A 55,499-nucleotide genomic window follows, 5' to 3' on the forward strand; every position below is an offset into this window, starting at 1 on the left:
GTCGACCGGGTGCTGCTGCCCGTCCTGCGTCAGCCCATCTGACCTCGTCTTTCTCTCGCACCACCACGGCCCGTCCGTCCACCTGGGCGCGGTCTCGATCAACCATGCCTTGGGAGGCATCCGCTCATGTCGAACCAATCGGGGGGGACGGCCACCGCCACGGCGGGGGCCACGGCTGCGGTCGACCCGAAACGCTGGCTCGCGCTGTCGGTCATCGCCGTCGCGCAGCTGATGGTGGTGCTCGACGCCACCGTCGTGAACATCGCCCTGCCCTCGGCGCAGGAGGCGCTGCACATCTCCACGGCCGACCGGCAGTGGATCGTCACCGCGTACACCCTGGCCTTCGGCGGCCTGTTGCTGCTGGGCGGGCGGATCGCCGACTTCTTCGGCCGCCGCCGCACGTTCCTGGTCGGCCTGCTCGGCTTCGCCGGCGCCTCCGCGCTCGGCGGCGCCGCGGTCAACGCCGAGACCCTCTACGCCGCCCGCGGCCTGCAGGGCGCGTTCGGCGCGCTGCTCGCCCCGGCCGCCCTCTCGCTGATCACGGTGACGTTCACCGAGGCGAAGGAGCGGGCGAAGGCGTTCGGCGTGTTCGGCGCGATCTCCGGCGGCGGCGCCGCGATCGGTCTCATCGCCGGCGGCCTGCTCACCCAGTACGCCAACTGGCGCTGGACCCTCCTGGTCAACATCCCGATCGCGATCATCGCCTTCGTCGCGGCCCTGCCGGTCGTCCGGGAGAGCAAGGCCACCGGCGACACCCGGTATGACGTCCCCGGCGCCGTCCTGGCCACCATCGGTCAGGTCGCGCTCGTGTACGGCTTCACGAAGGCCGCGACCGACGGCTGGAGCTCCGGCGTGACGATCGGCTGGCTCGTGGCCGCCGGCGTGCTGCTCGCCGCGTTCGTCGTCTGGGAGTCGCGGGCCAAGCATCCGCTGCTGCCGCTGCGCGTCCTGTGGGACCGCAACCGGGGCACGTCCTTCCTGGTCTCGATCCTCGTCGGCGCGGGCATGCTCGGCATGTTCCTGTTCATGACCTTCTACCTGCAGCAGACGATGGGGTACTCGGCCCTCAAGAGCGGCGTCGCCTACCTGCCGTTCTCCGCCGGCATCATCGTCGCGGCCACCCTCGCGGCCCGCTTCCTGCCCCGCGTCGGCCCCCGGGTCATCATGTCGGTCGGCGGCGTCCTGGCCACCCTGGCCATGATCTGGCTGACCCGGCTCGACCTGCACTCCGACTACGTCGTGGACATCCTGCCCGCGTTCATCGCGATGAGCCTCGGCATGGGCCTGGTCTTCGTGCCGCTGAGCAGCGTCGCGCTGACCGGCGTGGCCAACCACGACGCCGGCGTCGCCAGCGCGCTGGTCAACACCACCCAGCAGGTCGGCGGCTCGCTCGGCACGGCCCTGCTCAACACCATCTTCACCACGGCCGTCACCGGCTACCTGACCAGCCACGAGGCGTCGCCGCTCGGCCAGGCGAGGGCGGCGATCCACGGGTACAACGTGGCCTTCACCGCCAGCGCCGTGCTGCTCGGCGTGGCCGCGCTGCTGGTGGTGCTGTTCATCCGCCGCACGCCCGCCGACGCCGGCCGCACGTCGGAGCAGGAGCAGGTGCCGGTGCTGGTGCACTGACGCCGGTGACCTCCCCGCGGCGCACCCGCGTCGCGGGGATCTCCTGCTCAGCGCTGTCCGACCGGTGTACGTCCAGTGCCCCGCCGGGCGTGGTGGGGGGCGTTCAGGCCGGCGGTGCGGTGCTCTCGCGCACGATGAGGTCGGCGGGGATCAGCAGGTGGTCCGGCGTGGGCGCGGCGCCGGCGCGGGTCTCGGCGATCGCCCGGGTCAGCGCGGCGGCCGCGGCCCGCCCCTTCGCCAGCACGTCCTGGCGGACCGTGGTCAGCGGCGGCCGCATCCGCGCGGCGAGCGGGCTGTCGTCGAACCCGACCACCGACAGGTCCTCGGGGACCCGCAGCCCCAGGTCGTGCGCCGCCTGGACGACGCCCTGCGCGATCGCGTCGGAGAAGCACAGCACCGCGGTCGGCCGGGGGTCGGCCTCGAGGATGAGCCGGGCGCCGTCGTAGCCGTCCTCGGGCCGCCCGTGCGCCAGCCGCGCCACGAGCGGGGTGATGCCCGCCGGGGTCAGCGCGTCCAGCCAGCCGAGGATGCGCTGCTGTGCCACGTACCCGTCGATGGCCGCGGCACCCTCGTCCGCCGCGGCGCCGGGGATGACCGACCCGACCGGCAGCAGGCCGTGGGCCCCGCGCACGCCGCTGGTCACCACGGCGACGCGCCGGTGACCGAGGTCCACGAGATGCTGCGCGGCGGCGCGGGCGCCGGGCCGGTCGTCGACGTTGACGCTGGGGATGCCGTCGGCCGGCACCTGGTCGATGAAGACCAGCGGCAGCCGGCGCCGGATCAGCCAGTCCACCGCCGACGAGCCCGGGTCGCAGGAATACACCATCGCGCCGTCCATCGCCACGTCCCTCGCGGGGACGACGTCGTCGCGGTCCGTGGCGGTCAGCAGGGTCAGGCCCAGCCCCGTCGGGGTGAGCTCCTCCGCGATCGCCCCGAGGAACGTCGTGGCCACCTCGTCGTTGAACGCGTCGCGCAGCGACTCCGTCAGCAGCACCCCGACCGCACCGGTCGTGCCCCGCGCGAGGGCGCGGGCCGCCGGGTCGGGCCCCACGTAGCCGAGCTCCGACGCGACGGCCAAAATCTTGTCCCGCAACGTGGGGGAGAGCTGGTCGGGCCGGGAAAAGGCGTTGGAGACGGTCATCCGGCTCACGCCGACCTGGTCGGCGATCGTCTGCAAGGTGACCCTTGCCATCGCTCCTCCTCGCCATCGTCGAGCGGGCCCGTCCCGCCGAACCACCGGGACCCGACGACGATATCGCGCTGCGGCGTCCCGGGCCTCACTCGCCGCCGTGCTGCGCGTCCTGAGAGCCTCACGCGCCGCCGTGCCGCGGCGCCGGACCCGCGGTTCAGCGGGCCGGGCTGCACGCGGGGGTCGGGGCGACCGCGTCGGCGGCCCGGTGCAGCGACGCGGCGAGCGCCGTGCGCACCTGCCGGACCCTGGGGCGCCGGACACCCCGCAGCGGCGCGGCGGGCGCGACCGTCGGCGCGTTGGGCATCGCGCTGCGGACCTCGTGGGCCATCGCCTTCTGGGAGACGATCATCGCGAAGGGAAACATGGCCGGACCTCCTCGAACCTGGCGCCTGCCGGTGCAGCGCCTATACCGGTACAGTAGACCGTGCGACTGTACCGGTCAAGAGGCGGTGTCGGGCGTCACTTGCGGCGCACTGCCGTCCTCCCGTTTGACCTTTTGCGCCCCGGCGTCCTCCGGGCGGCCGCCGCCCGCGCCGCGGCCGACGTGCGGTGGAACCACCAGGCCGCCACCCCCGCGAGCGCCGCGACGCCCAGCAGGTACCAGACCCAGGTGTAGGACGCCTGCGCCGCGGCGGGCGCCGCCGCCGGGCTCGCCGCGGCCGGCGGCGGCGCACAGACGATCTCCTGCGCGGCCCCGTCGGCCGCCACGTGCAGCGTCCCCTGGCACCGCCCGATCGCCGGCGTGCCCATCTCGGCCACGACCGTCCAGTCGCCCTCGCCGAGCGTGCCCGCGTACGTCAGCGCGTCCCCGTTGCGCTTCAGCCCGGCCGGCCCTTCCCGGCGCCCGTCGGCGGTCGTCGCGAGCAGCGTGATGCCGACCGCCTCGGTGACCGGATGGCCGTCCTGCCAGGTCGCCGTCACCCACACCGAACCCCGGCCGTCACCGTGCAGCGTGAGGATGACACCGTCGTGCGCCCCGGCCGGCGCCGCCGTGCCGAGCACGAGCGCCGCCACCGCACCGGCGACCAGGCCGGCGGCGGTCACCGCCCGCCGCATGGATGCCGCCGCGGCCCGGCGCCACGAGGGCGCCGGGCCGCGGCTGGTTGCGGGCTGGTTCACGTGCGCTGCGGGATCCAGCTCTGGTACTTGGCGCCGCTCGGCTTCTGCAGGACGAGCAGCCGGCTGCCGAAGTACTCGTTGTTGCCGACGCCGACGACCAGGCCGCTCGCGGTCTGGAGCGACACGCCGAACTCCGTCTTGGTCAGCGTCCACTGCAAGGCCTTCGCACAGTCACCTTGTACCAGGGTCGCACCCGCGGTGTCCTTGTCGCCCGTGGTGGTGACGCAGGCGTTCGTCGCCTTCGAGCGGACCACGTACGTGCCGCCGGCCGCCGGCTCCAGCTTCCACTGCTGGTTCGCGCCGCCGTGCCGCTGGTAGATGATGATGGGCGTACCGGCCGCGCTGCGGGCACCGAAGACGTCCGCGACGCCGCCGGTCAGGCTGTTGCCGAACACCATCCACGTGCCGGCCGTCGCTGCGGGCGCGGCCGTCGTGTGCACCTTGACGGTGGTGGTCCACGGGGTCAGGGTGCTGTTCTGCGCGAGCGAAACCCCGATCTGGTAGTCGGTGTCGGGGCGCATGCCGACGATCCGGACGTTGGTCGAGCGGACCTGACCGATGGACCGTCCGTTGAGCACGACCGCGTACCGGCTGCCGGCCGCGGCCGCGTCCCAGGACAGCCGCACGGAGTTGGCGGTGACGTCACTGACTCGCAGCTCCTTGAGCCCGGTCGGCGGCTTCGTCGGGGTCGGCGTCGGCGACGCGGTCTTCGTGGGCGACGCCGACGGCGTGACCGACTTCGACGGCGAGGGGGACACGGTCTTCGACGGCGTCGGCGACGCGGTCTTCGTGGGGGACGCCGTGGGCGACGGCGGCGGAGGCGTCGTGCCACCGGGGCCCGCGATCAGGAACTGGTTGTTGGCCACGTTCCAGTTGTTCGCGAGGTAGCTGCCGGGGCTCGGGTTGGTGTTGTAGTAGTCGTCGTGGTTGCAGTCCATCCGGTTCTCACCGGCCCGGTCGGTGCAACCGGTCCGGACCGACGTCTTCAGACCGCCCGAGTCGTTGTAGCACATGATGTCGTACTCATCGAGGCAGTGCCCGGCCTTGCTGGAGTTCGGCGCGTTGTTGTTCACCGCACCGAGGTTGTGCCCGAGCTCGTGCGCGGCGACGCTGGCCGCCCAGCAGCCCGAGTCGCTGCGGCCGTAACCGGGGCCGCCGTTGCTGCGGTTGTTCACGCCCGGCTGGGTGTCGCCGGCGAAGGTGCCGATGCCGCAGTACACCTTCGATTCACCGAAGATCATGTATTTGCGGTCGGTCCTGTTGTACCCGAGTGCCTTCAACCCGTTGATGGTCGCGTCGAACGTGTTCAGGCCACCCGCGGGCAGCTCGACCTCGCGCACGTCGACCTTGCAGTCGGCGGTCGTCACGAAACGGACGTGCCGCTCGCCGCCGGTCTCCTTGGCGCTGGTGTTGTAGATCGCGTCGACGCCGGCGCTCCAGGTGCGGAAGCTCTCCAGGTACTGGTTGAACCGGCTCGCCGTGTTGGCGTCGCGCACGTACAGCACCTGCACGCGCTTGCCGGACACGCCGTCGCCGTCGCAGGCCACGCCCGACGCGCCGATCGTGTACCCGACGGCGGTGTCGCCGGCCGCCTCCGGTACCAGGGCGAAACCACCCTCGGAGGAGACGGACCCGTCCGCGGCGGTGACGGTCTGCTCCAGCGGGGCGGCCGCCGTGTCGGACTCGGGGACGACCTGCGTGGGCCCGGCCGCCGTGATCGGATCGACGTTGCCGCGCACGGTCAGGCCGACCGGCGGGACGTCAGGGCCGTGGCTGCACTGGCCGCGCTCGGCGACCTGGTACCCGCCGACACACGGGTCACCTTTCTTCGCCGGCGTCAGACCCTGGTACACCAGGCCGAGCTCAGGGTTGTCGGCCGGAACGCGACTGATCGCGGCCGGCCCTTTCTCGTTGAACAGGCTGTCGATGGCGCCGGGCCCGGCGATCGCCGCACCCGTGCCGAGGACCGCGACCGCGACAGTCACGGCAACACGGTGCAAGACTCGAGACACGCTCGGTTCCTCCGGAGGGGGAAAAGGGCGCGCGGCGAGGACGGGCACAGGGCAGAGGTACCCGTCCCCGCCGCGCGCGGGACGGCCGGCCTTCGAGGGTGGCAAGGCGGGTGAGTGCCGGTCCGTCCACGTGGGAACGGGGAGACCATAGCGATCCGTCAACGTGCCGTTCCAGCCCAAACGACCCAATTAAGGGACTCATAACCGAGACTTGTGGCGGCCCTACGCCACCTGGCTGCTTTACCGCGCGAGCTGATGCGGGCACCCCGGTGTTGGACTTCCCAACCAAAACCCCCAGGCGAACGCTCCGCGTTCGCACACATACGGTCAGGTGGCGACGCGTATCGCCGGCAGGAGACCGCCCCCGGCGGCGTGGGGAGCGACGTGCGGCGTCCGGCAGTGCGCGGACCTCAGGGGGCGGCTTTGCCCCGGCGGCTGCGGCGTTCGTTCGGCTCCCGGGACAGCCGGCCGACCAGCCCGAACCGGCTCTGCGGCGGCTGTTCCTTCGGCGCCGGGTCGGCGTCCGCCATCACGATGACCACGCTGGCGCCGCCGAGGGTGGCGGACGTGCCGATGTTCACGGTGCCGTTGCCCTCCACCGCCACCCGGCGCACGATGTCCAGGCCCAGGCCCGTGGAGCCCTGCCCGCTCTCGCCGCGCTGCAGTGCCAGCTCCGGGTCGGGGATGCCGGGGCCGCCGTCCTCCACCCTGAGCACGACGTACCCGTCGTCCCGGCGGGTGACGGCCACCTCGAAGGGGACGCCTTGTGGGGTGTACCGGATGACATTGCCGATCAGGGCGTCCAGTGCGGCGGCGAGCTCGCTCTTCGCGACGTGGACCGGGGCCGGGGCGTCGGTGCCGATCGCCGTGCACTCGCGCTCCTGGTCGCCGGCGACGGCGGACCAGAACATCATCCGGTCCCGCACGACCTCGGCGACGTCGCAACCCTGCTCGCCGGTGGACGCGGCGGCGCCGTCGCTGCGTTCGCCGCGGTCCGGGGTGGGGGAGTGCGCGTCGATCGGCTCGCGCATCGCGCGGATCAGCTTGTCGATCTCGACCTCGAGCGCGGCGATGGCGTCGCGGATGCGGTCGGCGTCCTGGCTGTCGCCGAGGGTCTCCGCGTCCAGCCGCAGCGCGGTCAGCGGGGTGCGCAGCCGGTGCGACAGGTCCGCGACCAGCTCGCGCTCGTTGGTCAGCAGGGCCATGATGCGATCGGCCATCACGTTGAGCGCGAAGCTCGCCTCGGCCAGCTCGCGCGGGCCCGACGGGTCCAGCCGCACGTCGAGGTACCCCTCGCTGAGCGCGCCCGCGGCGCCGGCGAGCTGGCGGGCCGAGGCGGTCACCTTCGCGGCGAGCCGGTCGCCGACCCAGACCGAGGCGATGACCAGCCCGACGGCGACGGCGGTCAGGGCCCACCAGGCGCCGCTGACCCCGTCGGACAGCTCGTCCTCAGGGATGAAGACCTCGACGACCGCCGTGCGGCCCGAGCCGACGTCCACCGGCTCCAGGTACGACAGCCCGCCGCCGACGGTCGCGGTCACCGGCGCGGCCTGGTCGGCGGCGCGGGCGAGGTCCTTGGCGGCGGCGTGCCCGGTGCCGATCTCGAGGCCCTCCTCGCCGAGGTTGTGCACCGAGACGCGGCTGACCGCGGGACCGCCGGTGCTGGCGATGGCCCGCTCGATCGCCAGGGGGTCGGTGGTCACGGTGAGGACCGCCACGACCACGGCGGTCTGGCGTTCGGCGTCGGCGAAGGCACGCTCGCGGGCGAGCTGCTGCACGACCAGCCCGAGCGGGATCAGGAACGCCAGGGCCACCATCGTGGTGACCGCGGCGCAGACATAGGCGAGGGTCCGCCTCAGTCCGGGGCCGCGAACCTGAAGCCCACGCCCCGCACGGTGTGCAGGTATCTGGGCGCCGAGGCGCTCTCGCCAAGTTTCCGGCGTAGCCAGTACAGATGCACGTCGATCGTCTGGTCCTCGCCCACTGAGGGTTGCCGCCATACCTCCTCCAACAGCTCACGGCGTGAGACCACCCGTCCGGGACGGGCGGCGAGGTACGCCAGCAGGTCGAACTCTTTGCGGGTCAGCGTCAGCGGCTCGCCGTGCAGGTGCGCCTGGCGTTGTCCGATGTCGACACGCAAGCCTCCCACCTCGATGGCGGTGGGTTCCTCGCGGCTCGCCCGGCCGGTGCGGCGCAGCACGGAGGTCATCCGGGCGTCGAGGTGGGCGGAGGTGAACGGTTTGATCATGTAGTCGTCGGCGCCGGCCTTGAGCAGCCGCACGATCTCCGCCTCGTCGTCCCGGGCGGTGGCGATGATGATCGGGGTGTCCGCGATGCCACGCAGCATCCGCAGGGCGTCGGCGCCGTCCAGGTCGGGCAGCCCGAGGTCGAGCACGACCAGGTCCGGCGTCTCGGCGGCGAAACGCCGTAACGCCTCCAGCGCGGTGCCGACCGCGTGCACCGTGTGACCCCGGTCGGTCAGGGAGCGCAGCAAGGCGCCCCGCACGACATGGTCGTCCTCAACCAGCAGCACCGTGGCCATGCGAAGAACATACGTCCTGGCGCAAGTGGCAGCCCCCGCGGTCGATGGACGATTCCGACATGTCCCCGTTTTTCCACGGCGGCCATCGTACGTTCGCCGAGACTTCCGTTCGTACGGGCACCAACGGATGGCCGGGTGCCGTGCAGCGCACGGACGCGGCGCCCGGCGCGCCCGCGCCTCATGGCTGATCGTCGAGGAGCCGCCCGATCACCTGCAACGCCTGTTCCACGTCCGGCTCGCCGTCGGCGATGGCGTCGGCGTAGAGGAAGCTCTCGCCGATGCGTACCAGGACGAACGCCAGGGTCCGCACGTCCATCCTCGGGGTGAAGGCGCCCGCCGCGATCTCCTCCTGCAGGAGGCCCTCCAGGTGCGCGCGGACGCCCGGCTGGACGATGCCGTGCTTCGAGGTGAGGATGCGCAGCGCCGCCTCGGGCTCGGCCGCGAGGAAGTGCCGCAGGCTGGGCTGCTCGATGACGCCGGCGAGGAAGTTGCCGATCACGGCGACGATCCGGTCGGCGCCCCGCCGCCCCTCGGCCGCCTTCACGGCCCGCTGCTGGCTGCGCTGGGTGAGCTGCCACAGCACCTGGCCCAGGAGCTGGTCGCGGCTGCCGACGCGCCGGTACAGGGTGGCCCGGCCCATGCCGAGTTCGGCCGCGAGCGAGCGCATGTCGATCCGGCGCCGCTCCAGGAACCGCCGCATGGCCGCGTCGAAGATCTCGTCGTGCGGCATGCCAGGCACGCTACACGCCTTGAGACAGATCCTGAACTGTCTCGGTGGTGAGATCGGCGGGGTCGGTGTTCGCGCCGCACAGCACGACGGCGATCCGTCCCCACTCGCCGCCGGCCCGCAGCTGCTCCATCCCCGCGAACGCCGCCGCCGCACCCAGCTCGACCACGATCCGGTGCTCCGCCCACAGTCTCCTTCGGGCCCGCACGATCGCGTCGTCGTCGACGAGCATGCTGCGCACCCCGTGGCGCACGGCCGACTCGAAGGCGATCGTCCCGACCCGGCGGGCGCCCAGCGAGTCCGCGGCGACGCTGTCCACCGCGACGTCCACGGGACGACCCGCGGCGAGGGCCGCATGCAGCGTCGGCGCACCGGCCGGCTCGACGGCGACCACCCGCATCCGGTCCCCGGCGGCCGCCGCGATGCCGCCGACCAGACCGCCGCCGCCGGTGGCGACCAGGACCGTGTCGACGTCGGGCAGCTCCAGGGCGAGGGTGCCCTGGCCGGCGACGATCTCGGGCTGGTCGTAGGCGTGCACGAACAGCGCCCCGGTCTCCGCGACCCGGATCGTCGAGGCGGCGTACGCCTCCGCGTACTCCCGGCCGTGCTGGTGCACCACGGCGCCGAGCTCCCGCAGCCGGCGCACCTTCACCGCCGGCGCGACCCGCGGCACGAACACCTCGGCCGGGATGCCGAGCCGCGCCGCCGCGAACGCCACGGCGAGCCCCGCGTTGCCGCCGGACGCGGCGACGACCCCGGCCGCCGGCAGCTCGCCCGACTCCCGGGCGGCGAGGATCCGGTTGAACGCCCCGCGGGGCTTGAACGAGCCGCTGTGCTGCAGCAGCTCCAGCTTGACCCAGAGCCCCGGCGCCACCTCGATCGACGGGGTGCGCCGCACGTACCCGTCGATCCTGCGGGCGGCGGCCTCGACCTCACCCCTGTCGACCATGGGCCCACCCTACGTCCCCCGCGCCGGCCGGCCGTCCGCCCGCCGGTGTCGGTGCCCGGGTGTCAGACCCCGCCGCGCCCCTCGCCGGCGGCGAACCGGGCGGCGCCACCCGCCGCGCCGGCGCGCAGGGACGCCACGCCGTAGCCGTGCTCGACCGCGAGCGCGTCCGGCAGGGGCCGGCCGAGGGACCCGTACACCGACAGGCGGTCGTTGCGCAGGCAGTCCTGCGGCAGCGCGGCGAGCGTGGCGGCGAGGGCCTCCGCCGCCGGCCGGGACCCGCCGGGCGGCACGACCCGGTCGGCGAGGCCGATGCGGTGCGCCTCCTGCGCGTCGACCGGGCGGCCGGTCAGGATCAGGTCGAGGGCGCGGCCGACCCCGATGAGCTGCGGCAGGCGGACCGTGCCGCCGTCGATCAGCGGTACGCCCCAGCGCCGGCAGTACACGCCGAACGTCGCGGTCTCCTCCACGACCCGCAGGTCGCACCAGATCGCCAGCTCCAGGCCGCCCGCGACGGCGTGCCCGGCGACCGCGGCGATCACGGGCTTGCCCAGGCGCATCCGGGTCGGGCCGAGCGGTCCGTCGCCGCCGGCCTCGACGCGGTTGCCGTCGCCGGCCGCGACCGCCTTCAGGTCGGCGCCGGAGCAGAATGTGCCGCCCGCGCCCCACAGCACCGCGACCGCGGCCGTGTCGTCGGCGTCGAACTGCCGGAACGCGGCCGCGAGCCGCTCCGCGGTGTCCCGGTCGACGGCGTTGCGGGTCTCCGGCCGGTCCAGCACGACCGTCCACACCGGACCGGACCGTTCGATGCGCACACTCATGCCAGCCAGTGTCGGCCACCACGAGGACGGCCGCGCCCGAACCCCTCACCTGGGGCAGGGCGCGGCCGTGGCGGCGCGTGCGGCGCCGGACGCGGGACCGCTCAGCGCCGGCGGCCGCGGCGGTAGCTGCCGTACCGGGTGTGCCAGGTGCCCGCGCCGGCCAGGTGCAGGGCGACGCACAGGAACCCGGCCAGGCTCAGCGTCCCCACGTCGAGCACCGGCCCGGCGTCGGCACCGAACAGGTCCATCAACAGCGCGACAGCGAACAGGATCGCGGCGATCACAGCGAACACAACGGCCTCCTTCGTAGTGACCGCTGGGTACCCAACCGCCGTGAAACCTAATCGACGCCGTCGATGCCGAGCAGGTCCGCCAGGGCGGCCCGGCCGGCCGGGGTGACCCGTACCGCCCGGCCGGATCCGATCCGCGCGACCCAGCCGCGCGTCAGGAACCGCTCGCACAGCCGCGCCCCGGCGACCCCGGCGAGGTGTGGCCGCCGCTCCGTCCAGTCCAGGCAGGCCCGTGCCACGGGGCGCTTCCCGCCGTCCAGGTCCAGGCCCTGCGCGGCCATCCACGCCAGACCCGCCTGCGTCAACGCGAACCCGCCCGCCTGGTCCAGCAACCCGCGCGCCGTCAACGCATCCGTCACCGCCACCCCGAGCCGCCCGGCGAGATGGTCGTAACAGGTCCGCCCGCGGGCGAGGGCCGCCGAAGCCGTCGCCGCCCGCAACCCGGCCGGCCGGGCCACCTGCGGCGGCAGCCGCGCCGACAGGTCCTCCAGCAGCGCGGCGACGGAGGCGTCGGCGAGGCGGACGTACCGGTGCCGCCCCTGCCGCTCCTCGGCCAGCAGCCCGCCGGCGGTCAGCCGGTGCAGGTGCTGGGTCGCCGTCGACCGTGCGACGCCGGCGTGGCGGGCCAGCTCCCCGGCGGTCCACGCGCGCCCGTCGAGCAGCGCCAGGCACATCGCGGCCCGCGTCTCGTCGGCCAGCAGCGCGGCGAACTGTGCGAGCGAGGACGGTGCGGTCACAGGTCCATTGTCCGCCTCGTCGGTTCGTCGGGTACCGAACGGTCCCGGCCCTACGGTCTGGCCATGCACACGATCGACGACCCCGATGACGCCCTCGCCGTGCTCCACGACCCCGGTTTCGTGGTCCCGCCGGTGCCCGCCGCCGCGCACGGCGTCGCCTGGCTGCGCGCGAGCGTCGGCCGGTTCAGCGGCGGTGCGGCGTACCCCCGCCGCCGCGCCCTCAGCGAGTCCCTGCTGTCCACAGTGGACCCCGCGGCGCTGCGCGCGGCCGCCGCGTCGTCCCCGTACGCCCACCCCGTGCGGCTGCTGTGCGCCGCGCTCGGCCTGGACCCCTCCCCGGGGACGACCGACGCGGTCCGCGTGGTGGCCGCCGCGTACCAGCCGGGCACAGGCGACGAGCCCGCCGCCGACGCCGCCGTGCAGGTGCTGATCGCCGCGTGCGGCGGCACCGCCGACGAGACCACCGCCGCGCGGATCGGGCTGCTGGTGCAGGCCTGCGACGCGACCGCCGCGCTGATCGCCCGCGCCCGCGACGCCGGCCTGGACACCGCCCTGCGCGACACGCCGCCGGTGGCCGCCACGAAGCGCATGGCCACCCGCCCGTCCGACGTCGGCGCGGCCCGCGTCGCGCCGGGCGAGGTGGTGAGGGTCAGCCTGCACGGAATCCCGTTCGGCGCCGGGCCGCGCAGGTGCCCGGGCCGCGCCCACGCGCTGGCCCTCGCCGAGGGGGCGCTGAGCGCAACCGTAGGCGAAGGGGTCGACGGCGGTGAGCGGTCGTGAGCGACTTCCGGTCACTGCACCGCGCCGGGGCGCCGCTCGTCCTGCCCAACGCCTGGGACGTTGCGTCCGCCCGGATGCTGATGAGGGCCGGCTTCCCGGCGGTCGGCACGACGAGCCTCGGGGTCGCCGCCGCGAACGGGTTGCCGGACGGGCAGGACGCCACCGCCGCGGACTCGTTGCGGCTGGTACGCAGGATCGCGGGGCTGGGCTGTCACGTGAGCGTCGACATCGAACGCGGCTCCGTCGGCGCGGCGGTCGCGGTCGCGGCGGCCGGGGCGGCGGGGATCAACGTCGAGGACGCGATGGGGCCGGTCGAGCGGCAGGTGCGGCTGATCCGGCAGGTGAAGCGGGAGGCGCCCGGGTTGTTCGTCAACGCCAGGACCGACACGCACTGGCAGCGGGCCGGTGAGGTGGGGGAGGCGTTGCGGCGGGTGCGGGCGTACGCGGACGCCGGGGCGGACGGGGTCTTCGTGCCGGGGTTGCGTGCGCCGGCGGACATCGAGGCCGTCGTCCGTGGGGTGGGTGTGCCGGTCAACGTGCTGCACGAGCCGTGCGGGCCGGCGGTCGCCGAGCTGGCCGCGCTGGGGGTGCGGCGGGTGAGCACCGGATCGCTGCTGTTCCGGGTGGCGCTCGCCGCGGCCGTGGGGGCGGCCCAGGCGGTCCGCGACGGTGCCCCGGTGGATGGTGCGGGCCTGCCGACGTACGCGCAGATCGCCGCCAGCGGATGACGCGCCACCCGGCCGGCGGCCAGTGAGCACCGTCAGGTCAGCGGGGCCGACGACTCCCGGTGCACCAGTGTGGCCGCCGCCGGCTCCACCCGCGGGGTCCGCGCCCTGTCCTCCAAGGCCAGCGTCATCGCCCTGGCGCCCATCTCCGTCAGCGGCAGCCGCACCGTCGTCAGGGCCGGCGTCACGTCCCGCGCGATCGGCATGTCGTCGAAACCGACCACGCTCACCTGCTGCGGCACCGCGATGCCCCGCTCGCGCAGGACACTGAGCGTGCCGACGGCCATCGAGTCGTTGAGCGCCACGATCGCCGTCAGGTCGGGGGAGTCGTCCAGCAGGCGGCGGGTCGCCTCGGCGCCGCTGTCGCGGTCGAAGTCGGCGAAGACGATGCGCCGTGGGGGCAGGGTGCGGCCGTACTGGCGGGCGGCGCGGCGCAGGCCGGCGAGCCGGTCGGTGGTGGTGGTCAGCACCTTCGGGCCGGCGATGACGCCGACCTTGCGGTGGCCGCCGCCGAAGACCTCGACGCCGGCGAGGTGGCCACCGTCGGCGTTGGCCGGCATGACGGCGTCGCCGGGCAGCTCGTGCCGGCCGATGACGCTGACCCTGCCGCCGGTGCGGGTGTACGCGGCCAGCTTGCCCGTCAGCGCCTTGGTGAACGCGGGGTCGTGGTAGCCGGAGCCGGCCAGGATGATCGCCGCGACCTGCTGGGCCCGCAGCAGCTCCACGTACTCCAGCTCCCGGGCCGGGTCGCGGTAGCTGTTGCAGATGATGACGAGCCGGCCCGCCGCGGTGGCGACCTGCTGCAGGCCGCGGGTGATCTCGGCGAAGTACGGGTCGGACACGTCGTGCACGATGACGCCGACCGCGGTGCGCTGGGCCCTGGCGAGGAACTGGGCGTGTGCGTTGGGCACGTACTGCAGCTCGTCGACGGCGCGCAGCACCCGCTCGCGCAGCTCGTCGGTGACGAGTTTCGTGCTCCCGCTGATGATCCGCGAGGCGGTCGCGGGCGACACCCCGGCACGGCGGGCCACGTCGGCGAGCGTCGCCATCGTCCGCCTCCTTCCATTGACTCGTTCGCAGCATACGGGTTAGCGTCGACATGACCAGAGGAAAGCGTTTTCCTGGCGTGGAAGAGGCGGTGACGGCGGTGGTACGGGACCAGATGCCCGCAGCGGTCGGAATCTCCCGGTTGTCCGTCTACGACTCGGTGGCTCCGGACGGGCTGCTCGGCGGGACCCCGCACATGCACCTCACCTGTTCGGAGGGGTACGTGGTGACCGCCGGCGAGGGCCTCGTGCAGACGCTGTCCGGCGAGGGGTACCGCGAGACACCCCTGCGCACGGGCACCGTCGCCTGGTTCCCGCCCGGCACGATCCACCGCCTCGTCAACCGGGGCGGCCTGCAGATCGTGGTGGTGATGCAGAACAGCGGCCTGCCTGAGGCCGGCGACGCGGTGCTGACGTTCCCGCCCGGCGTGCTCGCCGACCCCGCCGCCTACGCCGAGGCCACGGCGCTGCCCGAGGGCGGGGTGCCGGGCACCGACCTGGGTGCCGCGTTCCGCCGCCGCGACCTGGCCGTCACCGGGTTCCTGGCGCTGCGCGAGAGCGGCCCCGACGGCCTCGCCGCGTTCCAGGCCGCCGCAGCCCGGCTGGTCGCACCTAAACTGCCCGGCTGGCGCGAGCGGTGGGAGCGCGGCGCGCTCCGGGCCGCGCTGGAGACGGGCCGGCAGATCGACGCGCTCGCCGCCGGCGACGCGGGTCATCTCGGCCGGGGCGGCATCTCGGTGCTGCCCGCGCCGAGCGAACACGGCAGGCACGGCATGTGCGGCCTGCTCGACACCTACCACGCCACCGCCGCGTGAGCAGCCTGAGGAGTCCCGTTGTCCCGCATCCCGATCGGTATCGTGCTGAACGGCGTCACCGGCCGCATGGGGTACCGCCAGCATCTGGTCCGCTCCCTGCTCGCCATCCGCGAGCAGGGCGGCCTGCCGTCGCGTGACGGCTCGCTGATCTGGCCGGAGCCCGTCCTCGTCGGCCGCAACGCCGGCAAGCTCGCGCAGCTGGCGCAGCAGCACGGGCTGACCGAGTGGACGACCGACCTCGACGCCGCGCTCGCCCGCCCCGATGTGCAGATCTACTTCGACGCGCAGGTGACCCAGCAGCGGGAGAAGGCGATCCGCGCCGCCATCGACGCAGGCCTGCACGTCTACACCGAGAAGCCCCTCGCCGAGGACACCGACGCCGCGGTCGCGCTGTGCCGCGCCGCGCGGGCCGCCGGCATCAAGCACGGCGTGGTGCAGGACAAGCTGTTCCTGCCGGGGCTGCGCAAGCTCAAGCGCCTCATCGACGGCGGCTTCTTCGGCCGGATCCTGTCGGTGCGCGGCGAGTTCGGCTACTGGGTGTTCGAGGGCGACTGGCAGGCCGCGCAGCGCCCCTCGTGGAACTACCGCGCCGCCGACGGCGGCGGGATCGTCGTGGACATGTTCCCGCACTGGCAGTACGTGCTGGAGCAGCTGTTCGCCCCGATCCGCTCCGTGCAGGCGACCATCGCGACCCACATCCCGTCCCGCGTCGACGAGGCCGGCCAGACGTATGAGGCGACCGCCGACGACGCCGCGTACGGCACGTTCGAGCTGGAGGGCGGCATCGTCGCACAGATCAACTCGTCCTGGGCGGTGCGGGTCCGCCGCGACGAGCTGGTCGAGTTCCAGGTCGACGGCACCCACGGCAGCGCCGTCGCCGGCCTGCGCGAGTGCCACATCCAGCACCGGGGGACCACCCCGAAGCCGGTGTGGAACCCGGACCTGCCGGTCACCGAGCCGTTCCGCGCCCAGTGGCAGGCGGTGCCGGACAACGAGCCGTTCGACAACGGCTTCAAGGTGCAGTGGGAGCTGTTCCTGCGGCACGTCGTGGACGGCGCCGGCTTCCCGTGGGACTTCGCCGCCGGCGCCCGCGGCGTCCAGCTCGCCGAGCTCGGCCTGCAGGCCGCCCGCGAGGGCCGCCGCATCGAGATCCCGGCGCTGGACCTGTGAGCGCCGACCCGAGGCTCGAGCGGTTCTCGCTGAACCAGGCCACGACGAAGCGCTGGCCGGTCGACGAGACGGTCGACGGCTGCGTCAAGCAGGGCGTCACCCAGCTCGGGCTGTGGCGGGACCAGGTGGACACGTTCGGGCTCGAACGGACCGCCGCCCTGGTCCGCGCGGCCGGCATCACCGTCACGACCCTGTGCCGGGGCGGGTTCTTCACCACGCCCGGCTGGTTCGACGACAACCGCCGCGCCATCGACGAGGCGGCGGCCCTGCAGGCGCCGGTGCTCGTCCTCGTCAGCGGGGGGCTCCCCGGCGGCAGCAGGGACCTGGACGCGGCCCGCCGCACCGTGGGTGACGCGATCGGTGAGCTGGTCCCGCATGCCGAGGCCGCCGGGGTACGCCTGGCGATCGAGCCCCTGCACCCGATGTTCGCCTCGGACCGGTGCGTCGTGTCGACGCTGTCCAACGCGCTGGACCTGGCGGCGCCGTTCCCGCCGTCGGCGGTGGGGGTGGCCGTGGACACGTACCACCTCTGGTGGGACGACCAGGTCTGGAAGCAGCTCGCCCGGGCCGGCGCCGAGGGCCGGATCGCCTGCTTCCAGGTGGCCGACTGGATCACCCCGCTGCCGGAGGGCGTGCTGCTCGGCCGCGGCCTGCCGGGCACCGGCTGCGTCGAGCTGCGCCGCTTCCGCGAGGCGGTCGACGCGACCGGGTACACCGGCCCGATCGAGGTCGAGGTCTTCCACGAGGCGGTCTGGTCCCGCCCCGGCGCGGACGTGCTGGCCGAGTCGATCGAGGGATACCTGACGCACGTGCTCTGAGCCGTGCAAGGCGGCGGCACCCCGCGGCGGGGTGCCGCCGCCGCTGCTTCAGGGAATCTGATTGCCGTCGGCGCCCGGATCGGCGGGTGCCGTCGTCGTCGGCGGTGGGGTCGTCGGATCGGTCGTCGGCGGCGCGCTGGCCGGCGCGGACGACGGCGGCATCGTCGGCTCGCTGATCGTGGGGATCACGGTCGAGGTCGCCGACGGGACCCCGGAGGCCGTGGGCGGCACCAGCGGGCCGTTGGTCGGGTTGCCCGCGTCGGTCGTGGCGCCCGGGTTGGGGCGCTGGAGGCCGGTCTGGTTCGGGTTGGGCGCGGGCGACAGTTTGGTGCCGACCTCGTCGCCGCTGGTGCTGCCGCGGTGGGTGCCGGGGTCGGACTTGCCGCCCATCATGTCCGACGTGGTCTCGGCGGCGGCGAAGACCAGCGCCAGAGCCATCGGCACGGCGATCGCCATCGAGGTCACCCGGCGGCGCGACATCTGGGTCGAGCCGCGCAGCCAGCGGCGCTGCGCCGGCAGCGGCGCCGCGTCGAGGTCGTCGATGGCCAGGCCGAGCAGCAGCTGCCGGGCGTCGGGCCGGTCCAGGGGGTCGCGGCTCAGCGCGGCGGCGACCAGCTCGCGCACGGGGTCGGGGATGCCGCTGAGGTCGGGCTCGCCCTCGAGGATCTTCCAGGCGCGGGCCGCGGCCTCCTCACCGCCGTAGGGGTGGCGGCCGGTGGCCGCGAACGCGACCAGGCAGCCCCACCCGAAGATGTCCATGGCGGCCGTGGGCTCCTCGGCGCGCAGCTGCTCCGGGGAGGCCCAGCCGAGGCTGCCGACGATGTTGCCGGTGCCGGTGATGTCGCTGGCGGCGTCCATCGCGCGGGCGATGCCGAAGTCGATGATCCGGACCCCACCGAGAGTGACCATGAGGTTGCTCGGCTTGAGGTCGCGGTGCACCAGCCCGACGTTGTGGATCGCGGCGAGCGCGGCCGCGACGCCGAGTGCGACGCTGTGCAGCATCGCCGGGTCGAGCGGGCCGTCGTCGGCGACGAGCCGGGACAGCGGGATGCCCTCGAGATACTCGGTGACCAGGTAGGGCCGGTCCTCGTGCGTCCCGGAGTCGAGCACCCGGGCGGTGCAGAAGCCGGGGACCCGCTGCGCGGCGCGGACCTCGCCGGCGAAGCGGACCCGGAACCGGGGGTCGCGCGCGAGGTGCGCGTGGACCAGCTTCACCGCGACGCGGGAGCCGTCGGGGGACTGCGCCAGGTAGACCGTGCCCATGCCGCCGACGCCGAGCTGACCGATCAGCCGGTAGTCGTCGATGCGGATCGGGTCGTTGTTGTTGAGGTCCCCGACGGCGGCGCGACGTGCCGGCGCGGCCGAGCGCAGCGGCAGGTCCGGCGTGCCGGACTCGCCGGCGCCGTCGTGCGTGCCTGCCTCGGTCATCGGGGTCCTTCCAGCCACTCGGCACAGGTCTTATGCAGTCTGATCCGTCCACCGCGAGATGAAAAGACCACCCTGGATGCAACCCTTGTGCCCGTTCGGGCACATCTGCACCGGACGGCATCCGCGCATGGTGCCTCGACACTAGTCGAGATGTGCACGGACGTCCGCGCCGGAGGTCACACCTGTTGACCTGCCCCGTCCAACGACTGACACCCGCGGGATGACGCGGGCCCGCATCACCTCAGCGTGGTCGCTCCAGGTGAGCGACCATTCCACGCAGCGCAGTCGTGACGACGGCGAGCTGGGCCGGCTCGAGGTAGGAAAGGGCGAACACCTCCGCGCTCTGTGACTCCGGCAGCAGCTCGCGGATGAGCCGCTGCCCCTTCCGGGTGAGCTGCAGGACGACCAGCCGGCCGTCGTCCGGGTGCGGGCTGCGGCGCACCAGGCCGCGGCCCGACAGCGTGTCGACGACCCCGGTGAGCGTGGCCTTGGAGATGCCCGCCTGCTCGGCGACGTGCCTGGTCTCCATCCTGCGGGCCGCCGCCACCGTGCGCAGCACCACGAAGCCGGTCCACGTCAGCTGCCGTGGACGCAGTACCACCTGCTCGACGTGCTGCCGGACGGCATTGGCCGCCCGGTGCAGGTGCAGCACGGTCTCCGTCGCTGTCGAGTGCGCGGTGACGTCCTGCGTAGCGGTCACCGCATGCCACGCAGACGCTCACTCAACGACACGGCACCTCGCATGCCCATGTGGCGGCCCCCCTCCGGTCCCCATAGAGCGCACAGAATATCGAAAAGATAGCGGTTCCGTTGCCCCGTCATCACCGACAGCAATTCTTTGAACGCATTACGTAGACCGACTTCGGGGCATTCGCGTGCTTTGTCCGGCCAATTTATCGGCTATCGGATGAATTGAAACTTCTGAAGGTCGCGCCGGTACCGATGTGGGCCTCCATCGACGACACTGGACCCCATGCGGGTCGCACTGCTGGCCGCCGCGCTGCTGCTCGGGCCGACCGCCTGCACGGGGTCGCCCGGGTCCCATCCGACCACTCCTACCGCAACCGGCACAAATCAGACCGGCCCGTGGCGCCGGCTGGCCGACGCGCCCTCGGAGCGCACCGAGGTCGCCGCCGCCGTCACCGGCACCCGGATCGTGGTCGCCGGTGGGTATCAGCGCGACGGCGGCAGCCTGAAGACCGTCGAGATCTACGACACCGCCACCGGCACCTGGACGGCCGGCCCGCCGCTGCCGCTCGCCGTCAACCACGCGATGGCCGCCGCGGCCGGCGGCGTCGTCCACGTGTTCGGCGGCTACCTCGGCGACGGCACCCCGAGCGCGGCCGCCTTCCGGCTCGCCGCCGGCGCCGGCCGGTGGGAGTCGGTCGCGGACATGCCGGAGGCGCGCGGTGCCGGCACCGCCGCCGCAGTGGGCACCTCGATCTTTGTGGCCGGCGGGATCGGCCCCGGCAAGGACGTCCTGGCCGCCACCATGCTGATCTACGACACCGTGACCGACCGGTGGCGCTCCGCGCCCGGCCCGCCCACGCGGCGTGAGCACCTCGGCGGCGCGGCCGCGGGCGGGCTGTTCTACACCGTCGGCGGCCGGACCTCCGCCGGCAACCTCGCCGCCGTCGAGTCCTTCGACCCGGCCACGGGCGCCTGGACGCGCCGGCCCGACCTGCCGACCGCGCGCGGCGGCCTCGCCGCCACCGGCACCTGCCACGGCTGGGTCATCGCCGCCGGTGGCGAGGGGAAGGCGACGTTTGCGCAGGTGGAGCTCTTCGAACCGGCGGCGCAGCGGTGGCGGGCGCTGCCGGACATGCCCAACCCGCGGCACGGGCTCGCGGTGGTGACCGTCGGCTCCGCCCTCGTCACGCTGCCGGGCGGGCCGCTGCCGGGGCTGTTCGTGGCCGCCACCACGGAGTCTCTCGAGCTCGACCCGTGCTGATCAGTCCCCGTCGCGGTGCCCGCGGCGCAGCAGCCGGTTGCGCTGCCAGACGAGGTACGCGAACAGCGCGATCAGCATCATGATCACGCAGAGGAACTTGGCCACCGCGACAGCCTACGGCGCGCCCGCCCGCCCGACCGCCAGCCCCTGGTGCCTGGCCAGCCGGGCCAGGGCCAGCGCGTCACGCACGGCGGCGCAGCCGGGGTCGTTGTTGCAGTAGACGTACGACTCGCCGAACCGCGCCAGCCGGCCCGCCCACGTGTCCAGCGCGGTGCGGCCGTACCGCGGCCGCGGCGTCGCCCGTCCCTCGTGCAGCCGCAGGTAGGCCCAGTCGCCGGTCACCCACAGCGGCGTCACCGGCCGGCTGCCGCGGTCGGCCCAGCACAGTGCCGCGCCGCGGTCGCGCAGGACCTGCCGCACCTCGTCCACCCACCACGAGGCGTGCCGCGGCTCGACCGCCACCCGCACCCCCGCCGGGAACGCGGCGAGCGTCGCGTCCAGCGCCGCGACGTCCACCCGCATCGTCGGCGGCAGCTGCAGCAGCACCGGCCCGAGCCGGTCACCCAGCCCGCAGGCCCGCTCCATCAGCCGCCCGACCGGCTCCTGCGGGTCGCGCAGCCGGCGGACGTGGGTGAGGTACCGGCTGGCCTTCACCGCGACGACGAAGTCCTCCGGCGTGCGGTCCCGCCACGCCTCGAACGTCGCGCGCTCGGGCAGCCGGTAGAACGCGTTGTTCACCTCGACCGTGCCGAACACCCCCGCGTAGTGCTCCAGCCAGGCGCGCTGCGGCAGCTCGCGGGGGTAGAACGGCCCCCGCCAGTCACGGTACTGCCAGCCCGACGTGCCGATCAGCATCATGCCTGCCAGATACCCAGAAATCGCCGGTTCCCCGTTGGGCCTGTGTCGTCTACGTGTACGTACGTCGGTCGCCCGGCCGACTACGTATGCCGCCCCGATGCGATTACGTAAGCGTGACCGATGTTGCGCGGGCCTTACCGCGCGACGATGGTGACACACCGATCGCAGAGGAGCACCGACATGAACGTCCACCCGATCCTGCTGACCGAGCTCGTCCGCCAGCGCCAGCTGCACATGCTCGACGAGGCGAAACACTGGTCAAGCCGCGTGAAGCTGCGCCGCAGAGCGCACCGCTCCGGCACGGTGGCCTGACCCGCCCGCAACCCCGCAGCCCCGGACGCTTCCGCGTCTGCCGCACCCACCTCCCTCCGGGTGCGCAGCCGCCGAGCCGTCCGGGGCTGCAGTGCGTCTGCCGCCCGGTGCCGGTGCCGGTGCCGTCGCCGGTGCGGCGTGACTACGCCGGCGGACCCGGCCTAGGTATCGGCGCGACGACCAAGATACGTAACAGGTACAGATGGAATCCGCTCCTTACCCGGCCAGGATGGAGACATCACCGAGTCAAGGAGCCAGCCATGATGCACCCAGTGTTTCTCTTCGTGCAGGTCCAGCACCGTCAGGAGGACCTGCTCGGCCTCGGCAGCCGCCCGCGGCGCGGCAGCGGCGACGACCGGCCGTGGTGGCGCAGGTCGCGTCCGTCACAGCCGTCACGCCGCCCGCCCGCCGGTAGGCTGGTGGCGTGCGGGCCAGCCGTAGCGGAGTGAGCCAGGTGATGGTCGGCCGCGACGATGAGCTGCGCCGGTTGCGGCGGCTCCTCGACGGGTCCGAGCCGTCCATCGCCATGCTCGGCGGAGAGCCGGGCATCGGCAAGAGCCGTCTGGTGCAGGAGCTGATCACGGGCTTGCCCGAGGCGCTGCCGGTGCTGGACGGACAGGCCGATCCCGGCACGCTGAGCCGGCCGTTCGAGGTGCTGCTCGACGCGATCGACAGCTGCCACCGCTCGGCCGGGCTCGACCCGGAGCTGCTGGTGACCGTCACCGACGCGTCCCGCTCGATGATCGACCGCATCCAGGCCGGGCTGGAGATCGTGCGGCTGCTGACCACGCCGGGGCCGTCGGTGGTCGTGTTCGAGGACCTGCACTGGGCCGACTCCGAGAGCGTCGCCCTGTTCGAGCGGATCGCCGACCTGCCCGGCAGCCGCCTGCTCATCGGCACCTACCGGCCCGACGAGGTCACCCGCCGCCACCCCCTCGCCGACCTGCTGACCAGGCTCGAGCGGCGGTACATGGTGACCAACGTGCGGCTGGAGCGGCTCAACCTCGCCGAGACGTCACGGTTCCTCAAGTCCGTCACCGGGCGGCCACCCGCGTACCGGACCGCGCTGTCGCTGCACAACCGCACCGGCGGCAACCCGTTCTTCCTCGAAGAGCTGCTCAAGGCCAACGGCGACGAGGACCTCGACACGCTGTGCGACCGGCCGCTGCCGTGGAACGTGGCCGAGGCGCTGCGCCGGCAGCTCGACGACCTCGACCCGACCGAGAAACGCATCGTCGAGGCCGCCGCCGTGCTCGGCCGCAAGGTGCCGTTCGACCTGCTCGCCGCCGTCACCAGCCACAGCGAGCCGGAGCTCATCGACGCGCTGCGCGTCCTCGTGCGGCGCGGGCTGATGGTGGAGACCGGCGACGACGAGTTCAGCTTCCGGCACGCGCTGACCCGCGAGGCGCTCGCCGACGAGCTGCTCGCCCGGCAGCGCCGCCGCCTGCACGAGCTGGCCCTCGAGACGCTGCTGTCCACCGGCAGCAAGGACTACGCGCTGGTCGCGCACCACGCCCGCGGCGCCGGCCGATACCTGGACATGGTCGAGGCCGCCCGGCGGGGACTGGCCACCTACCTGGCGATGGGCTCGCCCTACCAGGCGCTGCAGCTGGCCGAGATGGGCCTCGACGAGCTGCCCGACGACGTGGAGCTGCTGTCGTGCGGGGCGCGCGCCGCGTGGCTCGCCGGGCTCCTCGACGACGCGCAGGAGCTCGGCCGCCGCTGGCTCGCCGCCGCCGGCACCCGGGCCGAGCGCGCCGACGCGCTGCGGCTGCTCGTGCGGCTCAGCTGGGAGGTCGGCAGCAGCGGCAGCATGCAGGAGCGGGCCGAGGAGCTGCGCACCGAGATCGAGCCGCTCGACGACGGGCCGGCGAAGGCACACGCGTATGCGGCGATAGCCCAGGCGTACATGCTGATGGACAACACCGAGTGCGCCATCGAGTGGGCGGACAAGGCGATCAGCCTCGGCGAGCGGCTCGGGCTGCCGGCCGTGTGGCTGGCCGCCAAGGTCGAGAAGGGCTCGGCGCTGGTCAACTTCGCGGCCGGCGTCGACGACGGCATCAAGCTGCTCAACGAGGCGGCGCACGAAGCCGAGCAGGCGGGCGAGTGGCTGCTCGCCGCGCGGTCGCTCAACAACCTGTACAACCTGCTGCCCGGCGGCCCGGCGGACTGGGCCGCGGCGCTGGAGCGGATGCGGACGTTCGCGGAGCGGGCCGGCTTCGAGTCCCTGGCCGTCGCCGCGTACTTCCAGGGCCGAGCCCGCCTCGCGGTGCAGGAGGGCAACCTCGGCGGTGCCCTCGCCGAGCTGGAGTCGGCCCGCCGGCGCGACCGCGGCCTGCTGCGCACCCGCAACGGCATCGACTACCACGGCGTGTTCTTCGCCGGGCTGCTGCTGGAGGCCGGCGAGCTCGACCGTGCCGACACCGTCATCCGCGGCATGGTCGAGGCGACCGACACCTACACGATGCTGACCCAGACCTCCGTCCCCGGCCTGCAGTTCCACCTCGCCGCCCGGCGCGGGCACACCGAACAGGCCCGCGAGCTGCTCCGGGCGGTCCTCGACGCGGTCCGCGTCACCGGGGTCACCGGCCGCGACTTCGCCCACGACCTCATCTCCGCCGGGCTCGTCGGCGGGCTCGGCGTCGACGAGCTGCGGCCGGTCGCCGCCACGATCGACGATCCGTTCTTCGACGACGCGTGGCGCTGGCTCGCCGACGCGCAGATCGCCGAGGCCGCCGGCGACCACACCACCGCCCTCGCCGGCTACCGGCGCGCCGTCGCGGAGCCGTCGATGCTGCTGCCGGCCACGAAGGGCTCCGGCCACGTCGGCGCCGCGCGCTGCCGGCTCGCCCTCGGCGACCTCGACGGGGCCCGCCAGCACGTCCGCACCGCCGAGCCGCTCCTCGCCCGCTGGTCAGGGTGGCGGGTCGCGGAGCTGTCGGCGCTGCGCGGGCGGCTCGGCCTCGCCGCCCCCGTCGCCGGCGACCAGGCCTTGACGCCGCGGGAGCGGGAGGTGGCGGTGCTGCTCGCGGAGGGGCTGACCAACGCCGAGCTGGCCCGGCGGCTGTACATCTCGCCGCGCACCGCGGCCGTGCACGTCTCCAACATCCTGAGCAAGCTCAACCTGGAGTCGCGGACGCAGATCGCCGCGTGGGTCAAGGCCGGCAGCTGACCCGGTCGCCCGGCCCGACCGTCTCGCCGGGGCGGCGCCTACGGTCGCGAGCAGGTCGGTCCCGGGCACGACGCGGTCGCCACGGCGCCGCAAGTGACGTCCCCGCGTATCGTGAGCGGATGCTGGTCGACATCCGCATCGAGGGCGAGCCGTTCCACGTCAACGCCGACGGCGAGCTGACCGGGCCGTTCCGCTCCCGCCGCTGGACCGTCGCCAACGGCGCCTGGCTCCTCGTCCGCTGAGACCCGCGCCGAGCCGCCGCGCCGAGCCGTCCGTGCCGTGGTCGCGGCGCCGCCGTCAGGCCAGCCCGGCGAGGCGCAGCAGCAGCCCCTTCACGTCCGTCGCGTCGACCGAGTCGAGCCCCACCGCCGGGTCGTTGCACATCCACACCGGCCCGTCGTCCACCGTGGACGGCAGCAGGCCGTGGGAGCCCTTGACCGCCCTGGCGCCGGCGTCCAGGCCGACGACGCTCATCATGTACCGCATCCCGAGCTTCTTGCGGGCCAGCGCGACCCCCGCCCGGGCCTTCGCCGCGCCCGGGGCGGCCGGGTCGAAGAGCAGCTCGGCCGGGTCGTAGCCGGGCTTGCGGTGGATCTCCACCAGCTGCGCGAAGTCGGGGCGGCGGGCGTCGTCGAGCCAGTAGTAGTACGTGAACCACGCGTCGGGCTCGGCGAGCAGGACGAGCTCGCCGGCGCGGTCGTGGTCCAGGCCGGCGCGCTGCTTGCCGGCGGCGTCGAGGACCTCGCCGACGCCGGGCAGGGCGGCGCACAGCTTCTGCACCACCGGCAGGTCGGCGGGGTCGCGGACGTACACGTGCGCGATCTGGTGGTCGGCGACCGCGAACGCCCGCGACGTCCACGGGTCGAGATACTCCATGCCGTCCTGGGTGTAGACATTGAGCAGCCCTTCGGCGCGCAGGAGGCGGTTGACGTCGACGGGGCGGCTCGCGTCGGTGATGCCGTACTCCGAAAGGACGACGACGGTCACGTCCCGCGCGGCGGCGGCGTCCAGCAGCGGGCCGACGACCTCGTCCAGGGCGGCGGCGGCCGCGCCGGCCTGCGGCGAGGACGGGCCGAAGCGCTGCAGGTCGTAGTCGAGGTGCGGCAGGTACACCAGGGTCAGGTCCGGCGACTTGTCGGTCATGATCTGCTCGGCGGCCTTCGCGATCCACGCCGAGGAGGGGATGCCGGCGCCGGGGCCCCAGTAGGTGAACAGCGGGAAGTCGCCGAGCTTCGAGGTCAGCTCGGCGTGCAGCGCCGGCGGGAACGTGTAGCAGTCCGGCTCCTTGCGCCCGTCGGCGTAGTAGATGGGGCGCGGGGTCACGGTCCAGTCGACGTCGGCGCCCATCGCGTACCACCAGCAGACGTTCGCCACCGTGTAGTCCGGCTTGACCCGGCGGGCGGCGTGCCACAGCTTGTCGCCGCCGACGAGGGCGTTGTGCTGGCGCCACAGGAAGATCTCGCCGAGGTCCCGGAAGTACCAGCCGTTGCCGACGACACCGTGGCCGGACGGCAGTGCCCCGGTGAGGAACGTCGACTGCACGGAGCAGGTGACCGCGGGCAGGACGGGCCGCAGCGGCACCGCGGCGCCGACCGCGGACAGGCGCGGCATGTGCGGCAGCAGCCGGGGCGTCAGCCCGACCACGTCGAGGACCAGCAGGCGCTTGCTCATCGGGGCTCCAACGTCTTGAGACCGAGGTCGTGCAGGGTGTCGCGGGCGTAGGCGAGCTCGGCGGCCATCCCGGCGGCGAGCTGCTGCGGCCCGGTGGGGCGCTGGGACGCCGGCAGCACGCCCCAGGTGTACGTCTCGACCTCCAGGTGGTCGCAGCCGGCGACGGGCCCGCCGAGCAGCGCCGCGAGGCTGGCCCGCAGCACGCCGGTGGTCGCCTCCAGCGGCGGCTCGGGCGAGGCGTGCAGCGGCACGTGGTAGTGCACCCGCCACGGGCCGCCGGCGCCGCCGGCGGCCAGGTCCGCCAGGGCCTCGTCGAGGTCGTCGAACGAGGCGGCGCAGCCGCGCGAGCGGGTCTGGTGCATGAAGCGCGGCTCGACGTAGGCGGCGAGCGCCGGCGCGCCCGGGTCCTCGACCGATAGGGCCGCGGACACCTGCACCTTCACCACCGGCAGCCCGGCGCGGGCGAGGCGCTGCACCGCGGTGACCGGGTCCTCCCAGGCGCACGCGAGGTGCGCGAGGTCCACGCACACCCCGAGGTACCTGGGGTCGGCCCGGGACAGGTGCACCGTCGCCTGCAGGGTGTTCTCGATGACGCACCCCGGCTCCGGCTCGAACGCCACGCGGACCGGCCGGTCCAGCACCGACAGCCCGTGGGCGAGCTGGTCCAGGGCCCGGTTGACGGCGCCGACCTGCGGGCCGTCCCACGGGTCGCGCCAGCCGAGCGGCAGCGTGGAGATCGAGCCCCGCGCGGCGTCGTCGGGCAGCAGGTCCACCAGGACGCGGGCGAGGTCCATCGTGTACCGCAGCCGCCGCGGGTCGGCCCAGTCCGGCAGGTACACGGCCTTCTTCACGACCGGCGCGTGGAACGCCTCGTAGGGGAACCCGTTGAGGGTCACCACCTCCAGGCCGCGCACGTCCAGCTCGCGGCGCAGCCGGCGGCGCAGGGCCGGCTCCGCGGCGAGGGCGGCGGCGACGGGCGCGGCGAGCCACAGCCCGAGGCCGAGAACGGCGGTGTCGAGGTGCGCGCGTACCCGGGCCGCATAGACCTCGAGTTGCGTGAGGATGCCCGGCAGGTCCTCCGCAGGGTGGACGTTGGTCCCGTAGGCCAGGTGCACGACCTGGCCGTCGGGGTGCCGCAGCCGCATCACGACCCGCCGCGGAGGATCGAGTTCCCCTCGAAGGTCGCCGGCCGGGGAGCCTCGACGGTGTCGAGGTCGGAGACGTCGAGCCGCTTGGACTGGCCGTAGAACTCCACCGGGTTGCGCCACAGCACCCGGTCGACGTCGTCGTCGCCGAAACCGGCGGCCAGCATCGCCTCGCCGGTGCGCAGCGTCAGCAGCGGGTCGGAGCGGCCCCAGTCCGCGGCCGAGTTGACCAGCATCCGGTCGAGGCCGTGCTCCTGGAGGATGGCGACCATCCGCTGCGGGGTCATCTTCGTGTCGGGGTAGATCGAGAACCCCATCCAGCAGCCGCTGTCGGCGACCCGCGCGACGGTGACCTCGTTGAGGTGGTCCACGACGACCCGGCCCGGGTCGATGCCCGACTCGCGGACCACGGCGAGGGTCCGGTCGGTGCCGCGGGCCTTGTCGCGGTGCGGGGTGTGCACCATCGCCGGGAGCTCGTGCTCGACGGCGAGGGCGAGCTGCGCGGCGAACACCTCGTCCTCCTCCGGCGTCATCGAGTCGTAGCCGATCTCGCCGACCGCGACGACGCCGTCCTTCTCCAGGTACCGCGGCAGCACCTGCAGCACGTCGCGGCAGCGGGCGTCGTTGGCCTCCTTCGGGTTCAGCGCGATCGTGCAGTGGTGCCGGATGCCGAACTGGGAGGCCCGGAACGGCTCCCACCCGACGAGGGAGTCGAAGTAGTCGGTGAACGAGCCGACGCTGGTGCGCGGCTGTCCCAGCCAGAACGCGGGCTCGACCAGCGCGCGGACCCCGGCGGCGGCCATCCGCTCGTAGTCGTCGGTGGTCCGTGACGTCATGTGGATGTGCGGGTCGAAGATGCGCATCACGAGACCCTCTCCTGGAGACGGTGCAACAGCGCCGTGGCGTCCTCGGCGACGGCCCGCCCGGCGGCGGTGCGCTCCTCGACGAGCCCGGCGATCATGGTGGCGAGCTCGGCGTCGGCGCGCGTGTCGAGGTCGGCGACGGCGGCCAGGGGCAGGCCCATGAAGACGGCCTTCAGCACGCCCTGCCGCCACGCGGCGTCGGGCAGGCAGGCGGCGGCGGGCCCGAGCGCGGCGGCGACGAGCCGGGTGTCGTTGGTGCGCAACGCGTCCAGCAGGATCTCCGGCGCGGCGTCCTGCGGCGGCAGCAGCGGCAGCGCCCGCAGCACGGCCCGCTTCTCCGCGCCGTCGCCGTACCGGTAGAGCGGCTCCAGCTCGGTCTGCAGGGCGTCGGCGGGCATCCGGGTCAGCAGGAGGACCCGGGCCGCGTCGTCGACGGTCCAGCCGGGCAGCCCGGTGAGGGCCCACCGCCCGCAGCGGCGGCCCGCGGCGGGGAAGAGCCGGCCGATCGCCGAGGGCTGCCGGGCCACGGTCTCGAGCGCCGTGTCGAGCCACACCGTGTCCGTCAGCTCGGCGGTGAGGGAGTCGTACAGGTTCATGGCACCTCCTGGAATCGGTCCAGTGCCTGCGCTTCGGCGGCGCGCAGGAACGCGAGGGAGTCCCGGGCCACGGCCGGCGCGGCGTGGCTGTGCCGGGGCAGCTCGACGGCGACGAGGCCGCCGTAGCCGGTCTCGGTGAGGGCCCGCAGCACCGCCGGGAAGTCGACCTCGCCGGTGCCGAACTCGAGGTGCTCGTGCACCCCGCGGCGCATGTCGTCGATCTGCACGTTGACCAGCTGGCCGGCGACGCGGCGGACGCACTCGTCGGCGGGCACCGGCTCCAGGCAGCGGCAGTGGCCGATGTCGAGGGTCAGTCCGAAGTGGACGGGCGCGCCGAGGTCGGCGCGCAGCCGCGCCCAGTCGTCGATCGACTCGACCAGCATCCCCGGCTCGGGCTCGAAGCCGAGCATCATCTCCGCGCCCTCGGCGGCGGCGAGGACCTCGGCGCAGCCGGTGACGAGCCGCCGCCACGCGACGTCCGGCGGCAGCCCCGGCGGGCGGACCCCGGCCCAGAAGCTGACCGCCTCCGCGCCTAGGTCCGCGCCGATGCGCACGGCCCGGCGCAGGAAGTCGATCCGCGCCTCCGGCTCGTCGTCCTGCAGCGTCGGCGCGTGCTTGTGCCACGGGTCGAGCAGGTACCGGGCGCCGGTCTCGATGACGACGCCGAGGCCGAGCTCGTGCAGCCGCTGCCCGAGCGAGCGGACGTGCCGCCACAGGTTGCTGTCGTACGGGTCCAGATGATGGTGGTCCAGCGTCAGGGCCACCCCGGTGTAGCCGAGCCCGGCGATGACGGTCAGGGCGTCGTCGAGGCGGTGGTTGCTGAAGCCGTTCGTCCCGTACCCGAACCGCAGACTCATGTCGGTGACAGCCGTTTCGCGAGGTGCCGGCCCAGCGGTGCGGCGGCCGCGACGGCGATCCCGGCGATCGGTGCACCGGCCCGTGCGGTGAGCGCGCCCTGCAGCGTCGGCAGGTTGACGATCCCGGCGCCGACCGACGCCCGGATGTTGCCTGCGGTCGGTTTCTCGAGGGCCCGCAGTTGCGCCTCACCGTAGCGTTTCGCGTACCAGCCGGACAGTGCGACCGGAATCAGCGACCGCCACCCGGCGCGCCGCGACGGCAGCGCCGCCGACACGGCCACCGCGGCGGACCCGGCGAGGGTCGCGGCGGGCAGTGCCGGCGTGGAGCCGTGGACCTCGGCGCGGGAGAGGGCGGTCACGGTGTACGTGTGCGCGAACACCGTCGCCGCGGGGTACACGGCCCGGCGCAGCCGCCCGCCGCTCGCGCCGAGCAGCACGTCCAGCGCCCGGCAGGCCGCCATCGCCGCCGGTCCCGCCGGGGTGTTCTTGAGCTTGAGGTCGTAGGCCCACACCGCGCCGGCGAGGGGCACGGCGACGGCGAGGGCGCGCCGGCCGCCGGCCAGCCCGGCGAGCGCGACGCCGGCCGCGGTCAGGCCGGCCGCGACCCCGAACGCGGCTGCGGGGGTGACGCGGCCCGACGGGATCGGCCGCTCCGGGCGTTCGACTGCGTCCAGGTCGCGGTCGGACCAGTCGTTGGCGGCCATGCCCGCCCAGTACAGCAGGACCGAGGACGAAGCCAGCAACGGCGTGCGCGGCCCGAGGGTGCCCGCGGCGGCGGCCCCCGCGACCACGTCACCCGGCACGCTCAGGGCGGCGGGCGCCCGCACCAGCTCGGCGAGCGTCCGCCAGTCAGGGACCCGCCGGCCGGGGCGGGCACCGCGGTGGGCGCCGGGCGGGCTCACAGCGACCGCACGAACGTGGCGAGGGCCTCGAACTGCGCGCCGAGCGCGTGGTCGACCTCGCCGAGCGGGTCCTTGAAGAAGAAGGCCAGCTCGGTGAGGGGCCCGGCCCGCCCGGCGCCGTGCGCGGCGGCGGTGAGCCGGGCCAGATCCAGCACCAGCGGCGCGGCGAGCGCGGAGTCGCAGCCGTGCCAGGTGAACTCCATCCGCATCGGCGTGCCGAGGAACCCGGCGAACGTGATGAGGTCCCAGGCGGTCTTGAAGTCGCCGATGTCGGGCACGTACTCGATGCGGGTGTGCCCGTCGGGCTGGTAGCCGAGCGTCTCGCTGAGCACCCGCTGCTTGCTGGCCGACTTCGCGGCGTTGGCGGCGGGCTCGGCGAGGGTCGCCCCGTCGCCGCCGCCCAGCAGGTTGGTCCCGGACCAGGACCGCACCCGCAGGTTGCGCATGGCGAACATCGGCGCCAGCACCGACTTGATGAGCGTCTCGCCGGTCTTGCCGTCGTGCCCGGCGTAGGGCAGCCCGCGCGCCTCGGCCAGCTCGCGCAGGGCGGGCAGGCGGGCGCCGGTCGACGGCGTGAAGTCGACGAACGGGCAGCCCGCCTCGAAGGCCGCGTACGCCATCAGCGCGCTGGGCGGCAGCGTGTCGAGCGCGCCGCGCAGCGACTCCAGGCCGGCGTGCGCGGGGTGGGGCGCCGCCGCGGCCTCCGTGGAGGCGACGTTGACGACCACCACCCGCGCCAGGTCGTGCCGCCGCCGGAAGTCCAGCAGGTCGGCGGTGATCGCGGCGGCGATCTCGGCGGCGGTGCCGTGCGGCAGCGGACGGATCTCCTCGTCCACCGCCGCCAGCTCCGAGTGCAGGGTCGCCACCAGCCGGGCGGGCACCACCCCGGACTCGGCGAGGGCCTCGGCCTTCTTCACCACGCTGATGGTGGCGATGTCATGACCGCCGAAGACCAGGTCGCCGAAGGCGGGGAGCGCGTCGCTGCGCAACACCGGATGCTCGGTGACACAACCGATCGGCTCGGTGAGCCCGGCGCGCACAGCGGCCGCGCCGACGATGCTGGTGACGGCGACAGAACCGCGCGCGCCTACCAGCCACACACCCGTTCGCACCGGGCCCTCCCATGGCGGTTGGAGTTGTGTGACGATCTTGTGGCGACATCGCCGACTGTCGCTTGAGTTGGCAGCGTAGAACTCGTTCTCTCCTTCCGCCAGTGGCAACCGAACTTTTCTACAAACCCCATGAACTTTCCTCGGTTGCGCGCAAAAGCGCTGCTCCTCAGCGACGTGCGACGACGCGCTCGACGGCGGTCCACAGCCCGGAGGTGACCAGGTAGATCCCCGCCGCGAGGGGGGTGAAGGCGGCGAACACCACGGTGCCGAACGACAGCACCCGCACGAACCCCGGCGAGCCGGCCGGGAGCTGCCGCACGTTCCAGACCGCGAGCGCGGCGAGCGCGGCGACGATCAGCCAGCCGGCCAGCAGTGCCGGGTGGTCCAGGAGCCGGGCGGTGAGGTCGGCGCCGAGCAGGGTGTGCCCGCGCACGGCGTCGCCGCTGAACTCGCGGTACAGCAGCCAGATCACCGGCGCCTGGGCGAGCATCGGCAGGATGCCGGCGAGCGGCCCGGACCCTTCGGCCCGCATGAGCGCGGTGGTCTGCTCGGCGAGCGCGACGGGGTCCTTGCCGTGCCGTTCCCGCAACGCGGCGAGCTGCGGGGCGAGCCGGGCACGGACCTTCTCGGCGCGGTACGCCCGCAGGCTCAGCGGCAGCAGCGCGGCGCGGACGGCGAGGGTGGCGATGACGATGGCGGCGGCGACGGATCCGGTGGTGGTGGAGAGCAGGACGAGGACATGGTGCAGCACGACGGGAGCCCTTTCGGCTTCGGTACGCGCGCTGCGGCGCCGCCGGAGCCGGCCGGCGACGCGGCAGCGGGAGCCGGCCGGCGACGCGGCACCGCGCACCGGGTGGCGGGTGGCGGGCGTCGGCGGTCGGCGGGTGCGGCGGGCCGCGGGCGCTCACCAGCCGGTGGGCGCCCGGCATCGGCGGGCGCTCAGGGCAGGCGGGCGCTCGGCATCGGCATGCGGAACAGCGCGCGCGGAAACGGACGAACGGAAGTCGGGAAGGAACTACCGCTGTCCGGGCGCCCGGGGCCGCGGCCGCCCGGCCGCGTCGGGGTCCGTCGCCCTGGAGGGCCGGGCCCAGCGGGAACGGGCCCGGGCCGGCACCGGCACGACCCGCGGCGCCGCCGCGGGTGCCCCGGTGAGCAGCCGCGCCGCGAGGACGATCGCGAGCGCGGCAAGGACCGCCGTCGCCACGGCGACGGCGTCGGCCGGCGAGGTCACCGAGGACCACGCGGCGAGGAGGGTGGTCAGCGACCACGACATGCGACCGAGCATACGCCCGTCCCCGCGACCCCGGCGCCCACTCACCGCGGCTGCCGGGAGCCGTTCAGGGCCAGCGGGGCCGCCCGCAGCGCGGTCGTCACTGGCAGCGACCACGGCACCAGCGACCCCAGGATCCACAGCACGGAGGCGGACCGGCCGATCAGGCCCGGCCCACTCGATGCCGCGCCGGACGCGGAACAAGGCAGGGTCCACGCCCTCACGTCGGCAACTACGGCGCGGACCCGAGTGGGTCGAACCTGAGAAGTGTCTGAGCGAACCTGAGCCAAATCTCAGGTTGAACCCCTAGGTGGACGGGTTCAGGTGCGTTCCGGATGGTCCTCGGGGTTTACGGTCCGTAAGGTCGGCGGCGTGGCACTCATCGAGACGCGTGCGCTGACGAAGCGCTACGGGGGTGGCGTCACCGCCCTTTCCGAACTGACCCTGGCCGTAGAGCCCGGGATCATCGGGCTGGTCGGCGCGAACGGCGCCGGCAAGTCCACCTTCATCAAGATCATGCTCGGCCTGCTCGAGCCGTCCGGCGGTGAGCTGCGGGTGCTCGGGCTCGACCCGGCGACCCAGTCGGTGCAGGTCCGGCAGCGGGTCGGCTACATGCCCGAGCACGACTGCCTACCGAGCGAGGTGTCGGCCGCCGAGTACGTGACCCACCTGGCGCGGATCAGCGGCCTGCCCGCCAACGCCGCCCGGGAGCGGGCCTCCGAGGCGCTGCGGCACGTCGGGCTCTACGAGGAGCGGTACCGCCAGATCGGCGGCTACTCCACCGGCATGAAGCAGCGGGTCAAGCTGGCCCAGGCCCTCGCGCACGACCCGGACCTGCTGCTGCTGGACGAGCCGACCAACGGCCTCGACCCGGCCGGGCGGGACGCGATGCTGGAGCTGGTGCACCGCATCGGCACCGAGTTCGGCATCTCCATCGTCGTGTGCTCCCACCTGCTCGGCGAGGTCGAGCGGATCTGCACCTCGCTCATCGCGATCGACGGTGGCAGGCTGCTGCGCTCCGCGACGGTGTCGGACATGACGACCAGTCGCGACGTGCTCACCGTCGAGGTGAGCGAGGGCGTCGAGCTGCTCGTCGCCCGCCTCACGGAGCAGGGACTGCCGGTGACCCGCGACGGCGCCTCGCTCATGGTCCCGATGGACAGCGACGAGGTGTACGACCGGATCCTCGTTGCCGTCGCCGAGCTGGACCTGCCGTTGCACCGCCTCGACCAGCGCCGGCACCGCGTCGCTGAGCTCTTCCAGACCCCGTCCGTGACCGGACCGGCAGCACAGGAGGTCGGCCATGGCGCAGCCCACTAGCGTCATCCACGACATCGGCTACCAGCGCTACACGGGCCCGAGGCTCGGCCGCTGGTACGCCAACCGCTCCCTCTACGAGCAGAGCCTGCGCACCGCGTTCGGCATCGGCCGGGGCGCCAAGGCGAAGATCTTCCCGTGGCTGGTGATCGGCATCGCGCTCAGCGTCGCGATCATCGAGATCGCGGTCCGCTCGATCACCGGCGAGTCGTTCATCAGCTACCGCGGGTTCGCGGGCACCATCACCTTCCCGGTGATGCTGTTCCTGGCCATCGTCGCGCCCGAGCTGGTCTCGCGCGACCTGCGGGACCGGACGCTGCCGCTGTACTTCAGCCGCCCGATGTCGCGCACCGACTACGCCCTGGCGAAGTACTCCGCGCTGGCCACCGTGGTCCTGCTGCTGCTCGCCGTGCCGCAGCTGCTGATCTACATCGGCGCGGTCTTCACCCGTACCGACGGATTCAGCGGCGCACTGAAGGAGCTCGGCGACATGGGTCCGGGCCTGGCCGGCGCCGTCATCCGGGCGCTGGTCCTCGCCGCGATCGCGCTGCTCGTCGCGTCGCTGAGCGGCCGGCGGGCGTTCGCGGCGGCGTTCATCGTCGGCGTGTTCGTCATCACCGCGCCGATGGTCGGCATCCTCAACGTCATCGGCGGCACGGGCAGCGCGCTGTTCAAGCTCTCGTTCCTGGTCAACCCGATGACCCTGCTGTTCGGCGTCGAACAGTGGCTGTTCGGCGCCCCGAAGGGCGAGGGCGACGGCATGCCGATCGGCGGCTTCGGCCCGGTCTACGGCGCCGCCACCTTCGTCCTGATCGCCGGCTGCCTCGCACTCCTGCTCCTTCGTTACCGGAAGGTGGCCGCCTGATGGGCACCGTCGACCTGCAACACGTGTCGCGCTGGTACGGCAACGTCGTCGCCGTCAACGACGTGACGATGACCCTGGGCCCGGGCGTCACCGGCCTGCTCGGCCCGAACGGCGCCGGCAAGACCACGCTGCTGCACATGATGTCGGGGTTCCTGCCCCCGTCGAAGGGCACGCTCACCGTCGACGGCGCGCCGGCGTGGCGCAACCCCGACGTGTACCGCACCCTCGGCCTGGTCAGCGAGCGCGAGGCCGTGCACGGGTTCCTCACCGGCAAGGAGTTCGTCCTGGCCAGCGCGCGGCTGTTCCGCCTCGCCAACCCCGAGGAGGCCGCCCGCCGCGCCCTGGCGATGGTGGAGATGGAGCCGGCGCAGGACCGGCGCATCGACACCTACAGCAAGGGCATGCGCCAGCGCATCCGGGTCGCGGCCGCGCTCGTGCACGACCCCGGGGTGCTCCTGCTGGACGAGCCGTTCAACGGCATGGACCCGCGCCAGCGCTTCCACATGATGGACCTGCTGCACAAGATGGGCGACGACGGCCGCACCGTGCTGTTCTCCTCGCACATCCTGGAGGAGGTCGAGCAGGTGTCCGGCACCGTGCAGGTCATGGTCGCCGGCCGGCTCGCCGCCTCCGGCGACTTCCGCACCATCCGCCGGCTGATGACCAACCGGCCGCACATGTTCTCGATCCGCTCCAGCGACGACCGCCGCCTCGCGGTGGCGCTCATCGGCGAGCCGTCGGTCACCGGCGTCGACCTGGACGCGGCCGGGCTGCAGGTCCGCGCCGCCGACTACGGCACGTTCACCCGCGCCCTGCCCCGCATCGCGCTCAAGGAGGGCGTCCGGGTGCGCCAGCTGGTGCCCGCCGACGAGTCCCTGGAAAGCGTCTTCTCCTACCTGGTGGGTGCCTGATGAATCCGACCATCGCCCGCATCACCGCGCGCGGCCTGCTCGGCCGCCGGCGGATCTGGCTGCTGGCGCCGCTGCCGATCATCCTCATCGGCTTCGCCTGGCTGGCCCGGGCGTTCGGCGAGCCGCCCGCGAGCTGGGGCGAGCCCGTCATCGTCGGGCTCGGCTTCACCGCCGTGCTGCCGGTGATCGCGCTCATCGTCGGCACCGGCGTGCTCGGCTCCGAGATCGACGACGGCACGATCACGCACATCCTGTCCAAGCCGCTGCCGCGCTCCGAGATCGTGTTCACGAAGCTCGCCGTCGCGGTCGGGGTCACCGGCGGGTTCGCCGGGGTGCCGCTGTTCGTGGTCGGGCTCCTCGCCGACTCCACGCCGCTGGCCTTCGCCCTCGTCGTCGGCGCGTTCGTCGGCGCCCTCGCCTATTCGGCGCTGTTCCTGGCGATCAGCGTGCTCACCCGCCGACCGGTGCTGCTCGGCCTCGTGTACGTCGTGCTGTGGGAGGGGCTGCTCGGCAACATCATGTCGGGCACGGCGAAGCTCAGCATCCAGCAGTACGTCCAGACGATCGTCGACTGGCTCGCCCCGACCGATGTGCTCGCCGGATCCGTGTCGGTGCCCGTGAGCTTCGTGATGGCCGGCGTGTTCACCGTCGGCATGACGGCCCTCGCGGTGCAGAAGCTGCGCACGTTCGCCGTCGCGGGGGAGACGGGCTGACGTCGCCGTCGCGGGCGAGACGGGCTACCTTCCGCACGTGAGCTTCCATCGCGTCTACAGCGTCGCCGTCTTCATCGTGCTGGCGTCGCTGGACAACGTGGCGATCAGCCTGGTGCCGCCGCTCTACTCGCCGATCAGCCGCTCCCTCGGCGTCGGCGAGGGAGCGCTCGGCGTGGTGACCGCGGTCGGGTACCTCGTGACCGCGGTCGCCGCCGTCGGCTGGGCGTACGCCGGCGACCGCACCGACCGCAAGCCCGTCCTCATGGTCGGCACCCTCATCTGGGCCGGCGGCGCGGTCGGGACGGTCCTCGCGCAGGGGTACTGGTCGTTCCTCGCCGCGCAGCTGGTCGCCGCGGTCGGGCTCGGCGCCGTCGGCTCGGTCGGCTTCTCCGTGGTCAGCGACCTGATCTCGCCCCGCCGCCGCGGCCTGGTCATGAGCCTGTGGGGCCTGTCCCAGGGCGTCGGCACCCTCGCCGGGGTCCTCGTCGCCAGCCAGCTCGGCGGCGCGGACTGGCGCCGGCCGTTCGTCGTCCTGGCCGTCCTCGGGGTGCTCGCCTCCGCCGCGTACTTCACCACCGCCGACATCCGCCGCGGCCAGAGCGAGCCGGACCTCGCCGCCGTGTTCGCCGCCGGCGAGGAGTACGAGCACCGCATCTCCCGCGCCGAGCTGCCCGGCATCGTCGCGCGCCGGACCAACGTCTGGCTCATCCTGCAGGGGCTCACCGCCCAGGCCGCCTTCGGGTCCCTCGTCTGGCTGCCCCGCCTGTTCCAGGCCAAGGCCGAGGCGCAGGGCTACGACGAGCAGTCCGCGATCCAGATCGGCGGCATCCTCGCCACCCTCTTCCAGCTCGGCGGCGTGCTGTCCATCGTCGGCGGCCTCCTCGGCGACCGCTGGCAGCGGCGCGACCCGGGCGGCCGGGCGAAGGTCGCCGCGATCGGCGTCCTCGCCGGCGTGCCGCTGTACGTGCTGCTCTTCTTCGCCCCGCTGACGCTGCCCGCCCCCGACGGCCGGTCCGCCACCGCCCTCGTGCTCGGCGCGATGTTCACCACGCCGAGCCTGCTCGCCGCGTTCCTCTGCGCGCTGCTGGCCCTGGCGCTCACCTCCGCGAACTCGCCGAACTGGTTCGCCCTCATCGCCGACGCCAACCCGCCCGAGCACCGCGGCACCGTCTACTCCCTGGGCAACCTCGTCAACGGCGTCGGCCGCGCCGCCGGCAACGGCGTGGTCGGGGCGGTGTTCGCCGGGCTCGCCCGCAGCTTCCCGCCGCCGACGAACCTCGCCGTGGGTCTCGCCGCGTTCCAGGTCTTCTTCATCCCGACCGGCGTCATGTACTGGCTCGCGTCCCGCACCGCGCCCGCCGACATCGAGGCGGTCCACGACCTGCTGCGGGCCCGGGCCGCCGCCGACCTGGCCGCCGCCGGCGGGGCGGCCGGCCCTGCCGAGGCGACAGGACCCGCCGCAAAACCCGCCGCAGGACCCGCTACAGGGTCCGCAGGTGAAACCCGCCGTCCACGTCGATGACCTGCCCGGTGGAGAACGGCAGCAGGTCCGTGGCGATCGCGACCACCGCCCGGCCGACGTCGTCGGGGGTGCCCCAGCGCCGGATCGGGGTGATGCCGTCCTCAAGGATGAGCTTGTCGTACTTCGCCTGCACGGGACCCGTCATGTCGGTGGCGATGATGCCGGGCCGGACCTCGAACACGGTGATGCCGTGCTCGGCGAGCCGGGCCGCGAACAGCTTCGTCATCATGCCGAGGCCGGCCTTCGTCACGCAGTAGTCGCCCCGGTTCACGCTCGCCGTGTACGCGCTCATCGACGAGATCGTGACGATCTTCCCGGCTGTGCCGGCGTCGATCATCCGGCGGGCGACCTGCTGGGTGAGGAAGTACGGCCCCTTGAGGTTGATGCCGACCAGCCGGTCGAACGACTCCTCGGTCGCCTCCAGCAGGTCCGCCCGCACCGCCGGCGCCACGCCCGCGTTGTTGACCAGCAGGTCCAGCCCGCCGAAGGCCGCGTACGCCTCCTGCACGAGCCTTGCCCGGCCCCCGGCGTCGCCGACGTCCGCCCGGACGAGGGCGGCCCGGACGCCGAGCCGCTCGATCTCGCGGGCGGTGTCCTCGGCGGCGGCGAGGTTGGCGGCGTAGTTCACCACCACGTCGAACCCCGCCCCGGCCAGGGCGATGGCGATGCCCCGGCCGATCCCGCGGGAGGCCCCGGTCACCAGCGCCGCGCTCACGCGCCCACCCCGTCGCCGCTGTCTCCGCTGCTGTCTCCGCTGCTGTCTCCGCCGCCGTCTCCACCGTCGGCGACCGCCGGCTCGCCGGCGAAGAACGTGTAGTACGGGCCGTCCACCAGCCGGCCGATGTACAGCGCCAGCTCGCGGAGGTGGTAGTCGCCCCACATGCTGGACTCGCCGTTCGGCACCGACTGGCCCGCCGGGACGTGGTCCCAGCCGTTCGGGCGGTGGTACACCGAGTGCAGGAGCAGCCCCTCGTGCCGCGGGTCCGTCGACAGGTACGGCTCCTGCAGCAACGTCCGCGTGACGGTCAGCCCCGCCTGGGTGTAGCGGTCCTCCCCGGTGCACCGGCCGAGGCGCAGCAGGCCCTGCGCGGCGATGGCGGCGGCGCTGGAGTCGACCGGCTCGTAGGCGTTGAAGGGGTCCGCCGGGGCGTTCAGGTCCAGGTGCACCAGGCCCGGCGCGCCGGTGTCCCAGTACGGCACGCCGTCGGCGGGGGAGTGCTCGAGGTAGAAGTCGCAGGTGGCCTGCGCGGCCGCGCGGAACAGGCCGGACGGGTGGAACTCCAGCAGCTCCGCGAAGCCGAGCATCGCCCAGGCCAGGCCGCGGGTCCAGGTGGAGAACGCCGAGTAGCCCTGCTGCGTGCTCGGCGCCCGGAAGCGGCCGTCGTTGACGTTGAAGAGCGCCTCGTGCGCGGTGCGGCCGCGGATGTCGTACGTGTCCCGGCCCTCGCCGAAGTAGACGTTGTACCGGGCGGTGCTCTGCGCGTGCTGGATGAGCCGCGCGAGCAGGTCGATCCGCTCGTCGTGCTCGCCCATGAGCACGTGCCCGAGCCGGTGGGCCACGGCGAGGGACCGGCAGGAGCGGATCGTATCGACGAACAGCGACTGCGGCCCGTTGAACGAGTAGATGTACCCGCCGCCGTCCGTGGTCCTGCTCCACCGGGACGCCTGCACCGCCCCGCTGACCTTCAGGGCCAGTTCGGCGAAGTCCAGGTCCTGCTCGCCGGCGCGGCCCTCCAGGATGAGGCGGCGCAGCGTGCCGTACGTGCTGACGTTGTTGAACCCGTGGTCGTGCACGCCGATGTGGCTGACGTGCGGCGCCATCACCTCGATCGTGTGCCGGCGCCCCTGCTGGTAGAAGTGCCGGTCGCCGGTCGCGTCGAACTGCAGCAGCGCCGAGCCGACCTGGAACCCCTGGGTCCACTCGGTCCAGCCGCGAGCCGTGTACCGCCCCTCGACGGTGAACACGGGCGCTCCCTGGCCGCCGCCCGGCGGGTTCGACGCGTCGATCGCGTCGATCTTCCCGGCGGACAGCTCCCACATCCGCCCGAGCGCGGGCAGCAGATCCTTGGGCGCGAGCCCGTCATCGATGCGCAACATGCCCCCGAGGATAAGGGGAAAGCGCTTTCCTGAGAACCCCGGGGCCGGGTCGCTTTCGCTCGTGGCAGGATGGCGCGTGATGGACGCGACCGCTGTAGAGGATGTCGCCGCGCGCTGGGTCGCGGCCTGGACCACCGGCCGCACGAGCGCGCTGTTCACCCTGCTCGCCGCCGGGGCCCGCGTCGAGTCCAACCTGGACCCCGACGGCGACTTCATCGAGAAGCTCACCGGGTATGCCGCCGCGCTCACCTCGGTGTCGGTGTTCTCCCGGACGGTCATCGACCAGCGCGTCGCCCTCGTCTACGACTGCGCCGTGGACGCCGAGCAGTTCCGGCTCGCCGAGTTCCTGGTGGTGACGGAGTCCGGCCTGATCGCCGAGGTCCGCCGCGTCTACGACCTGTACGCGATCGAACGCCTCATGCCCGACCTGCTCCTGGAGACCTGACGGCGCAGAACACGGAAGGCCGGGCCCCGGATCACGGAGCCCGGCCTTCCGCCGCCGATCGAAGGATTACGACATCGCCGCCGCGGAGACGAACGTGTAGCCGAGGGCCTGGATGCCCTCCACCGTCTGCTTCAGGTAGCCGGTGCCCAGGTACGGGTGGTAGAAGAAGCTCGCCACGCCGTCGCGGACGGCCAGGTTGGCCTTCGCGTTGGCGATCAGGTCCGCGGGCAGGACGGCCGGGTGCTGGTTGAACGGCTCCGGCTCGATGTTGCCGATGTTCTCCGGGATGACGGTCGAGCCGTAGACGTCACGGACCGTGTAGGGGAAGAACTGCCCGACCATGCGGGCCGTGCTGTTGTCGACCGTGCCGCCGGACAGCACGCCCGGGAAGTAGAGGCCGCGTTCGTAGCGCACGCCGTACAGCGTGTTGATGGTCTTGTAGTCCAGTGCGCTCGCCGCGTAGTGCGGGAACTCGAAGATGGTCGGCTGCTTCAGGCCCGCGAGGAGCCAGTCGGTGCGCGAGGCCGTGACGCGGGCGGTGACGTTGAGCGCCGAGTCGTTCTTCACCGGGCCGTCGTAGATGACGGCGTCGTTGGCGTCGACGTGCGCCATGAAGAACTCGAAGTCGTTGGCGCTGACGCCGTCGTACGGGTTGTTCAGCGCGTCGAGCTGGTGGGTGTAGCCGTGCTGGATCAGGGTGCCGCCCTTGCTCTGCATGTACTTCAGGGCGCTGACCACCAGTGGCCGCTGGCGCAGCGTGTAGTCCTCGGCCTTGCCATTGTTGTTCACGCCTTTCGGGTCGCGGTACCGGCTGTAGACGGCGACGGTGAAGGGGACCTTCTTGGAGTACAGGTAGTCGGCGACGGCGCGCAGCTCGGCCGGGTCGGCGTCGGGGCCGACGTCCTCGATGCGCACCAGGGCCCGGTGCCGCGCCGGGGTCTGCGGGGCGAGCACCGAGTAGAGCAGGTCGGAGAAGGCGAGGTAGCGGTCGCTGGAGGTGATGTACGACAGCGGGATCTCGCCGAGGTAGGTCAGGTTGCCGGACCGGATGCCCCACGGGAAGGTGGTGCCGTCGGCGCGGACCGCGGTGCCGACGGGGACGGCCTTCGCCGGGTCGGAGATGACGTAGTCCATGATGCCGCCGGCGTTGCGCACGTCGCGGGTCATCGTGGTGCCGTTGTAGTCGATCCGCGACACCGGGGAGGTGTCGTAGCCCTTCCAGGTGTAGCCGTACCTGCCGACGAAGTCCGCGGAGCGGGCGGTCAGCTGCCAGATGTTGTTGTACATCCACACGACCGGCTTCGTGCCGGCGAGGGTGTCGTCGAGGAACGCGGCCGGCAGCGGCTCGTCGTAGGTGGAGCCGACGTAGACGACGGCGGAGTAGGCCGACATCTCACCGGCCTTGTAGGCGCCGACCGGGTGCGCGGTCCAGGACCCGAAGTGCGAGACGAGGTTCGTCGCCATCGTCCCGTAGTCCTCGCCGAGCCACGAGTACGGGCCGGTGTTGTCGTAGAGGACGAGCGTCTTCGTCGCGGCGTTCGAGCCCGGGGCGCCGGTGCCGGAGCGTGTTGCGGTGGGCGCGGCGGCGAAGGCCGGGACCGCCGGCGCGGTGAGGGCGAGCGACGCGGCCACGGTGACGGCTGCGAGCGAACTGATCAGCTTGCGCATGTCGGTACGAGATCCCTAACTCAGACGGAGACGATGGTCGGCATGGGGGCGGGGTGGGTGGCGAGGCCGAGCATCGCGGCCACCGCCTGTTCGGTGCGCTGCGAGGCGAGCCCGTCGCCGTAGGGGTTGCCGTTGGCGGTCATCGACTGGCGCAGGACCGGGTCGTCCAGCAGCCGGGCCGCCTCGGCGACGATCAGGTCCTCGTCCGTGCCGACGAGCTTCGCGCACCCCGCGTGCAGCGACTCGACGCGCTCGGTGACCTCACGCAGGACGAGGGCCGGCACCTTGAACGACGGCGCCTCCTCCTGGATGCCGCCGGAGTCGGTGAGCGTCAGGTACGCCCGCGACAGCAGCCGGGCGAGGGCCGGGTAGGGCAGCGGGTCGGTGACCGTCACCCGGGGCACCCCGGCCAGGCCGGCCTCGACCTGGGCGCGCACGGCCGGGTTGGCGTGCGCCGGCAGGACGACCCGGATGTCGGGGTACGCCTCGACCAGGCGGCGCACCGCGCTGAGGATCCGGTCCAGCGGCTCGCCCCAGGACTCGCGGCGGTGCGCGGTGACCAGGACCAGCCGGGCGGCGCCGTGCTCGGCGGCGTCGACGGCGGCGGCGATGCGGGCGTCGGCGAACGGCAGTTCGCGGGCGGCGATCGTCAGGGCCGCGTCCACCACGGTGTTGCCGGTGATGAGGACGTTCGCCGGGGTGACGCTCTCGTCCAGCAGGTTCGTCGCGGCGAGCGCGGTCGGCGCCAGGTGCAGCGCGGCGAGCTGGCCGACGAGCTTGCGGTTGGCCTCCTCCGGGAACGGCGAGTCCAGGTCGCCGGAGCGCAGCCCAGCCTCCAGGTGCACGACCGGGATGCGCCGCCAGAACGCCGCCATGGCCCCGGCGAGCGTCGTGGTGGTGTCGCCCTGCACAACGACCGCGGCCGGCTTGCGCTGCTCCAGCAGCGCGTCGAGCTGCTTGATCATCTCGGTCAGGAGCTCGGGCTGGCTGCCGGTGACCCGCTGCAGCGGCAGGGTCACGTCGGCCTGGACGTCGAACGCGTCGAGGGCCTGGGCCACCATCGCCGGGTGCTGCCCGCTGGCGACCAGCACCGGGGTGAGCCGGCCCGCGGCGCGCATCGCGGCGGCGACGGGCGCCAGCTTGATGGCCTCGGGGCGGGTACCGGCGATGAGGAAGACTTCGGGAGACATGTGCTGACGTCCTTTACGAGAGAACCGGCTCTTCGACCAGGCGTTCGGTTTTCGCCCAGGCCTGTCGCCGGCTGATCTGCCGGCCGATCGCCCGCCAGGTGCTGACCAGGCCGAGCAGGAGGAAGAAGGGGTACGCGGCGGCGGCGACCAGCAGTCGCCAGAGCTTCTCGTCGCCGAGCTGGACACGGTGGACCAGGGCCCACACGACGCCGGGGACGGTCATGCCGAGCGCCCAGAAGATCGCGACGTGGCCCATCTGCGCCCACGAGTGGATCAGGACGGTCTGGCCGTGGCCGGGGACGAGCCGCCACATCGCGACCCCCCAGAGGCCGAAGACCGCGGCCGTGCCGAAGGCGTTCATCCACGGCGCGAGCAGGTAGTACAGCATCTCCAGCAGCGCGTGGTTGCGGATCTTCCGGGAGGCGATCAGCCTCGGCACGTAGCCGACGCACTGCAGGTTGCCCTGGGCCCACCGGGTGCGCTGCCGCAGCAGCCGCTTCACGTCGACGAGGCCCTGCTGGTTGACGTTGGCGATCGAGGTGTACCGGATGCGCTCGCCGTTCAGGTGCATGCGCAGCCCGAGCTCGAGGTCCTCGACCAGGCAGTGCGACCACGGCGCGTCGCCGAGGCGCATCAGCGACGACAGCCGGGCGAACTGCCCGTTGCCGCCGAGCCCGACCGTGCCCGCGGCGTTGCGCAGCAGCTGGCTGGCGTTGGCGATGGCGGCGAACTCGAGGTCCTGCACGGCGCCCAGGACGCGGTTGCGGTTGTGGATGCGCACCCGGGTCTGCACGGCGCCGACCTGCGGGTCGCGCATCTGCCGCGACACCTCGGTGAGGATGTTGGCGCTGCCCCGCCCGTCGCCGTCGATGACGCCGACCGCGACGAGCGCCGGGTCCTCGCCGTGCCGCAGGGTCAGGTCGCGGATGGTCCGGAACGCCGCGTTGAGCGCTTCGCCCTTGCCCTTGCGGGCGTTGGGGAAGTTCCGGCGCAGCACGGTCAGACCCGGGTGGTCGATGGCGGCCAGGACGTCCGGGGTGCCGTCGTCCGATCCGTCATCGACCACCAGGACCCTGGTGCGTGTGCCTGCCGGGCCCGCCAGCGCCAGTGCGGCGGAGACGGTCCGGCCGACGACCCGTTCCTCGTTGAGGGCGGGCACGACGATCCAGAAGGTCAGTGGTTCGTGCTCGTTCGGCGCGATGGCATCGCGCCGCCGACGCCGGCCGGCGGTGGCCGAGTCGCTGGCGGTGAAGGCCACCAGCGCCAGGTTGTACGCCGGCCACAGCGTCAGGAGCGCGAAGCCGACCAGAAGGATCGTCGTCATGCGTCAGGCTGCGCTGCGGTTGAAGCGGGACGCCCGCACCATCAGGGCACCGGTGACGACGAGCGCGACACCTGCGACGACGATGGCGAAGACGGGGCTTCCGGTGACGGGCAGCGACGCGGCGGTGGATCCACCGGTCACGATCACGCCGGTGACCTTCGTTCCTGACATGACAGCTTCCCCTCGGCTATCTCTCCGGCGGTGCTCCCCGGCCCCCTGCTGGCAACCGTTGTGCACCTTGTCCGAGAAGCTTGGAACGGCCGAGGGGCAATCACAATGGGTGAGCATGGTCGGATGCACCCGAGCGGGCCAAGTCCGTCCAAGGACCCGACAGAGCGTTTACGCAGGCAAAATGCGGCGACTACGCAGAGTTGTCAGACCGTGTGCGGTAGCTCTCAGTGAAGGAGGAGGGGTGTTGCCAGTCGGTTGCGAACTCCGCCCAGAGCGACAGGGCGACCGCGGCGCTCTCGGGCCGGTCCGCCGGCCGCTTGGCCATGCACTGGCGGCACAGCTCCGCTACGGAGCGTGGCAGGCCCGGTGCGAGCAGGACCGGGGTGGCGACCGGTTGCAGCAGCCTGGCGCCCTGCGCGTGCGGTGAGCGCCCGGTGAGCATCTGGTACAGCAGCACGCCGAGGGCGTAGACGTCCCAGGCGGGGGCGTGCTCGACCCGGGACGCGGCCGGGTGCGCGAACGGCACGGCGAGGCCGAAGTCGATGATCTTCACGCCGGCGGTGGTGAGCATGACGTTGTCGGCGGTCAGGTCGCGGTGCGCGATGCCGCGGCGGTGCGCCACCGCGAGGAGCTCGGCGACGGACGCGGCGATCTCGACCGCGTGCTGCCACGGCAGCGGCCCCTCGGCGAGGCGCTTCGTCAGCGGTACCCCGTTGAGCAGCTCCATCGCCACGCAGGGCACGCTCGCGCGGCCGGTGTCCAGCTCGCCGTACCCGAAGATCTTGGGCACGGTCGGGTGCCGCATCCGTTGCATGAGCACGGGTTCCCGCCGGGCCGAGTGCACGGCGCGGCCGTTGTTGGCGAACGCCGGCGCGAGCACCTTCACCGCGGCCGGGCGCAGCTGCTCCAGGTCGACTGCCTCGTACACCAGCGACATGCCGCCGCGGGCGATCGGGCGGACCAGCAGGAAGCGCTCCAGCACCCTGCGGCCAAGCTCGATCTCAGACACAAACGCCGACTATTCCCTATTCGGTCCCGATCGCGGAAGCCCCAGCGAGGTTTGCCACAGCCCGTGTCGATATGACAAATACGGATATGTCGGGTGAACCAAAGGAACCGCACAGCCGATCGAAACCCATAGTTGACATCCGGGTAACCGTGGCTGACGCTGGCCGCAGGAATCGCTCCTACAGGAGACGGGATGCCTGACGAGCCATCGCCACCAACCGTCACCGAGGTCGCCGCCGCCGCGGGGGTCTCCGCCGCGACCGTGTCGCGCGTCCTCACCGGCCGGGTCAGGGTCAGCACCTCGGCCCGGGTGTCGGTGCACGACGCCATCGCACAGCTCGGTTACGTCCGCCACCGCGGGCCCCGCCGCCCCGACCGCGTGTCGCAGCGGCTGCCCGTCGCGGCCCTGGTCTTCGAGCCCACCGCCCGGCTGTTCCACGACACCTTCTCCGCCCGGCTGCTCGCCGGCGCCGAGGAGGAGCTGACCCGCCACGGCGTGCCGCTGCTCACCATGTCCGCGACCAGGGGCACGATCGCGTCCGCGACGCAGTTCCTGACCACCGGCGGCGTCGGCGGCGTGCTGCTGCTCGGCGGGCACAGCAGCCACCCGCTGGCGGTCTCCCTCGCCGCGTCCCGGGTGCCGCTGCGGGCCGCCGGCCGGCCCGTCGACGGCCTGGACATCCCGTTCGTCGACGTCGACAACCACGACGGCGCGCGCCAGGCCGTCGAGCACCTCATCCTGCGCGGCCGCCGGGCCATCGCGACCATCGCCGGGCCGCCCGACTCGCCCGCCGCGGCGGACCGCCTGGAGGGCTACCGCCGCGCCCTGGAGGCCGCGGGCCGTGCCCCCGCCGTCGCGTACGGTGACTTCACCACCGCCTCGGGCGGCCATGCCGCCGCCTGGCTGCTGGACCGCATGCCGCGCCTGGACGCGCTGTTCGTCGCCTCCGACGCCATGGCCGCCGGCGCCCTGCAGGCGCTGCGCAAGGCCGGCCGGCGCGTCCCCGAGGACGTCGCCGTCGTCGGCTTCGACGACGCGCCCCTGGCGTCCTACACCACGCCGGCGCTGAGCACGGTGCGCCAGCCGGTCTCGGAGCTCGGCGCCACGGCGGTCGCGCTGCTGCTGGAGAACTCCCCGGACTGCCCCGTCCTGCCGACCGAGCTCGTCCTCCGAGCGTCCAGCTAGCGACGTGATACAGGACGGTCAACTCCGGGAAGGCGATGTCCTGGCCCGGCGGTACATCTTGAGGCGACCCGTCGGCGCCGGCGGCATGTCCGTGGTGTGGCGGGCGTGGGACAGCACCCTGGAGCGCACGGTCGCGGTCAAGGTCCTCGACGGGCCCGTCGGCACCGACGGCGGCCAGCGGGAGCGGATCCGGCGGGAGGCGCGCGCCGCCGCCCGGATCGAGCACCCCAACGCGATCGGCGTCTACGACTACGGCGAGACCGTCACCCCGCACGGCCGCATCGCCGCGTACGTGGTCATGCAGCTGCTCGACGGGGTGTCCCTGGCCGGCCGGCTCGCCGAGGGGCCGCTGCCGTGGAGGGACGCCGTCGCGGTCGCCGCCACCGTCGCCGACGTGCTGCACGCCGCGCACCGCCGCGGGGTCGTGCACCGCGACGTCACCCCCGAGAACGTCATGCTCACCACCGACGGGATCAAGCTGCTCGACTTCGGCATCGCCGCCGACGTCGGCCAGCGCGACACGCTGACCTTCGGCACCCCGCCGTACGTCGCGCCGGAGCGGCTCGTCGGCGCGCCCGCCAGCGGCTCCACCGACGTGTACGCCCTCGGCGCGCTGCTGTTCGAGATGCTCACCGGTGCCCCGCCCGTGCGGGCCGCGACCTGGGACGAGCTCGAGCGTGCCATCGCCGCCGACCACCGCCCGGCCCTCGCGGTGCCCGGCCTGCCGCCGGCCGTGGCCGCGATCTGCCTGCGCTGCCTGGCCACCGACCCCACCGAGCGCCCGACCGCGGCCGAGGTCGCGGCCGTCCTGGAGTCGGCGGCGGAGCGCGGGCGGCGCCGGTGGGTCCCGGTCCTCGCCGTGGTGCTGGCGGCCACGGTACTGGCGGCGCTCGGCTACCTGTGGCGCGGCACGGCCCGCGACGACGACGCCGCACCGGCGCCATCGGTGAGCATCGTGGTGTCGATCCCGCCGGCGGTCACGGTCCAGCCGGCACCGGGCGCCAGCCCGACGCCGACCCGGGGGCGCCCCACGTCCGCCACCGCGACGACCGGCGCCGCCCCGTCGCCGTCGGCGTCCCCGGCGCGGCTCACCCCGCAGCAGGCGGGCCGGGCCGTCCTCGCCGTCGTCGACCGGCGCTTCGCCGCCGGCGAGATCCGCACCGACGTCGTCGACGACATCCGCAACCAGGTCAACAACATCATGGCCCAGCCGCCGGACGCCGCCCACCGCGTCGAGATGCTGCGCAAGCAACTGATCGACCGGCAGCGGGAGGGGAAGGGGTCGATCAGCGCCGATGCGTACGAGGAGATCGACGCCGCCCTGGTCGTCCTCGGCGCGTCGCTGGCCTGAGCCCGGCCGTGGCCGCCGGGCATCTCAGGGCACCTCAGGTCGGCGTGATGACGCGGTGGCGGACGGCCCACAGCGCCGCCTCGGTGCGCGACGCGGCGCCGGTCTTGCGCAGCAGGTTGGACACGTGCACCGTGACGGTGCGGATGGAGATACCCAGCGAGCTGGCCACCTGCTGGTTGGACATGCCGGCGGCGAGGCAGCCGAGGACCTCGATCTCCCGGGCGGTCAGGTCGCCGCCGGCGCGCAGGCTGTGCAGCAGCGTCTCCGCCTCGGCCAGCCGCCACCCGGGCCAGTGCACGAGCAGCGCCACCGCCCGCTCCGCGTGCTGCCGGGCGTCGGCGGCGCGGCCCAGCCGCAGCAGGGCGTGCGCGGCGGCGGTGTGCACGGCGGCGTCGTACGGCGCGGCCTCCACCACCTCGACGGTGCCGGTGTCCGCCCCGGCCGGCCCGCCGCCCTGGCGCAGGGCGGCCGGGAGCAGCTCGACGGCGGCGGCGTCCCGGCCCGCCGCGACCGCCAGCAGCAGCCGCAGCTGGGGTGCCGCGCCGACCGCGTCGCCGACGAGGTCCTCGACCGTCGCGGCCGGCACCCCGCCGTGCAGCGCCCACCGGGCTGCCTCGACCAGCCGGGCCGGCCGGCAGCGGCCGACGCACTCGGCCAGGGCCAGGGCCGGGTCGAGCGGGTGCAGGCCGCGCGCCGCGACCGCCACCCGCAGCACCCGGATCAGGCCGACGTCGCGGCCCTCCCCGTCGGCCCGGGCGAGCATCCGCACCGCGAGGGGGTCGTCGCCGCGCTCGACGGCGAGGAGCCCGGCGCTCGCGGCGAAGCGCACCCGCTCCAGCGGGTCGGTCTCGATCGGCAGCCGGGACCACACGAGCGTCTCGGCCCGGGCCAGGTCGCCGGTCCGCAGCGCGTGCGCGACGCCGAGCGCGGTCGTGCGCCCGGCGCAGAACTCCAGGCCGGACCGGCCGATCGCGGTCATCGCCTCGTCGAACAGCCGCCGCCCGGTGACGTCGCCGAGCCGGGGCAGGCCGACCGCGACGAGGTTGTTGACGGCCCGGCCCACGGTCACCGGGTCGCGGTCGTGCTCGGCGATCTGCCGGCAGGCATGCAGCAGCGCCACGCCCCGGTCGTGCGCGCCGGCGAACGCGAGGGCGGTGCCGAGTGTGACCCCGGCCGACGCGATGCTCTCCCCGGTCTGCTCGGCGGCGACCAGGGCGGCCTCGGCGAGGGGCACCACCTGGTCCGGCGCCTGGGTGCGCAGCGCGCTCGCCGCCTCCGCCGCCTGCTGCCGCGCCCACGCCGCCGCGATCCCGCCGCCGTCCGCGCCGCCGGCGGTCAGTGCGGCGCCGGCTTCGCCGGCGGTCAGTGCGGCGCGGGCGTCGGCGGTGGTCAGTGCGGCGCGGGCGTCGGCGAGGGCGGTCCGGTGGCCGGGGCGGTCGGCCAGGCACCAGAGGATCTCGGCGAGGAGCCGGTGCGCGTCGGAGGTCTCGACCGCATCCGCCGCCTGGCGCAGCCAGTCCGCCGCGTGCCGCTCCGCGACCGTGAACCGGCCCGCCACGAACGCGGCCACCGCGCCGACCCTGGCCAGCTCGCGGCCGGTCGGCGCGGCACCGGGGCCGGCGGCGCGCAGGCCCAGGTCGACCAGGTCGAGGGCGGCGTCCGGCAGGCCCGCCGCGAGGCTGGCCTGCGCGCCCCGTACCGCGGCCGCCGACGCCTCCTCGAGCCGGCCGAGCGCGGCGGCGTGCCTGGCGAGGGCCGCGTCGTCGCCCAGCTCGACGGCGAGGGCCCGGGCCAGCCCGTGCACCCTGGCCCGCTCGCTGGGCAGGGCGCTGCGGGCGAGGGCCTCCCGCAGCAGCGGATGGCGGAACCGCAGCGGGCCGGCCGGGGCCAGGTCGGGGGCGAGGACCAGCATGCCGAGGTCCAGCAGCCGGCGCAGCGCCGGCTCGATCTCGCCCTCGCACACGTGCACCAGCACGTCGGTCTCGACCGGGTCGCCGAGCAGCGCCGCGGCCCGGGCGACCCGCCCGACCAGGGCCGGCTCGCCCGCCAGGGGCTCCACCAGCAGGCCGGCGACGTGCGCGGGCAGCGGCGCGCCGGCCAGGTCGCCGCGGGCGGTGACGAGCTCCGTCAGCCAGAACGGGTTGCCGCCGGTGCGGGTCAGCAGCGCCCGGACCGTCTCCGGGGCCGGTGCACCGCCGCGGTGCGCCTCCACCAGCTCGGCGGTCTCGCGGGCGTCGAACGGCGCCAGGTGCGCCCGCACCACCGACGGCGCGCCGCCGAGCCGGCGCAGCGTCCGCGCGGCCGCCGGCGCGAACGCGGCCTCCTGCGGCGGGCGGCTGGTGACCAGCAGCAGCGCCGGCAGCGCGGCGGTCGCGGCGAGCTCGCCGATGAGCGTCAGGCTGGCCGGGTCGAGGTCGTGCAGGTCCTCCACGACGAGCACGCCGCAGCGGCCGTCCAGCAGCGCCCGGACCACGTCGACCGCGGCCCGCAGCATCGCGGCGGGCGCCAGCCGGGTCCCGGCACCAGGCGCGGGGGAGCGCTGCGCCAGCTCGGGCGGCACGCCGCCGTCGACGGGGTGCCCGCTGAGCACCGAGGCCAGCCAGTCGTGCGGTGCCGCGCCGAGGGTACGGGCGGTGCCGGCCAGCACCACCGGCGGCCGCGGCTCCAGCCGGTCGAGCACCTCCGCGACGAGCCTGCTCTTGCCGCTGCCGGCCTCGCCCGTGACCAGCGCGACCCGCGGGCCGGCGGGCGCCGGCACCGGACCTCCCGCCGGCCCTGTCGCGGCCCCGGTCGCAGGTCCCGTGCGGCTGTTCAGGGCGGCCCAGGCGCCCGTGATCTCGGCGAGCTCCTCGGCTCGTCCGATGAACGGGGTGGCGGGCATGCGGTCACGATACGCAGAAGTGCGTACAGACGCCGTGTGTGTCGATCGGGCACGCTGACGACCATGGAAGCGTCGCAGCCGCGCCCCCTCGCGCTGGAGTGGGCCGCCAGGACCGAGGTCGGGATCGTCCGCAGCAACAACCAGGACTCGATGTTCGCCGGCGGGCGGCTCCTCGCCGTCGCCGACGGCATGGGCGGCATGGCGGCCGGTGACGTCGCCAGCCGGCTGGCGATCGAGGCGATGACCCCGCTCGACGAGGAGTTCGCCGGCAGCGACCTGCTGACCGCCCTGCGCACCGCGGTGTCCGACGCCAACCGGCGCATCCGCGACGAGGTCGAGGCGGACCCCGAGAAGCAGGGGATGGGCACGACCCTCACCGCGATCCTCTTCTCCGGCGACCGGGTCGGGCTCGTGCACATCGGCGACTCGCGGGCGTACCTGCTGCGCGGCGACGACTTCGAGCAGGTCACCCGCGACGACACGTACGTGCAGATGCTGGTCGACGAGGGCCGCATCACGCTCGAGGAGGCCGCGACGCACCCGCAGCGGTCCCTGGTCAGCCGGGTCCTGCAGGGCCAGCCGACCGACCCGGTCTACTCCGTGGTCCCGGCCCGCGCCGGCGACCGCTACCTGCTGTGCAGCGACGGGCTGTCCGGCGTGCTGCGGGCCGAGACGATCGAGGAGGTCCTGCGCGAGTATGCCGACGTCGACGAGTGCGTCGACCGGCTCGTGGACCTCGCCCTGCGCGGCGGCGGCCCGGACAACATCACCGCGGTCGTCGCCGACATCGTGGGCGACGACGTGCCCGAGCCGAAAGGGCTGCGGCGCCGGCTGAAGAGCTGGCTCGGCCGCGACCAGGTCAGCGGCGCCCGCCTGCCCGCGTAACTGCGCCGGCGGGGACGTGGGCGTCGTCCGGGGTCCACGCGGCGACCCGCTGGGCGGCCCGCGCCGCCATCCGGTCCGGGGTCAGCCGGACCAGGGTTCGCGCGAGGGCGCCGGTGAGCCTGCCCCGCGCGCCGGCGAGCCGCCCGACCTGGCGGGACCTGCGTGCCACAGCCGCGGTGCGGGGGCGGCGCTGCCGGTCGTACACCTGCAACGCCGGCAGGACAGGGGCGCCCTTCGGCAGCAGGACGGCCAGGGTGACGGCATCCTCCAGCGCCTGGCACGCGCCCTGGCCCAGGTTGGGCGTCATGGCGTGCGCGGCGTCGCCGACCAGCGCCACCCGGTCGCCGAAGCGCATCGGGGCGACCGGGCGCAGCTCCCGCAGCGGGTGGTGCAGCAGCTGTTCGGGCGCCGTCGCGGCGAGCAGCCGGCCGACCGGGTCGTGCCAGCCGGCGAGCACCGCGCCGAGCTCGGCCCCTCGGCCGACAGCCTCGCCGGCGGGTTCGTGCAGCGGGTGACCGCGCTGTTCGGCTCCGAGGACCGGGCCCGGCTCGCGATCGCGCTCATCGACGGGCTCCTGCTCGACGAGCTGACCCGTGGCGTGTTCACCGACGAGCAGCGCGCGGCCCGCCTCGCCGCGATCCGCGAGATCGTCACAATCGGGCAGTAACGCCGAGCGCGTCCCGTCGTTGATCCCGATGGGCACGAATCCCTCCGTGCCCATCGCCTCGCGAAAGCGACACGACCGTGGTCAGCAACCCGCGCACGTTCTGGCTCGTCCTGGTCACCGCGGTGGCCGCGTTCAGCGCCGCGGCCGCCGCCGGCCCGGTGCTGTCCTTCGCCGCCGTGGCCGCCGGGGTCACCGCCGGCTCCCTCGTCCACGCCGGCGCGCTGATCCGGCTCGCGCTGCGCATCCACCGCGGCCGGAGCGACTTCGGCCCGTGCCGCGGCGCCGGGTTCCTCGGCATGGGCGCCCTGTTCACCGGCCTCGGCGTCGCCGCCGCCGGTGCGGCCGCGCTGACGCCGTCGATCGCCGCACCCGGCCGCGTCGCCGCCGTGACCACGCTCGTCGCCGCGCCCACGTTCCTGCTCGGCCTGCTCCTGCTGCCCGGCACGGCGCCCACCGTCCGCGCCCGGCTGCGCCGCCTGCTCGACGGCGCCGGCATCGGCGTGACCCTGTGCTACAGCGTCTGGGTCCTCGCCACCGCGCCGGCCGCGTCCGCCGTCGCCGGCCCGCTGGCGCTGACCGTCGCCGTCACCTGCTGCGTCGCGGTCTCCGTCGCCGTCGTCACCGGCCTGCGTGCGGTCCGGCACCGCCCCGCCGCCCTGGCCTGCGCCGGCGGCTCCGCGCTGTCGATCGTCGGGCTCGGCGTCTTCACCGTCCTGCTGTCCGCGCTGCGCGGCCCCGGCGACCCGTTCGGCCCCGCGGCCGGCCGGGTCTCCGCCGGGCTCGTCGCCGCCGGGCTCGCCCTGCTCGCCGGGCCGTTCCTCATCCTCACCGGGGCGCGGCGCGCCGGCGACGCGCCCAGCAGCCCGCACGCCGCGGACAGCGACGGCACCCTCGCCGGCTACCCGCTGCTCGTCGGCCCGGCCCTGCTCGCCGTCGCCGTGTCCGTGCTGCACCTGCTCACCGGCGGGCGTTTCGACCGGACCGCGATCGGCCTCGGCTTCGCCGCCGTCGTCGCCGTCGCGCTGCGCGAGGCCCTCGCCGCCCGTGACATCCGCCGGTACGCGTGCACCCTCGCCACCCGCGAGGCCCACTTCAAGACGCTGGTCGCGGGCTCCACCGACGTCACCGTCGTGCTGGACGCCGACCTGGTCGTGCGGTGGCAGTCACCGGCCGCGGCCCGCCAGTTCAGCCTCTCCGACCAGGATGTCCTCGGCCGGCCCTTCGTCGGCCTGCTGCACCCGGCCGACGCCGGCCCGGCCACCGAGGCGCTGCACGCCGTCCTCGCCGGCGGCCAGCACGCCGGTGCGGGTCGCCTCGTCCAGGCCCGCCTCCGCGACGGCTTCGGGCGCTGGCGCGAGACCGAGTCCACCGTCAGCGACCAGCGCGACGCCCCCGAGGTCGCCGGCGTCGTCGTGCACGTCCGCGACGTCGGCGACCGCGCCCAGCTACAGCGCAGCCTCGACGAGGCGACCTGGACCGACGAGCAGACCGGCCTGGCCAACCGGCGCAAGTTCCTGGCGGCCGTCACCGAGGCCCGCCGCACCACCACCGCCGGCTCCGTCCTGCTGGTCGAGCTCGACCGGTTCGAGAGCGTCGCCGACCTGCACGGCCCCACCGTCGCCAACGCCGTGCTCATCGAGGCCGCCCGCCGGCTGCGCACCTCCGCCGGCCGCGACGACCTGCCCGCCCACCTGGGCGGGGCGGCGTTCGGCGTGCTCACCGACGCGGCGCTGGTGCACGCGTTCGCGCTCGCCACGCGGCTGGCCACGGCCCTGGCCGAGCCGTTCCACCT

General features: G+C 74.0%; 54 protein-coding genes and 1 pseudogene (2 of these 55 running past the window's edge). 22 read left to right on the forward strand and 33 right to left on the reverse strand.

What is annotated here, in order from left to right; translation table 11 throughout:
• Both AB0H83_RS13705 and AB0H83_RS13710 read left to right on the forward strand, forming a co-directional pair.
• Window positions 1-42 carry the 3' end of a TetR/AcrR family transcriptional regulator gene (locus AB0H83_RS13705; RefSeq protein WP_360091984.1) on the forward strand. 531 nt of this gene lie to the left of the window's left edge, so only the last 42 of its 573 coding nucleotides appear in the window; its start codon lies off the left edge, out of view; the stop codon is at window positions 40-42.
• An 84-nt stretch (window positions 43-126) separates the two neighbouring features.
• Complete coding sequence (locus tag AB0H83_RS13710; protein WP_360091987.1) at window positions 127-1,629, forward strand: MFS transporter; 1,503 nt, start codon at window positions 127-129, stop codon at window positions 1,627-1,629.
• 103 nt (window positions 1,630-1,732) lie between these two features.
• On the opposite strand, the gene AB0H83_RS13715 is transcribed toward AB0H83_RS13710, so the two are convergent.
• The 11 genes from AB0H83_RS13715 to AB0H83_RS13765 form a co-directional block, all read right to left on the reverse strand.
• Window positions 1,733-2,821: a LacI family DNA-binding transcriptional regulator gene (locus AB0H83_RS13715; protein WP_360091990.1), complete on the reverse strand. Its 1,089-nt coding sequence runs from the start codon at window positions 2,819-2,821 to the stop codon at window positions 1,733-1,735.
• A 154-nt stretch (window positions 2,822-2,975) separates the two neighbouring features.
• The gene (locus tag AB0H83_RS13720; protein WP_360091993.1) at window positions 2,976-3,185 is read right to left on the reverse strand and encodes a hypothetical protein; all 210 of its coding nucleotides are present in this window, start codon (window positions 3,183-3,185) and stop codon (window positions 2,976-2,978) included.
• A 95-nt stretch (window positions 3,186-3,280) separates the two neighbouring features.
• Entirely contained in the window at window positions 3,281-3,940 is a 660-nt protein-coding gene (locus AB0H83_RS13725; RefSeq protein WP_360091996.1) for a hypothetical protein, read from the reverse strand.
• The gene (locus AB0H83_RS13730; protein WP_360091999.1) at window positions 3,937-5,925 is read right to left on the reverse strand and encodes an RICIN domain-containing protein; all 1,989 of its coding nucleotides are present in this window, start codon (window positions 5,923-5,925) and stop codon (window positions 3,937-3,939) included. The genes AB0H83_RS13725 and AB0H83_RS13730 overlap by 4 nt, the downstream gene beginning before the upstream one ends.
• Before the next feature lie 437 nt (window positions 5,926-6,362).
• Window positions 6,363-7,769 (reverse strand): HAMP domain-containing sensor histidine kinase, encoded by a 1,407-nt coding sequence (locus AB0H83_RS13735; RefSeq protein WP_360092002.1) that lies wholly within the window; start codon window positions 7,767-7,769, stop codon window positions 6,363-6,365.
• Window positions 7,770-7,807: 38 nt separating this feature from the next.
• Complete coding sequence (locus tag AB0H83_RS13740; protein WP_033363396.1) at window positions 7,808-8,494, reverse strand: response regulator transcription factor; 687 nt, start codon at window positions 8,492-8,494, stop codon at window positions 7,808-7,810.
• A gap of 178 nt (window positions 8,495-8,672) precedes the next feature.
• Window positions 8,673-9,224 carry a QsdR family transcriptional regulator gene (locus tag AB0H83_RS13745; RefSeq protein ID WP_360092006.1) on the reverse strand — a complete coding sequence of 184 codons (552 nt, stop codon included), beginning with the start codon at window positions 9,222-9,224 and terminating at the stop codon, window positions 8,673-8,675.
• A 10-nt stretch (window positions 9,225-9,234) separates the two neighbouring features.
• Window positions 9,235-10,170, reverse strand: a complete 936-nt coding sequence (locus tag AB0H83_RS13750; protein ID WP_360092009.1) for a threonine/serine dehydratase — start codon at window positions 10,168-10,170, stop codon at window positions 9,235-9,237.
• A gap of 62 nt (window positions 10,171-10,232) precedes the next feature.
• Window positions 10,233-10,988 carry a crotonase/enoyl-CoA hydratase family protein gene (locus tag AB0H83_RS13755; RefSeq protein ID WP_360092012.1) on the reverse strand — a complete coding sequence of 252 codons (756 nt, stop codon included), beginning with the start codon at window positions 10,986-10,988 and terminating at the stop codon, window positions 10,233-10,235.
• 101 nt (window positions 10,989-11,089) lie between these two features.
• Window positions 11,090-11,281, reverse strand: a complete 192-nt coding sequence (locus AB0H83_RS13760) for a hypothetical protein (RefSeq protein WP_360092015.1) — start codon at window positions 11,279-11,281, stop codon at window positions 11,090-11,092.
• A gap of 47 nt (window positions 11,282-11,328) precedes the next feature.
• Window positions 11,329-12,015, reverse strand: a complete 687-nt coding sequence (locus AB0H83_RS13765; RefSeq protein ID WP_360092018.1) for a winged helix-turn-helix domain-containing protein — start codon at window positions 12,013-12,015, stop codon at window positions 11,329-11,331.
• 63 nt (window positions 12,016-12,078) lie between these two features.
• Here AB0H83_RS13765 and AB0H83_RS13770 point away from each other — a divergent pair, with 63 nt between their 5' ends.
• Window positions 12,079-12,795 (forward strand): hypothetical protein, encoded by a 717-nt coding sequence (locus AB0H83_RS13770; RefSeq protein ID WP_360092021.1) that lies wholly within the window; start codon window positions 12,079-12,081, stop codon window positions 12,793-12,795.
• The gene (locus tag AB0H83_RS13775) at window positions 12,792-13,523 is read left to right on the forward strand and encodes an isocitrate lyase/phosphoenolpyruvate mutase family protein (RefSeq protein ID WP_360092024.1); all 732 of its coding nucleotides are present in this window, start codon (window positions 12,792-12,794) and stop codon (window positions 13,521-13,523) included. The genes AB0H83_RS13770 and AB0H83_RS13775 overlap by 4 nt, the downstream gene beginning before the upstream one ends.
• 32 nt (window positions 13,524-13,555) lie before the next feature.
• Here AB0H83_RS13775 and AB0H83_RS13780 read toward each other — a convergent pair whose 3' ends face one another.
• Window positions 13,556-14,569, reverse strand: a complete 1,014-nt coding sequence (locus AB0H83_RS13780; RefSeq protein WP_360092027.1) for a LacI family DNA-binding transcriptional regulator — start codon at window positions 14,567-14,569, stop codon at window positions 13,556-13,558.
• 50 nt (window positions 14,570-14,619) lie between these two features.
• Here AB0H83_RS13780 and AB0H83_RS13785 point away from each other — a divergent pair, with 50 nt between their 5' ends.
• The 3 genes from AB0H83_RS13785 to AB0H83_RS13795 are packed head-to-tail and all read left to right on the forward strand — an operon-like array spanning window position 14,620 to window position 17,369.
• On the forward strand, window positions 14,620-15,381 hold the full coding sequence (locus AB0H83_RS13785; RefSeq protein WP_360092030.1) for a cupin domain-containing protein: 762 nt from the start codon (window positions 14,620-14,622) through the stop codon (window positions 15,379-15,381).
• A gap of 18 nt (window positions 15,382-15,399) precedes the next feature.
• Window positions 15,400-16,551 (forward strand): Gfo/Idh/MocA family oxidoreductase, encoded by a 1,152-nt coding sequence (locus AB0H83_RS13790; RefSeq protein ID WP_360092033.1) that lies wholly within the window; start codon window positions 15,400-15,402, stop codon window positions 16,549-16,551.
• Window positions 16,548-17,369, forward strand: a complete 822-nt coding sequence (locus AB0H83_RS13795) for a sugar phosphate isomerase/epimerase family protein (RefSeq protein WP_360092036.1) — start codon at window positions 16,548-16,550, stop codon at window positions 17,367-17,369. Before AB0H83_RS13790 ends, AB0H83_RS13795 begins: the two co-directional genes overlap by 4 nt.
• Window positions 17,370-17,417: 48 nt before the next feature.
• On the opposite strand, the gene AB0H83_RS13800 is transcribed toward AB0H83_RS13795, so the two are convergent.
• Both AB0H83_RS13800 and AB0H83_RS13805 read right to left on the reverse strand, forming a co-directional pair.
• Window positions 17,418-18,797, reverse strand: coding sequence for a serine/threonine-protein kinase (locus AB0H83_RS13800; RefSeq protein WP_360092039.1), 1,380 nt, complete (start codon window positions 18,795-18,797; stop codon window positions 17,418-17,420).
• Window positions 18,798-19,038: 241 nt separating this feature from the next.
• Window positions 19,039-19,497, reverse strand: a complete 459-nt coding sequence (locus AB0H83_RS13805; RefSeq protein WP_360092042.1) for a MarR family transcriptional regulator — start codon at window positions 19,495-19,497, stop codon at window positions 19,039-19,041.
• A gap of 273 nt (window positions 19,498-19,770) precedes the next feature.
• On the opposite strand from AB0H83_RS13805, the gene AB0H83_RS13810 reads away from it, so the two are divergent.
• Entirely contained in the window at window positions 19,771-20,748 is a 978-nt protein-coding gene (locus tag AB0H83_RS13810) for a kelch repeat-containing protein (RefSeq protein WP_360092045.1), read from the forward strand.
• Window positions 20,749-20,862: 114 nt separating this feature from the next.
• Here AB0H83_RS13810 and AB0H83_RS13815 read toward each other — a convergent pair whose 3' ends face one another.
• A complete protein-coding gene (locus AB0H83_RS13815; RefSeq protein WP_360092048.1) occupies window positions 20,863-21,606 on the reverse strand; it encodes a DUF72 domain-containing protein in 744 nt (247 codons plus the stop codon).
• 180 nt (window positions 21,607-21,786) lie between these two features.
• On the opposite strand from AB0H83_RS13815, the gene AB0H83_RS13820 reads away from it, so the two are divergent.
• The 3 genes from AB0H83_RS13820 (at window position 21,787) to AB0H83_RS13830 (ending at window position 25,332) form a co-directional block, all read left to right on the forward strand.
• Entirely contained in the window at window positions 21,787-21,918 is a 132-nt protein-coding gene (locus AB0H83_RS13820; protein ID WP_360092051.1) for a hypothetical protein, read from the forward strand.
• A 424-nt stretch (window positions 21,919-22,342) separates the two neighbouring features.
• Entirely contained in the window at window positions 22,343-25,090 is a 2,748-nt protein-coding gene (locus AB0H83_RS13825; protein ID WP_360092054.1) for an AAA family ATPase, read from the forward strand.
• A 119-nt stretch (window positions 25,091-25,209) separates the two neighbouring features.
• The gene (locus AB0H83_RS13830; RefSeq protein ID WP_360092057.1) at window positions 25,210-25,332 is read left to right on the forward strand and encodes a hypothetical protein; all 123 of its coding nucleotides are present in this window, start codon (window positions 25,210-25,212) and stop codon (window positions 25,330-25,332) included.
• A 55-nt stretch (window positions 25,333-25,387) separates the two neighbouring features.
• On the opposite strand, the gene AB0H83_RS13835 is transcribed toward AB0H83_RS13830, so the two are convergent.
• From AB0H83_RS13835 to AB0H83_RS13875, 9 genes are all read right to left on the reverse strand, one after another.
• A complete protein-coding gene (locus AB0H83_RS13835; protein ID WP_360092060.1) occupies window positions 25,388-26,761 on the reverse strand; it encodes a nucleotide pyrophosphatase/phosphodiesterase family protein in 1,374 nt (457 codons plus the stop codon).
• Complete coding sequence (gene eboE, locus AB0H83_RS13840; RefSeq protein ID WP_360092230.1) at window positions 26,758-27,906, reverse strand: metabolite traffic protein EboE; 1,149 nt, start codon at window positions 27,904-27,906, stop codon at window positions 26,758-26,760. Before eboE ends, AB0H83_RS13835 begins: the two co-directional genes overlap by 4 nt.
• The gene (locus AB0H83_RS13845) at window positions 27,906-28,769 is read right to left on the reverse strand and encodes a TatD family hydrolase (protein ID WP_360092063.1); all 864 of its coding nucleotides are present in this window, start codon (window positions 28,767-28,769) and stop codon (window positions 27,906-27,908) included. The genes eboE and AB0H83_RS13845 overlap by 1 nt, the downstream gene beginning before the upstream one ends.
• Window positions 28,769-29,365 carry an EboA domain-containing protein gene (locus tag AB0H83_RS13850; protein WP_360092066.1) on the reverse strand — a complete coding sequence of 199 codons (597 nt, stop codon included), beginning with the start codon at window positions 29,363-29,365 and terminating at the stop codon, window positions 28,769-28,771. The genes AB0H83_RS13845 and AB0H83_RS13850 overlap by 1 nt, the downstream gene beginning before the upstream one ends.
• Window positions 29,362-30,222 carry a sugar phosphate isomerase/epimerase family protein gene (locus AB0H83_RS13855; RefSeq protein WP_360092069.1) on the reverse strand — a complete coding sequence of 287 codons (861 nt, stop codon included), beginning with the start codon at window positions 30,220-30,222 and terminating at the stop codon, window positions 29,362-29,364. Before AB0H83_RS13855 ends, AB0H83_RS13850 begins: the two co-directional genes overlap by 4 nt.
• Window positions 30,219-31,124 carry an SCO3242 family prenyltransferase gene (locus AB0H83_RS13860; RefSeq protein WP_360092072.1) on the reverse strand — a complete coding sequence of 302 codons (906 nt, stop codon included), beginning with the start codon at window positions 31,122-31,124 and terminating at the stop codon, window positions 30,219-30,221. Before AB0H83_RS13860 ends, AB0H83_RS13855 begins: the two co-directional genes overlap by 4 nt.
• Entirely contained in the window at window positions 31,121-32,236 is a 1,116-nt protein-coding gene (locus AB0H83_RS13865) for an inositol-3-phosphate synthase (protein WP_360092075.1), read from the reverse strand. The genes AB0H83_RS13860 and AB0H83_RS13865 overlap by 4 nt, the downstream gene beginning before the upstream one ends.
• A 166-nt stretch (window positions 32,237-32,402) precedes the next feature.
• On the reverse strand, window positions 32,403-32,987 hold the full coding sequence (gene yidC, locus AB0H83_RS13870; protein WP_360092078.1) for a membrane protein insertase YidC: 585 nt from the start codon (window positions 32,985-32,987) through the stop codon (window positions 32,403-32,405).
• Window positions 32,988-33,251: 264 nt separating this feature from the next.
• Complete coding sequence (locus AB0H83_RS13875) at window positions 33,252-33,509, reverse strand: hypothetical protein (protein WP_360092081.1); 258 nt, start codon at window positions 33,507-33,509, stop codon at window positions 33,252-33,254.
• 369 nt (window positions 33,510-33,878) lie between these two features.
• On the opposite strand from AB0H83_RS13875, the gene AB0H83_RS13880 reads away from it, so the two are divergent.
• The 5 genes from AB0H83_RS13880 to AB0H83_RS13900 are packed head-to-tail and all read left to right on the forward strand — an operon-like array spanning window position 33,879 to window position 38,834.
• Window positions 33,879-34,826: an ABC transporter ATP-binding protein gene (locus tag AB0H83_RS13880; RefSeq protein WP_360092084.1), complete on the forward strand. Its 948-nt coding sequence runs from the start codon at window positions 33,879-33,881 to the stop codon at window positions 34,824-34,826.
• Complete coding sequence (locus AB0H83_RS13885; protein ID WP_360092087.1) at window positions 34,810-35,688, forward strand: ABC transporter permease subunit; 879 nt, start codon at window positions 34,810-34,812, stop codon at window positions 35,686-35,688. Before AB0H83_RS13880 ends, AB0H83_RS13885 begins: the two co-directional genes overlap by 17 nt.
• Window positions 35,688-36,599: an ABC transporter ATP-binding protein gene (locus AB0H83_RS13890; RefSeq protein WP_360092090.1), complete on the forward strand. Its 912-nt coding sequence runs from the start codon at window positions 35,688-35,690 to the stop codon at window positions 36,597-36,599. Before AB0H83_RS13885 ends, AB0H83_RS13890 begins: the two co-directional genes overlap by 1 nt.
• A complete protein-coding gene (locus AB0H83_RS13895) occupies window positions 36,599-37,312 on the forward strand; it encodes an ABC transporter permease (protein ID WP_360092093.1) in 714 nt (237 codons plus the stop codon). Before AB0H83_RS13890 ends, AB0H83_RS13895 begins: the two co-directional genes overlap by 1 nt.
• Window positions 37,313-37,349: 37 nt before the next feature.
• On the forward strand, window positions 37,350-38,834 hold the full coding sequence (locus tag AB0H83_RS13900) for an MFS transporter (protein WP_360092096.1): 1,485 nt from the start codon (window positions 37,350-37,352) through the stop codon (window positions 38,832-38,834).
• On the opposite strand, the gene AB0H83_RS13905 is transcribed toward AB0H83_RS13900, so the two are convergent.
• Together AB0H83_RS13905 and AB0H83_RS13910 are read right to left on the reverse strand one after the other, a co-directional pair.
• A complete protein-coding gene (locus tag AB0H83_RS13905; protein WP_360092099.1) occupies window positions 38,794-39,549 on the reverse strand; it encodes a 3-ketoacyl-ACP reductase in 756 nt (251 codons plus the stop codon). The two genes, AB0H83_RS13900 and AB0H83_RS13905, sit on opposite strands and share 41 nt — an antisense overlap.
• Window positions 39,546-40,931: a hypothetical protein gene (locus AB0H83_RS13910; RefSeq protein WP_360092101.1), complete on the reverse strand. Its 1,386-nt coding sequence runs from the start codon at window positions 40,929-40,931 to the stop codon at window positions 39,546-39,548. Before AB0H83_RS13910 ends, AB0H83_RS13905 begins: the two co-directional genes overlap by 4 nt.
• 79 nt (window positions 40,932-41,010) lie before the next feature.
• On the opposite strand from AB0H83_RS13910, the gene AB0H83_RS13915 reads away from it, so the two are divergent.
• Window positions 41,011-41,376, forward strand: coding sequence for a hypothetical protein (locus AB0H83_RS13915; RefSeq protein WP_360092104.1), 366 nt, complete (start codon window positions 41,011-41,013; stop codon window positions 41,374-41,376).
• Window positions 41,377-41,442: 66 nt separating this feature from the next.
• On the opposite strand, the gene AB0H83_RS13920 is transcribed toward AB0H83_RS13915, so the two are convergent.
• The 5 genes from AB0H83_RS13920 to AB0H83_RS13940 all read right to left on the reverse strand — a co-directional run bounded on the left by AB0H83_RS13920 (window position 41,443) and on the right by AB0H83_RS13940 (window position 46,738).
• Complete coding sequence (locus AB0H83_RS13920; RefSeq protein WP_360092107.1) at window positions 41,443-43,044, reverse strand: polysaccharide deacetylase family protein; 1,602 nt, start codon at window positions 43,042-43,044, stop codon at window positions 41,443-41,445.
• A gap of 20 nt (window positions 43,045-43,064) precedes the next feature.
• Entirely contained in the window at window positions 43,065-44,234 is a 1,170-nt protein-coding gene (wecB, locus tag AB0H83_RS13925) for a UDP-N-acetylglucosamine 2-epimerase (non-hydrolyzing) (RefSeq protein WP_360092110.1), read from the reverse strand.
• Window positions 44,235-44,247: 13 nt separating this feature from the next.
• Window positions 44,248-45,558 (reverse strand): glycosyltransferase family 2 protein, encoded by a 1,311-nt coding sequence (locus tag AB0H83_RS13930; RefSeq protein WP_360092113.1) that lies wholly within the window; start codon window positions 45,556-45,558, stop codon window positions 44,248-44,250.
• Window positions 45,559-45,561: 3 nt separating this feature from the next.
• A complete protein-coding gene (locus AB0H83_RS13935; RefSeq protein ID WP_156090009.1) occupies window positions 45,562-45,729 on the reverse strand; it encodes an LPXTG cell wall anchor domain-containing protein in 168 nt (55 codons plus the stop codon).
• A gap of 190 nt (window positions 45,730-45,919) precedes the next feature.
• Window positions 45,920-46,738, reverse strand: a complete 819-nt coding sequence (locus tag AB0H83_RS13940; RefSeq protein ID WP_360092116.1) for a serine/threonine-protein kinase — start codon at window positions 46,736-46,738, stop codon at window positions 45,920-45,922.
• A gap of 192 nt (window positions 46,739-46,930) precedes the next feature.
• On the opposite strand from AB0H83_RS13940, the gene AB0H83_RS13945 reads away from it, so the two are divergent.
• Together AB0H83_RS13945 and AB0H83_RS13950 are read left to right on the forward strand one after the other, a co-directional pair.
• Window positions 46,931-47,923, forward strand: coding sequence for a substrate-binding domain-containing protein (locus AB0H83_RS13945; RefSeq protein WP_360092119.1), 993 nt, complete (start codon window positions 46,931-46,933; stop codon window positions 47,921-47,923).
• 58 nt (window positions 47,924-47,981) lie between these two features.
• Window positions 47,982-49,274, forward strand: a complete 1,293-nt coding sequence (locus AB0H83_RS13950) for a protein kinase (protein ID WP_360092122.1) — start codon at window positions 47,982-47,984, stop codon at window positions 49,272-49,274.
• A 34-nt stretch (window positions 49,275-49,308) separates the two neighbouring features.
• Here the strand turns inward: AB0H83_RS13950 and AB0H83_RS13955 are convergent, their stop codons facing one another.
• Window positions 49,309-52,155: a LuxR C-terminal-related transcriptional regulator gene (locus AB0H83_RS13955; RefSeq protein ID WP_360092125.1), complete on the reverse strand. Its 2,847-nt coding sequence runs from the start codon at window positions 52,153-52,155 to the stop codon at window positions 49,309-49,311.
• 63 nt (window positions 52,156-52,218) lie between these two features.
• Here AB0H83_RS13955 and AB0H83_RS13960 point away from each other — a divergent pair.
• Window positions 52,219-52,941, forward strand: a pseudogene (locus tag AB0H83_RS13960) (protein phosphatase 2C domain-containing protein); the annotation flags it as partial.
• A gap of 73 nt (window positions 52,942-53,014) precedes the next feature.
• Here the strand turns inward: AB0H83_RS13960 and AB0H83_RS13965 are convergent.
• Window positions 53,015-53,497 carry an FAD-dependent monooxygenase gene (locus AB0H83_RS13965; RefSeq protein WP_360092128.1) on the reverse strand — a complete coding sequence of 161 codons (483 nt, stop codon included), beginning with the start codon at window positions 53,495-53,497 and terminating at the stop codon, window positions 53,015-53,017.
• Between AB0H83_RS13965 and AB0H83_RS13970 the strand changes: the two genes are divergently transcribed.
• Entirely contained in the window at window positions 53,480-53,707 is a 228-nt protein-coding gene (locus AB0H83_RS13970) for a hypothetical protein (RefSeq protein ID WP_360092131.1), read from the forward strand. The genes AB0H83_RS13965 and AB0H83_RS13970 overlap by 18 nt on opposite strands.
• Before the next feature lie 77 nt (window positions 53,708-53,784).
• Window positions 53,785-55,499, forward strand: the 5' portion of a protein-coding gene (locus AB0H83_RS13975; RefSeq protein ID WP_360092134.1) for an EAL domain-containing protein. 1,027 nt of this gene lie beyond the right edge of the window; only the first 1,715 of its 2,742 coding nucleotides appear in the window; the start codon lies at window positions 53,785-53,787; the stop codon falls past the right edge of the window.

The sequence above is a fragment of the Dactylosporangium sp. NPDC050688 genome, from assembly GCF_040654515.1.
Taxonomy (GTDB): domain Bacteria; phylum Actinomycetota; class Actinomycetes; order Mycobacteriales; family Micromonosporaceae; genus Dactylosporangium.

Excerpts from the sequence above, each read along its gene's own strand:
- AB0H83_RS13845 (WP_360092063.1), bottom strand. The coding sequence starts at position 28,769 with ATGCGCATCTTCGACCCGCACATCCACATGACGTCACGGACCACCGAC.
- AB0H83_RS13930 (WP_360092113.1), bottom strand. The coding sequence starts at position 45,558 with ATGACGACGATCCTTCTGGTCGGCTTCGCGCTCCTGACGCTGTGGCCG.
- AB0H83_RS13835 (WP_360092060.1), bottom strand. The coding sequence starts at position 26,761 with ATGAGCAAGCGCCTGCTGGTCCTCGACGTGGTCGGGCTGACGCCCCGG.
- AB0H83_RS13895 (WP_360092093.1), top strand. The coding sequence starts at position 36,599 with ATGAATCCGACCATCGCCCGCATCACCGCGCGCGGCCTGCTCGGCCGC.
- AB0H83_RS13715 (WP_360091990.1), bottom strand. The coding sequence starts at position 2,821 with ATGGCAAGGGTCACCTTGCAGACGATCGCCGACCAGGTCGGCGTGAGC.
- AB0H83_RS13890 (WP_360092090.1), top strand. The coding sequence starts at position 35,688 with ATGGGCACCGTCGACCTGCAACACGTGTCGCGCTGGTACGGCAACGTC.
- AB0H83_RS13935 (WP_156090009.1), bottom strand. The coding sequence starts at position 45,729 with ATGTCAGGAACGAAGGTCACCGGCGTGATCGTGACCGGTGGATCCACC.
- AB0H83_RS13820 (WP_360092051.1), top strand. The coding sequence starts at position 21,787 with ATGAACGTCCACCCGATCCTGCTGACCGAGCTCGTCCGCCAGCGCCAG.
- AB0H83_RS13800 (WP_360092039.1), bottom strand. The coding sequence starts at position 18,797 with ATGACCGAGGCAGGCACGCACGACGGCGCCGGCGAGTCCGGCACGCCG.
- AB0H83_RS13850 (WP_360092066.1), bottom strand. The coding sequence starts at position 29,365 with ATGAACCTGTACGACTCCCTCACCGCCGAGCTGACGGACACGGTGTGG.
- AB0H83_RS13745 (WP_360092006.1), bottom strand. The coding sequence starts at position 9,224 with ATGCCGCACGACGAGATCTTCGACGCGGCCATGCGGCGGTTCCTGGAG.
- AB0H83_RS13735 (WP_360092002.1), bottom strand. The coding sequence starts at position 7,769 with ATGGTGGCCCTGGCGTTCCTGATCCCGCTCGGGCTGGTCGTGCAGCAG.
- AB0H83_RS13915 (WP_360092104.1), top strand. The coding sequence starts at position 41,011 with ATGGACGCGACCGCTGTAGAGGATGTCGCCGCGCGCTGGGTCGCGGCC.
- wecB (WP_360092110.1), bottom strand. The coding sequence starts at position 44,234 with ATGTCTCCCGAAGTCTTCCTCATCGCCGGTACCCGCCCCGAGGCCATC.
- AB0H83_RS13830 (WP_360092057.1), top strand. The coding sequence starts at position 25,210 with ATGCTGGTCGACATCCGCATCGAGGGCGAGCCGTTCCACGTCAACGCC.
- AB0H83_RS13740 (WP_033363396.1), bottom strand. The coding sequence starts at position 8,494 with ATGGCCACGGTGCTGCTGGTTGAGGACGACCATGTCGTGCGGGGCGCC.
- AB0H83_RS13945 (WP_360092119.1), top strand. The coding sequence starts at position 46,931 with ATGCCTGACGAGCCATCGCCACCAACCGTCACCGAGGTCGCCGCCGCC.
- AB0H83_RS13910 (WP_360092101.1), bottom strand. The coding sequence starts at position 40,931 with ATGTTGCGCATCGATGACGGGCTCGCGCCCAAGGATCTGCTGCCCGCG.
- AB0H83_RS13785 (WP_360092030.1), top strand. The coding sequence starts at position 14,620 with ATGACCAGAGGAAAGCGTTTTCCTGGCGTGGAAGAGGCGGTGACGGCG.
- eboE (WP_360092230.1), bottom strand. The coding sequence starts at position 27,906 with ATGCGGCTGCGGCACCCCGACGGCCAGGTCGTGCACCTGGCCTACGGG.
- AB0H83_RS13885 (WP_360092087.1), top strand. The coding sequence starts at position 34,810 with ATGGCGCAGCCCACTAGCGTCATCCACGACATCGGCTACCAGCGCTAC.
- AB0H83_RS13810 (WP_360092045.1), top strand. The coding sequence starts at position 19,771 with ATGCGGGTCGCACTGCTGGCCGCCGCGCTGCTGCTCGGGCCGACCGCC.
- AB0H83_RS13955 (WP_360092125.1), bottom strand. The coding sequence starts at position 52,155 with ATGCCCGCCACCCCGTTCATCGGACGAGCCGAGGAGCTCGCCGAGATC.
- AB0H83_RS13815 (WP_360092048.1), bottom strand. The coding sequence starts at position 21,606 with ATGATGCTGATCGGCACGTCGGGCTGGCAGTACCGTGACTGGCGGGGG.
- AB0H83_RS13750 (WP_360092009.1), bottom strand. The coding sequence starts at position 10,170 with ATGGTCGACAGGGGTGAGGTCGAGGCCGCCGCCCGCAGGATCGACGGG.
- AB0H83_RS13780 (WP_360092027.1), bottom strand. The coding sequence starts at position 14,569 with ATGGCGACGCTCGCCGACGTGGCCCGCCGTGCCGGGGTGTCGCCCGCG.
- AB0H83_RS13770 (WP_360092021.1), top strand. The coding sequence starts at position 12,079 with ATGCACACGATCGACGACCCCGATGACGCCCTCGCCGTGCTCCACGAC.
- AB0H83_RS13710 (WP_360091987.1), top strand. The coding sequence starts at position 127 with ATGTCGAACCAATCGGGGGGGACGGCCACCGCCACGGCGGGGGCCACG.
- AB0H83_RS13720 (WP_360091993.1), bottom strand. The coding sequence starts at position 3,185 with ATGTTTCCCTTCGCGATGATCGTCTCCCAGAAGGCGATGGCCCACGAG.
- AB0H83_RS13855 (WP_360092069.1), bottom strand. The coding sequence starts at position 30,222 with ATGAGTCTGCGGTTCGGGTACGGGACGAACGGCTTCAGCAACCACCGC.
- AB0H83_RS13920 (WP_360092107.1), bottom strand. The coding sequence starts at position 43,044 with ATGCGCAAGCTGATCAGTTCGCTCGCAGCCGTCACCGTGGCCGCGTCG.
- AB0H83_RS13875 (WP_360092081.1), bottom strand. The coding sequence starts at position 33,509 with ATGTCGTGGTCGCTGACCACCCTCCTCGCCGCGTGGTCCTCGGTGACC.
- AB0H83_RS13755 (WP_360092012.1), bottom strand. The coding sequence starts at position 10,988 with ATGAGTGTGCGCATCGAACGGTCCGGTCCGGTGTGGACGGTCGTGCTG.